Below are 54005 nucleotides of genomic sequence, written 5' to 3' on the forward strand. Positions count from 1 at the left end.
GGAGACTACACGGCGGCCCCGCGGCGGGCACAGTCCGCCGCCGGGCCGCTGACCAGGCGTCAGCGCGTGGTGAGTTGCTCGGCCAGGGCGCGCAGGGCCAGCTCGTACGAGCCGAGCCCGAATCCCGCGATGGTGCCGGAGGCCACCGCGGCGATCACCGAGGTGTGCCGGAAGGTCTCCCGGGCGTACGGGTTGGAGATGTGCACCTCGATCAGCGGCGCGGTGCGCTGCGAGGCGGCGTCCCGCATCGCGTACGAGTAGTGCGTGAACGCGCCCGGGTTGATCACCACGGGCACCTTGCCGTCGGCCGCCTCGTGCAGCCACTCCACCATCTGCTGCTCGGAGTTGGTCTCGTGCACCTCGACCTCGAAGCCGAACTCCTTGCCGAGCGCGGTGCAGCGCTCGACCAGCCCGGCGTAGGAGGTGGCGCCGTAGACGTCCGGCTCGCGGCTGCCGAGCCGTCCGAGGTTGGGGCCGTTGAGCACCATGACCCTGGTCACGCCGAGACCTCCGCGTAGGCGGCGACCAGCAGGGACGGGTCGGGGCCCTCCAGGACGGAGGTCTTGCCGAGGCCGTCCAGGACGATGAAGCGGATCAGGTCGCCGCGCGACTTCTTGTCGATCTTCATGGCGTCCAGCAGCTTCGGCCAGGCGTCCGCCTGGTAGCGCAGCGGCAGCCCGACGGAGGCCAGCACGGTGCGGTGCCGGTCGGCCGTCTCGTCGTCCAACCGGCCTGCCAGGCGGCCGAGTTCGGCGGCGAAGACCATGCCGATGGAGATCGCGGCGCCGTGCCGCCACTTGTAGCGCTCGTTGCGCTCGATGGCGTGGCCGAGGGTGTGGCCGTAGTTGAGGATCTCGCGCCGGCCGGACTCCTTGAGGTCCCCGGAGACCACGTCGGCCTTGACCTGGATGGCGCGGCGGATCAGCTCGACGGTGTGCCGGCCGTCCGGGGTCTTGGCGCCCTCCGGGTCGGCCTCGATCAGGTCGAGGATGGCCGGGTCGGCGATGAAGCCGCACTTGATGACCTCGGCGAGGCCGGAGACGTAGTCGTGCTTGGGCACGGTCGCCAGGGTGTCGAGGTCGGCCAGCACGCCCACCGGCGGGTGGAAGGCGCCGACCATGTTCTTGCCCTCGGCGATGTTGATGCCGGTCTTGCCGCCGACGGCCGCGTCGACCATGCCGAGCAGCGTGGTGGGCATGGAGATCCAGCGGACGCCGCGCAGCCAGGTGGCGGCGACGAAGCCTGCCAGGTCGGTGGTGGCGCCGCCGCCGAGGCCGACGACGACGTCGCTGCGGGTGAAGCCGGTCTGCCCGAGCACCGACCAGCAGTACGCGGCGACCTCGGCGCTCTTGGCGTCCTCGGCGTTGGGCACCTGCAGCGCGATCGCCTCGTAGCCCTCGCCGAGCAGGTCCTCGCGGATGGCGTCGGCGGTGGCGGCCAGCGCCTCGGGGTGGATGATCGCGACCCGCCTGGCGCGGGTGCCGATCAGCGGCGCCAGCTCGCCGAGCAGCTGGTGCCCGATCAGCACGTCGTACGGGTCGTGGCCGGCGCTGCCGCCGACGTGAATCCTGACGATGGGGTCAGTCATGGGGGGTCTTCAGCTCCAGTGCTTCCAGTACGGCGTCCGCGACCTGCTCGGGGGTGCGGCCGGCGGTGTCGACGACGGCGGTGGCCACCTCCAGGTAGAGGGGCCGGCGGGCCTCCATCAGCTCGCGCCAGCGGGCCCGCGGGTTGATGGCCAGCAGCGGGCGCGGGGCGTCCAGGCCGACCCGCTTGACCGCGTCCGCCAGCGGGACCTCCAGGAAGACGACCGGCAGCTCGCGCAGCAGGGCGCGGGTGGCCTCGGCCATCACCGCGCCGCCGCCGAGCGCCAGGACGCCGTCGTGCTCCGTGGCGCCCGCGCGCACGGCCCGGACCTCCAGCTCGCGGAAGTGCGGCTCGCCCTCGTCGATGAAGATCTCCGGGATGGGTTTGCCGGCCAACGCCTCGATGTCGGCGTCGGTGTCCCGGAAGCCGACGCCCAGGCGCTCGGCCAGGGCCCGCCCGACGGTGGACTTGCCACTGCCGGGCGGGCCGACCAGCACAACGACCGGAACGGTCATCGGATGATCAGGTTGTCGAGGTAACCCTGCACGTTGCGGCGGGTCTCGGAGACGTGGTCACCGCCGAACTTCTCGCTCACCGCGTCGGCCAGCACCAGCGCGACCATCGCCTCGGCGACGATCCCGGCGGCCGGCACGGCGCAGACGTCCGAGCGCTGGTGGTGCGCCTTGGCCGGCTCGCCGGTGCGCACGTCCAGGGTCTGCAGCGCCCGCGGCACGGTGGCGATCGGCTTCATGGCGGCACGCACCCGCAGCACCTCGCCGGTGGTCAGGCCGCCCTCGGTGCCGCCGGAGCGGCCGGAGGTGCGCTTGACGCCCTCGGGGGTCGGGACGATCTCGTCGTGCGCCTGCGAGCCGGGCACCCGGGCCAGCTCGAAGCCGTCGCCGACCTCGACGCCCTTGATCGCCTGGATGCCCATCAGCGCGGCGGCCAGCCGGGCGTCCAGCCGGCGGTCCCAGTGCACGTGCGAGCCCAGACCCACCGGCACGCCGTACGCGAGCACCTCGACCACGCCGCCGAGGGTGTCGCCGTCCTTGTGGGCCTGGTCGATCTCGGCGACCATCGCCTTCGAGGCATCGGCGTCCAGGCAGCGCACCGGGTCGGCGTCCAGCCGCGCCTCGTCCGAGGGCAGCGGCAGCACACCGGCCGGGGCCTTGGCGGCGGCCAGCTCGACCACGTGGCTGACGATCTCGATCCCGCAGGTCGCCTTCAGGTACGCGCGGGCGACGGCACCGAGCGCGACCCGGGCGGCCGTCTCACGGGCGCTGGCGCGCTCCAGGATCGGACGGGCCTCGTCGATCGAGTACTTCTGCATGCCGGCCAGGTCGGCGTGGCCGGGGCGGGGGCGGGTGAGCGCCTCGTTGCGGGCCAGACCGGCCAGCACCTCGGGGTCGACCGGGTCGGCCGACATGACCTGCTCCCACTTCGGCCACTCGGTGTTGCCGACCATGACCGCCACCGGGCTGCCCATGGTCTCGCCGTGCCGGACGCCGCCGAGGAACGTCACCTCGTCCTGCTCGAACTTCATCCGTGCGCCGCGACCGTAACCGAGCCGGCGGCGCGCCAGCGCGTCGGCCACCACCGCGGTGGTGACCGGTACACCGGCGGGCAGGCCCTCCAGCGTCGCGACGAGTGCGGGGCCGTGCGACTCCCCCGCCGTCAGCCAGCGCAACGTACCCAACGGAGCTCCTTCATCAGCGGACCGGCCACGGCACCTGCCGGGGCCCGCCCGGGCGTGCCTTTTCCCCTGAATCCTTTCACGTCCCGGCGGCACCCGGAGGCCCAGTCCGCGTGACGGACGGTGGTCGGTCAGTCGGCGGGACGGTGGTCGGCACGATTCCGGCCAGCCGGCCGGGCGGCGGTCGGCGCGATCCGGCCACCGGCGCGGGCTCAGCGCCCGGCGAGGGCCTTCTCGCCCGCCTCGCGCATCGCCGCCAGCGGCCCCGGCGCCCGCCCGGTGAAGGCCTCGCTCTGCAGCACCGCCTGGTGCACCAGCAGGTCCAGCCCGCCCAGGACGGTCGCCCCGCGCGCGGCGCAGGCGGCCGCCAGCGCCGTCGGCCACGGGTGGTACAGCACGTCGAACAGCGCCCCCGGCGCGGCGGGCAGCGCCCCGGCGAACGCGTCGGTCGCACCGACCGGCGTGGTCGAGACGGTCAGCGGCCGAGCCAGCGCCTGCGCGCCGAGCTCCCAGTCGGCGGTGCGCACGGCGACGCCCAGCCGCTCGCCCAGCTCGGCCATCTCCCGGGCCCGCTCCGCACTGCGCACGTAGACGGTCACCTCGCCGGTGCAGACCTGGGCCAGCGCCGCCAGCGCCGAGGAGGCGGTGGCCCCGGCACCCAGCACGGCCGCGGCCGGCACCTCGGTGATGCCGCGCTCGCGCAGCGCGTTCACCAGCCCGGGGACGTCGGTGTTGTCCCCGGTACGCCGCCCGTCGGCGGTGAACACCACGGTGTTCACCGCGTCCACCGCGCGGGCCGTCGCGCTGACCTCGTCCAGCAGCGGGATGATCGCCCGCTTCAGCGGCATGGTCAGCGACAGCCCGGCCCACTCGGCCTCGTCCAGCCCGGCCAGGAAGCCGGGCAGGCCGGCCTCGTCGACCTCGAAGCGGTCGTAGCGCCAGCCGTCCAGCCCGAGCGCCGCGAAGGCGGCCCGGTGCAGGTCCGGCGAGAGCGAGTGGGCGATCGGCGAGCCGAGTACGGCGGCCCGGTACTTGCTGGTCAACGCTGCTCCTCCGTGAACGGCGGTGCGGTGGCGGCTACTTGGTGGTGCAGTGGAGACCGACCTTGTCGAAGCCCTGGCCCGCCGCCCGGCAGTACGCCTCGACGTTGGCCGCGTGCTCCTTGTCCGTCTCGGCGAACAGGGTCTTGATCGGGGACATCGCGATGAAGTACAGCCACTTGCCGTCCGCCGGGTTGAGCACCGCCTTGAGCGCGTCGTCGCCGGGGTTGGAGATCGGCGTCGGCGGCAGGCCCGGGTTGATGTAGGTGTTGTACTTGTTGGACCCGTCGTTGATGTCCTTCTTGTCCAGGTCCTTGCGGCCCAGCGAGTACTGCAGCGTGGTGTCCATGCCGAGCGTGTGGCGCACGGCATCGCTCGCCAACCGGTTCTGGATGGTCCGGGCCATCTTGCCGAAGTCCTCGACGTTGTTGCCCTCGCGCTGCAGGATGCTCGCCTCGATGACCACCTCGTACGCGTTCTTGAGGCCGGCCTTGGACGCGTCGGCGTCCAGGGTCGCGTACTTGTCGGTGGCGTTCTTCACCATCTGCTTGAGCAGGTCCTCGGGCTTCATGCCGTCGGCGATGTTGTACCGGGTCGGCCAGAGGAAGCCCTCGACGTTGCCGTTCGCGTACGCCGGCAGGCCGAGACTACCGACCTGGGCCTTGGCGACACCCGCCGTGGTGCCCTGCGGCAGCTTCAGCTTCCCGTCGATCAGGGTGTAGATGTCGGCGGCGGTCTTGCCCTCGGGGATGACCAGCGCCGCACCGCCGGCCCCGTTGAGCAGTTCGCTCAGCGCGGTGGCAGCCGGCAGCTCCTTCTTCAGCGAGTAGAAGCCCGGCTGGACGTTCTTGCACTTCGGCTCGGCGTCGCAGGCCTTGCTGAAGGCGTCGACGCTCTTGACCACGCCGGCACTCTTCAGCGCCAGGCCGATCTGACCGCCGACCGCACCCGACTTGACCTCGACCTGGACGGGGCTGCCGCCCTCGCCCGTGAAGTCCGGCGGCGGGCCGAAGTGGTCCTGGTAGAAGCCGTAGCCCCACCAGCCGGCCCCGCCCAGGGCGCCGACCAGCACCAGCGCGACCAGCAGGCAGGCCCCGCCGTTGCGGCGGCCGGACTTCTTGCCCTTCTCCTTGCGCTTCTTCTGCGCGTCGCGGGAGGAGTCCTCCTCGCCGAGGAAGCCCTCCTGTTCGGCGTGGCCGTCCTCGTCGCGGTACTCGGCGTCCTCGTGGTGGCCGTCCTCGTGACGGCCGTCCTCCTGGAAGCCGTCCGGGTGGCCGTCCCACTCGTCGGTCTCGGGCGCGTGCCCGCCGACCGGATCGGCGCCGGCCTCCAGCGCGGCGGCCTCGGCCTCCCAGTCGATGCCGTCCGGGCCGGGGCCGCTGACGGGCGCGGCCGGCTCGGGTTCCGGCGCCGCGCGACGCCGCCGCCCGGGCTGCGCGCCCTGCTGCGGCACGCCCGGCTGCTGCTGCGCACCGGGTTGCTGAGGCTGCTGGGGTTGGTGGGGCTGCTGGGCCTGCTGCGGGGACATCCCCTGCTGCTGCGCCATGCCCGGTTGCTGCTGACCGTCCGGGAACCCCTGCTGCTGGTACCCCTGCTGGGGCAGCTGCTGCTGGTACCCCTGCTGCTGCATCTGCTGTTGCTGTTGCTGCTGCGGGTACCCCTGCTGCGGCATCTGCTGCTGGTAGCCCTGCTGCTGCATCTGCTGCTGGGGCACCTGCTGCTGCGGGTACTGCTGCTGCCCGCCCGGGAACCCCTGCTGCTGATACCCCTGCGGGTACCCCTGCTGCGGCATCTGCTGCATCTGCTGCTGCGGATACCCCTGCTGCTGCATGTCTCCGTACGGCTGCTGGGCCGGCTCGCCCTGCTGCTGGGGATACTGCTGGACCGGCTCGCCCTGCTGGGGATACTGCTGCCACTGGCCGTCCTGCTGGCCGGGGACCGGCTGCTGGCCGCCGTACCCGGGGTCACCGGGGTGCCACGGCTCAGAGCCCTGGGGGCCGTAGCCCCGACCCAGATCGGTCATTGATCCCCTTAACCGACGAAGACGGCCGGAGGATCGGACCGGCCGTCCGGGACGCGGTCCCGGCTGATTCTCGAACCGGCGTGCTAGCGCAGCGCCTGGGAGGAGACGTTACCGTACCGCACACGTGCCCCCGGCAGGGCGGACGTGCCGTCAGTGTCCGACCTCACCAGCCCGCGCCCGGCTCGGGCTCCGGCGCCGCCGGCCCGGAGTCGGGGGCCGACGCACCGGCCGAAGCCGACGACGAGGCCGAGGCGCCGGGCTTCGCCGACGCCCGGTTCGCGTTGAACTCGGCGACGTTGCGCTGCTGCACGTCGAAGCTGTCGGTGAAGCGGGTGTCCCCCGGTTTCACGGTGACGAAGTAGAGCCAGTCCCCCTGCGCCGGGTCCAGCGCCGCCGTGATCGCCTGCCGCCCCGGGTTGGAGATCGGCGTGGGCGGCAGCCCCGGGTGCAGGTAGGTGTTGTACGGGGAGTCCAGCCGGGTGTCGGTGACGGTGGTGTTCAGGGTCGACCGGCCGAGCGCGTAGTTGATCGTGGAGTCGAGCTGCAGCGGCATGCCCTTGGCCAGCCGGTTGTAGATGACCCGCGCCACCTTGCCCATGTCCTCGTTGTTGTCGGCCTCGCCCTGGACCATGCTGGCCACGGTGACCAGCCCGTACAGGCTCTGGCCGAGGTTCTGCGCGACGACGTTCGCGTCGTCCCGGCTGAACTCCTTGCCGGCCCGCTCCACCATCTGTTTCAGCAGGTCGATCGCGGTGGTTCCGTCGGTGACGCTGTACGTCGCGGGGAAGAGGTAGCCCTCGGGGCTGCCCTTGGCGAAGTCCGGCAGGCCCAGTTCGGCGCCCTGCTCCTGGGCGGTGCGCTGGGTGGTGCCCTCCGGCAGACGCAGCTTGTGGTCGATGGCCACGTAGATCTGGTAGCCGCGCCAGCCCTCGGGGATGGTCAGGCCGTTGGCGTTGGCCGGGTCGATCAGCACGGTCAGCGCGGCCGCGGCCGACATCCGCTGCTTCAGGGTGTAGGTGCCGGGCTGGATCCGCCCGGCGGCCGCGGCGCTGCCCTTGGCCGCCCGGGTGAAGGCGAGCGAGCTGGCCACCACCCCGTTGCGGACCAGAGTGGACGCGATCTGGGACAGGCCCGCGCCCTCCGGCACCGAGACCTGGACGCTGCCGGTGCCCTGCCCCGCGAAGTCGGCGGCGGCCGGGGGTGTGCGCTGCCCCTGGAGCCAGGCGTACCCGGCGAGACCCGCCCCGCCGAACACCGCGACCAGGGCGAGCGCGGTGAGCGCGCAGGCCAGTCCGTTACGCCGTCGGTGCGGATCGGGCGCATCGGAGCGCGTGCGGGGCGCGCCCGGGGGCCGGCCCTCCGGTTCCAGCACCGGCGCACCCAGGTGCCCGGGCGTGAGCCCCGGGTGGAAGTCCTGGTCGGTCATGGCTCGCGTCCCCTCGGCAGTGCCGAAACGTTCGAAAGGGGTCCGTGCGGACGCGTCCGCACGGACCCCTCGACGGGACGTTAGATCAGGCCGGTCAGCCGACCGCCTCGACGCTCTCACCGGGCGGGTTCCCGCTCACCCGTTCGGACTCAAGGGCGGTCTGCAGGATCACCACCGCGGCGGCCTGGTCGACCACCGAGCGGCCCTTCTTCGCCTTGACGCCCGAGGCGCGCAGCCCGTGGGTGGCGGTGACGGTCGACATCCGCTCGTCGACCAGCCGGACCGGCACCGGGTACAGCCGGTTGGCCAGCCGCGTCGCGTACGCGCGGACCTTCTCCGCCGCCGGGCCCTCCTTGCCGCTCAGCGAGCGGGGCAGCCCGACGATCACCTCCACCGCGTCGTACTCCTCGACGATGGCGGCGATCCTGGCCTGCGACTTCACCCCGGCCGGAACGGTCTCCACGGGCGTGGCGAGCACCCCGTCGGGGTCGCAGGACGCGACCCCGATCCGGGCGTCACCGACGTCGACGGCGATCCGCCGCCCCCGCCGGAAGGGCCGCTCCACCTGAGGCTCCTCGACCATCAGCTGGCGCGCTCCGCGACCAGGCCGCGCACCGCGGCGACGGCCTCGCCGACCGCGGCCGGGTTGGAGCCGCCGCCCTGGGCGACGTCGTCCTTGCCGCCACCGCCGCCGCCGAGGGTCTTGGCGGCGACCCGGACCAGCTCGCCGGCCTTGATGCCGCGGCCGCGGGCGTCCTCGTTGGTGGCGATCACGGTCAGCGGACGGCCGCCGGCCACGGTGAAGGCGGCGACCACGGCCGGGCGCGAGCCGAGGCGGCCGCGCACGTCCAGCACCAGCTTGCGCAGCTCGTCCGCGCCCACGCCGTCGGCGACCTGCGCGGCGACCACCGAGATGCCCTGCACGTCCTCGGCCGAGTCGGCCAGACCCGCCGCGGCGGCCAGCACCTTCTCGGCGCGGAAGCGCTCGATCTCCTTCTCGGCGTCCTTGAGCTTGGCGAGCATGCCCGAGATCTTCTCCGGCAGCTCCTCCGGGCGCCCCTTGACCAGCTCGGTCAGCTGGGACACCACGGTGTGCTCGCGGGCCAGGAACTTGTACGCGTCGACGCCGACCAGCGCCTCGACGCGGCGCACGCCGGAGCCGATCGAGGACTCGCCGAGCAGCTTCACCAGGCCCAGCTGGGCGGTGTTGCCGACGTGCGTGCCACCGCACAGCTCCTTGGAGAAGTCACCGATGGTGACGACCCGGACCTCGTCGCCGTACTTCTCGCCGAACATCGCGATGGCACCGGCCTTGCGGGCCTGATCCATCGTCATGACCTCGGCGGTGACGTCGAGTTCGCGACCCAGCACGTCGTTGATCTTCTGCTCGACGTCGACCAGCACGGTGCCCGGGACGGCGGCGGGCGAGCCGAAGTCGAAGCGGAAGCGGCCGGGGGCGTTCTCGGAGCCGGCCTGGGCGGCCGTCGGGCCGAGCGCGTCGCGCAGCGCCTGGTGGGTCAGGTGGGTGGCCGAGTGGGCGCGGGCGATCGCCCGGCGGCGCTCGGTGTCGATCGTGGCGTACGCCGAGGCGCCGAGCACGACCTCGCCGAACAGCACCCCACCGGAGTGCACGATGACACCCGGGACGGGCTGCTGCACGTCGCGGATCTCCACCACCGCGCCGGACTCCAGCCGGATCCGGCCGTGGTCGGCGAGCTGGCCGCCGCCCTCGGCGTAGAACGGGGTGCGGTCGAGGATGATCTCGACCTCGTCGCCCTCGGAGGCGGCCGGCGCCGGAACGCCGTCCACCAGCAGGCCGACGACGCTGGCCTCGCCCTCGGTGAGGTTGTAGCCGGTGAAGACGCTCGCGCCGGACTTGTCGGCGACCTCGCGGTACGCGGCGACGTCGGCGTGGCCCATCTTCTTGGCCTTGGCGTCCGCCTTGGCGCGGTTGCGCTGCTCCTGCATCAGGCGGCGGAAGCCGGCCTCGTCCACCTGGAGGCCCTGCTCCTCGGCCATCTCCAGGGTGAGGTCGATCGGGAAGCCGTAGGTGTCGTGCAGCTTGAAGGCCTGGTCCCCGGAGAGGACCGCGCCGCCGGCCTGCTTGGTCTCGGTGACCGCGGCGTCCAGCAGGCTGGTGCCGGCCTTGAGGGTCTGCAGGAAGGCCGCCTCCTCGCCGACGACGACCGTCTCGATGCGCTTGCGGTCGCTCTCCAGCTCCGGGTACTGCGGAGCCATCGCCTTGATCGCGATGTCGGTGAGGTCCTTGGCCACCACGCCGGTGGCGCCCAGCAGGCGCATGTTGCGGATGGCGCGGCGCAGGATGCGGCGCAGCACGTAGCCGCGGCCCTCGTTGCCGGGGGTGACGCCGTCGCCGATCAGCATCAGCGCGGTGCGGATGTGGTCGGTGACCACGCGCAGCGAGACGTCCGACTTGTGGTCGGCGCCGTAGGTGTGGCCGGTGAGCTCGGCGGCGCGGTCGAGGATCATCCGGCTGGTGTCGATCTCGAAGAGGTTGTCGACGCCCTGGAGGATGGCGGCGAGGCGCTCCAGGCCGAGGCCGGTGTCGATGTTCTTGCTCGGCAGGTCGCCGAGGATCTCGAAGCCGTCCTTGCCGTCGCCGTGGCCGCGCTCGTACTGCATGAAGACCAGGTTCCAGATCTCCAGGTAGCGCTCGCCGTTGACGGCCGGGCCGCCCTCCTCGCCGTACGCGGGGCCGCGGTCGTAGTTGATCTCCGAGCACGGGCCGCAGGGGCCGGGGACGCCCATCGACCAGAAGTTGTCCTTCATGCCGAGGCGCTGGATGCGCTCGGACGGGACGCCGATGACGTCACGCCAGATCAGCTCGGCCTCGTCGTCGTCCTGGTAGACGGTGATCCAGAGCTTCTCCTTCTCCAGGCCGTAGCCACCGTCCGCGACGGAGCTGGTGAGCAGCTCCCACGCGAACTTGATGGCGCCTTCCTTGAAGTAGTCGCCGAAGGAGAAGTTGCCGCACATCTGGAAGAAGGAGCCGTGCCGGGTGGTCTTCCCGACCTCCTCGATGTCCAGGGTGCGCACGCACTTCTGGACGCTGGTGGCGCGCGAGAACTGCGGCTTGACCTCGCCCAGGAAGTAGGGCTTGAACGGCACCATGCCGGCGTTGACCAGCAGCAGGGTGGGGTCGTCGGCGACCAGGGACGCCGACGGAACGACGGTGTGGCCGCGCTCCTCGAAGAAGCGCAGCCAGCGGCGGCGGATCTCAGCCGACTCCATTATTGGTCCTTCCGGTTCGGGGTGCCGCCCCGCTGCGGCAGGGCGCGGCGGGGCGTTTCTTCAATGGCTCGGGTGGTGGTGCGGGCCCCACGGGACACGGGGCGGGGGCCGGACGGGGGCAGGGCGGCGGCCGGGCTGCCGGGCGCCGCCGAGATAGCTCGGTACTGCGGCTCGCCGCGCAGGACCCGTCCGGTGCTCCGGGGTTCGACGACGGCGGTGCCGTGCAGTCCGAGGTCGTCCTTCAGCTGCTCCTCGCGCTCGGCCATGCCGGCCCGCACGTCCTGGGCGAACTGCTTGGCCAGGTCGCCCAGGTGCAGCGCACCGCGCGTGGCGGTGCCGGAGAGGCTGTCCGGGGTGAGCCGGTGCACGGCCTCGTTGGCCTTGTTCATGGCCCACACGGTCGCACCGGCGCCGACCGCCATCCAGAAGACGCGTCGCACCATGCCGTCAGCCCCTCACCGCGCGCCGGACCCGGGAGAGCAGGCCGTTCCTGGGCGCGGTCGCGGCGCGCACCTCGGCCCGGATCAGCCGGGCCAGCTCCTCGCGCTCGCCGCTCTGCGACGGCACGGACGGCTGGCCGCCCTGCTGCTTGGCGACGGCCTTGCGGACGCCGTAGCTGAAGGCCGCGACCTTCACCAGCGGCCCGCCCAGGGTGGCGGCGACGGTGGAGGAGAGCGCGTTGGCGTTGGCGGCGGCGTCCTGCACGTTGGCGGTGATCTCGTCCACCCGCTCCAGCTGCTGGTTGGCACTGCGCACGGCGGCGCCCGCGTCGCTCAGCAGCGGGACGGCCTGCTCGGTGACGGCGGAGACGAGGACGGTGGCCTCCTTCAGCACGCGCGAGAGGCGGACCAGCACCACGGCGAGCAGGGTGACCAGGACCGCCCAGAACACGGCGACGAGCAACCCGGCCAGCTCTCCCACGGACACCTTTGCGCGCTCCCTCGCCTTGCTGTTCTCCAAACGGAACCCTATCGCGCCCACGCCCGGTTTCCGGACCGGGTTATCGCCGGGCCCCGGGGTCCACCGCCGCGTCGGCCCTCGGCCGAACCGGTCGGATGTGCGAACCGCGCGCGTAACCTACCGACCGGTCACCTCGTTCTGCCAGGCGGGCCGTCGCCCGTACGGCCCGACGAACGTCCGGGCCCCGACGGTCCGGGCCAGGAACACGGGGAGCAACGCTTGGCCGGCGACTGGAGAGCACAGCCCGGGGAACCCGCGGCGTGGCCGCGCGAGCCGCAGCCCGGCCGGCTGCCGGCCGAGGTGACGGGCTTCGTCGGGCGGCAGCGGGAGCTGGCCGAGCTGGCGGGCCTGCTGGCCGGCGCCCGGCTGGTGACGGTGACCGGGCCGGGCGGGGTGGGCAAGAGCCGGCTGGCCCTGCGCGCCGCCGCCCGGGCGGCCGGCGCCTTCCCGGACGGCACCTGGCTGGTCGAGGTGGCCCCGGTGCAGGACCCGCTGCTGCTCGGCCGCGCGGCGCTGGAGGCGCTGCGGCTGACCGACGACACCGCCCGCCCGCCGCTGGACGTGCTCACCGAGCGGCTGTCCGGCCGGCGCACGCTGCTGGTGCTGGACGGCTGCGAGCACCTGGTGCAGGCCTGCGCCGACCTGGCGGACGCGCTGCTGCGGGCGCTGCCCGGCCTCCGGGTGCTGACCACCAGCCGCGCCGCGCTGCGGGCCTCGGGCGAGCACCTGCTCACCCTGGCCCCGTTGCCGGTCGACCCTCGGCCGAGCGGTCCGGGCGGTCCGAGCGGTCCGGGCGGGCTGCCGGACGCGGTGCGGCTGTTCGCCGAGCGGGCCCGGGCGGTGCTGCCCTCCTTCGCGCTGACCGAGGCCAACACCGAGGCGGTGAGCCTGCTCTGCCGCCGTCTGGACGGCCTCCCGCTGGCGGTGGAGCTGGCGGCCGGGCGGCTGCGCGCGCTGTCGGTGGAGCAGATCACCGCCCGGCTGGACGACCGGTTCCGGCTGCTCACCGGCGGCTCCCGGACGGCCCTGCCGCGGCACCGGGCGCTGCGCACCACGATCGGTTGGAGCCATGAGCTCTGCACCGTGCAGGAACGTTTGCTCTGGGCCCGCCTCTCGGTCTTCGCCGGCAGTTTCGACCTGGAGGCCGCCGAGTACGTCTGCGCCGGTGACGCCCTGGAGGCCGAGGACGTGCTCGACCAGCTCGACGAACTGGTCGGCAAGTCCGTGGTGCTGCGCGAGGACAGCGCCTTCGGCGTCCGCTTCCGGCTGCTGGACACCCTGCGCGACTACGGCGGCCAGTGGCTGCGGGCCGCCGGCGAGGAGCAGCGGCTGCTGCGCCGCCACCGCGACTGGTACCTGGGCGTGGCCACCTGGGGCGAGGTCGAGTGGTTCGGCCCCCGGCAGGCCGAGACCGCCGAACGCACCCGACTCGCCCACCCCAACCTCCGCGCGGCGCTGGAGTTCTGCCTCGCCGAGCCCGGCGAGGAGCAGATCGCCCTGCTGCTGGCGGGCACGCTGTGGTTCTACTGGGTCGGCTGCGGCCACCTCGGCGAGGGGCGGCACTGGCTGGACCGCGCGCTCGCCCTGGACCGCGAGCCGACCGAGGCCCGCGCCAAGGCCCTCTGGGCGACCGGCCACCTGGCCACCCTGCAAGGCGACCTGGAGGCGGCCCGCCCGGCCCTGGAGGAGTGCCGCCGCCAGGCCCTGGACACCGGCGACGACCGGGCGCTCGCCTACGCCGTCCACCGGCAGGCCGGCGCGGCCCTGGTCGGCGACGAGCCGGAGCGCGCCGCCGAGCTGTTCGAGGAGGCGCTCTGGCACTACCGGACCATCGGCGAGCTCAACAGCAACGTCGTGCTGGCCATGGTCGAGCTGGGCCTCGCGTACCTGTTCCAGGGGGATCCGGAGAGCGGCGAGCTCTGGTTCGGCCAGGCCCGCGAGCTGTGCGAGGAGCACGGCGAGCAGTGGGCGTACGCGTACGTGCTGTACGCGACGGCGTACGCGCACTGGCTGGACGGCGCCGTCCGGGCGGCCCGCGCCCTGGCCCGGGAGGGCCTGCGGCTGAACCACCTGTTCCACGACCTGCTCGGCATCGCGCTGGCGATCGACCTGCTGGCGCTGCTGGAGACCGAGCCGGGCGGCCCGGGCGCGCCGGGCGACCTGGGCGAGGCCCGGGTGCTGCAGGGCGCCGCGCACCGGATCTGGCACACGGTCGGCCTGCCCTTCCTGGGCTCGCGGTCCTTCTTCGGCCCGCACCAGGAGTGCGCGGAGCGGGCCCGGGCGGGGCTGACCGCGCAGGAGTACGAGCAGTGCTACCAGGCCGGGGCCCGGCTCGACCTGGACGCGGCGGTCTCCCGGGCGCTGGGCGCCAGCGGGTCGACGGGCGGGCCGGAGCCCGGGTCCGGGCCCTGCTCGGTGCCGTCCGCACCGGCGCCCGCACCGGCCAGGAATAGCTGAAACTTGCCGATTGCTTGAGGAGGCAAGGAACCACCCGGAAGGAGCCCCCCGTGGCCGTGACCACCGCCGCCGACGAGTACCGCCTCGCGACGTTCCACTTCGAGTCCAAGGCCTACGCCGACGCCGCCCGCATGCTGGAGGGCGTGCTCGCCGAGGAGCCGGCCAACCTCTCGGTCCGGCTGCTGCTGGCCCGCAGCTACTACCACTCCGCCCAACTCGGGCGCGCCGAGGCCGAGTTGCTCCGGATCCTGGACACCGACCCGGCCGAGGACTACGCCCGGCTGATGCTCGGCCGCACCCTGGAGCGCCAGGGCCGCGCCGAGGAGGCCCGCCCGCACCTGCGGCTGGCCGCGGCGATGACCGGCGAGAACCGCTAGGGGCTCTCTTTCGGATCACGCCGGGCGCGCGACGCCGGAAAAGGGGCGAGCCCCCGCCGCCTCGAAAGGCGACGGGGGCTCGCTGAGGTACCGCAGATGCGGAACCGCCGCGGGTCAGCGCGAGTAGTACTCGACCACCAGCTGCTCGTCACAGATCACCGGGACCTCCTTGCGCTGCGGCGCACGGTCCAGGCGGAAGGCCAGGGCCTTCAGGTTGACCTCGAGGTACTTCGGGGTCTGGCCCTCACCCGCGTAGCCACCCTCACGGGCGACCTGGAACGGGACCTTCTCCTTGCTGCGCTCGCGGACGGTCACCACGAAGCCCGGCTTCATCTGGTACGACGGCTTGTTGACCTTGCCACCGTTGACCTCGATGTGGCCGTGGACGACCATCTGGCGGGCCTGGTAGATGGTGCGGGCAATGCCCGAACGCAGCACCAGCGAGTCCAGACGGGTCTCCAGCTCGGCGACGAGCGCCTCACCGGTCTTGCCCTCGGCCTTCTTCGCGCGGTCGAACGCGCGCGCCATCTGCTTCTCGCTCAGGTCGTACTGGGCGCGCAGACGCTGCTTCTCGAGCAGACGGACCTTGTAGTCCGAGTTCTGCTTGCGACCACGGCCGTGCTGGCCGGGCGGGTACGGGCGGGCCTCGAAGTACTTGACGGACTTCGGGGTCAGCGGCACGCCGAGCGCACGCGCGATCTTGACCTTGGGACGCTTCTGGTTCGCCATGAACCAAACCTTCCTTGCTTACGAATACGGCTTCACCAGGTGTTGACGGAGGTCGCATCTCGCGACCCGGAGACAACCCATCGCCGAGGCGATGCGGTCAGCCGCTCTCCGGAGCCGGGCACAAAAGTGCTGGTCACACGGAACAGCCCGGAAATCCGGGCCGTCCGCGACACCGAAACGGTGCGCGACGCTCCTGGTGCGGGCCTCCCGGAGGAGGCCTACGGCCGATGCCCCGCTGGTGCGGCCGGTCGGTGGAGTCTCCTCCGCCGCCGTCCCGGGGCATGGCACTTCGACCGATTGTACCGGGTGGTCGAGCGCCCCTTCTCACTCACCCCTGAGCCGGCCCCGCGTCCACTCCACGACGTCCGCGTACCGGGCCTCGCCGCCGCGCCGGGTCGGCTGGTAGTAGTCCTTGCCGTGCACCGCGTCCGGCGCGTACTGCTGGGCCGCGATGCCCTCCGGCAGGTCGTGCGGGTACTGGTAGCCCTGGCCGTGGCCGAGCTTGCCCGCGCCGCCGTAGTGCGCGTCCCGCAGGTGCGGCGGCACCGCGCCCGCGAGCCCCTGCCGGACGTCCGCCAGCGCCGCGTCGATCGCCAGGTAGGCCGCGTTGGACTTGGGCGCCAGGGCCAGCGCGATCGCCGCCTGGGAGAGGATGATCCGCGCCTCCGGGAAGCCGATCAGGGCCACCGCCTGGGCCGCCGCGACCGCCGTCTGGAGCGCCGTCGGGTCGGCCAGGCCGACGTCCTCGCTGGCCGAGATCATCAGCCGGCGGGCGATGAACCGCGGGTCCTCCCCCGCCTCGATCATCCGGGCCAGGTAGTGCAGGGTGGCGTCCACGTCGCTGCCCCGGATCGACTTGATCAGCGCGCTCGCCACGTCGTAGTGCTGGTCGCCGTCCTTGTCGTAGCGCACCGCCGCCTGGTTGACGGCCGTCTCCGTGGTGGCCAGCGTGATGCTCGCCTCGCCCTTCTCCAGCGCCGCCCCGGCCGCCGCCTCCAGCGTGGTGAGCGCCCGCCGGGCGTCACCGCCGGCGAGGCGCACCAGGTGGTCCTCGGCCTCCGCCGTCAGCTCCAGCGCGCCCCCCAGGCCGCGCTCGTCGGCCACCGCGCGGCGCAGCAGGGCGCGGACGTCCTCGTCGGTCAGCGACTCCAGGGTGAGCAGCAGCGAGCGGGACAGCAGCGGGGAGATCACCGAGAAGTACGGGTTCTCGGTGGTCGCCGCGATCAGGGTGACCCAGCGGTTCTCCACGGCCGGCAGCAGCGAGTCCTGCTGGGCCTTGGAGAAGCGGTGGATCTCGTCCAGGAACAGCACCGTCTCCCGGCCGGACATGCCGACCGCCCGCCGGGCGCCGTCGATCACCGCCCGGACCTCCTTGACCCCGGCGGTGATCGCGGACAGCTCGACGAAGCGGCCCTCCACGGCCTGGCTGATCACGTGCGCCAGGGTGGTCTTGCCGGTACCGGGCGGGCCCCAGAGGATCACCGAGCTGGTCGCCGCGGGCCCGCGCGAGCCCGAGACCAGCCGCCGCAGCGGCGACCCGGGCTTCAGCAGCTGCCGCTGCCCGGCCACCTCGTCCAGGGTGCGCGGGCGCATCCGTACGGCCAGCGGCGCCCGGCCGGGCTCCCTGCTCTGGCGTTCCTCGGCGGCGGCGGTGAAGAGGTCCGGTTCGTCCACACCGGAAGCCTATGCGAGGCCGCCGACACACCCGCCGGAGCAGCCGGCCCCATCGCGCCTACGCCCTGTCCCGCCGATCGAGGCGGGCCGCGTGGTCCGGGACGTACTTCTGCAGGTCGCGCGGGGGCCGCTGGTAGCCGCGCGGGGCCGGGCGGGGCGGCAGGTCGATCTGCGGGGCGGTGATCTCGCGGTACGGCACGGTGGAGAGCAGGTGGGCGATCATGTTGATCCGGGCCCGCCGCTTGTCGTCGCTCTCCACCACGTGCCAGGGCGAGTCCGGGGTGTCGGTGTAGACGAACATCTCGTCCTTGGCCCGCGAGTACTCCTCCCACCGGGTGATCGACTCGACGTCCATCGGGGAGAGCTTCCAGCGCTTCATCGGATCCTCCAGCCGGTCCCGGAAGCGCCGTTCCTGCTCGGTGTCGCTCACCGAGAACCAGTACTTGCGCAGCAGGATGCCCGACTCGATCAGCATCCGCTCGAAGGTCGGGCACTGGTGCAGGAACTGCCAGTACTGCTCGTCCGTGCAGAAGCCCATGACCCGCTCGACACCGGCCCGGTTGTACCAGCTGCGGTCGAACAGCACGATCTCCCCGGCGGCCGGCAGCTGCTCGACGTACCGCTGGAAGTACCACTGGGTCTTCTGCCGCTCGGTCGGGGTCGGCAGCGCCGCGACCCGGGCGATGCGCGGGTTCAGGTACTCCGTCACCCGCTTGATCGCGCCGCCCTTGCCGGCGGCGTCGCGCCCCTCGAAGACCACCACCAGTCGGGCGCCCTCGACCCGCACCCACTCCTGGAGCTTCACCAGTTCCTGCTGGAGCCGCAGCAGTTCCCGCTCGTACGGCTTCCTCGCGAGTCGTTCCGGCTTCGCGGTCCGCTGCTCCTCGGCCACCTGGGGTCCTCCGTCCGACTGCTGCTGATGAGCACTCACCGTAGGCGCTGGAGGCCGCCTCCGCAGGTCGGAGGACGGATGGGCGGCAGCGGCGGCCCCCTGAACCGCCGCTGCCGCGCTCCCCCGTCCGGTCGGCGCGAACGCCGAACGATCAACCTTGGCCCACACCTGCCGGACGGGTCCAATATCCGGTTCCATAACCTTGGGGCATGGATGTCGACACCCGCCTGCTGCGCAGCTTCGCCGCGGTCTGCGAGGAGGGGCAGCTGACCGCTGCCGCGGCCCGGCTGTTCGTCTCCCAGCCGACGCTCACCAAACAGATCCGCCAGCTGGAATCGCTGCTCGGGGTCGAGCTGTTCGAGCGGTCGCGGCGCGGCATGGCGCCCACCCCGGCCGGGCGGGCGCTGGCGGACTACGCCGGGGCGATGCTGGCCGGCTGGGAGGACGCGCTGCGGGCCACCCGGGCGGCCGCCGCCGAGCAGGGCTCGGTGCTGCGGGTGGGGTTCGAGGGCGGCATCATCAACCTGATGACCCGCAGCACCGTCGCCGACTTCGCCCGGCGGATGCCCGGCTGGCAGGTGGAGCTGCGGCAGAACAACTGGTTCGACCCGACCTCGGGCCTGGCCACCGGCGAGATCGACCTGACTCTCTGGCACGGCCCGGCGTGGCTGGTCGAGCACTACAACGTCGCCGTGCTCGGCGAGGAGGCGCGGGTCGTGGCGCTGCCGGCCGGGCACCGGCTGGCGGACCGGGCCGAGCTGTCCGTCGAGGACCTGCTGGACGAGCCGTTCGTGGCGATACCGCACGAGGCCGGGCACTGGCGCGAGTACTGGCTGGCGGGCCGGGAGCGGGGCGGGCGTCCGGTGCGGATCGGCGCGGTGGCGCACAACACCGACGAGTGGCTGGCCGCGGTGGTGTGCGGTCAGGGCGTCGGCTTCGCACCGGAGACGATGAGCCGGCTGGCCGTACGGGATGACGTCGCGTACCGGCCGGTGCGGGGGCTCAGCCCGAGCCGGGTCGGGCTGTACTGGCCGAAGGACCGCGAACTCACGCCGGCGATGGCCGCGTTCGTGCGCAGCTGCCGGGTCACGGTCCCCTTCGGCCGGCTGGGAAGGTCGGGTGGGACGGAACCCCTGGTGGGAACATCGGGTGAAAACGGAGCCCCGGGTGGGAACACGATCGGTGGAACCGATCTGACGGTCTACACCGCCACGAAGGCCTCGGGGTAGCGGCAGAGCCCGCGCGGAGCGCCGTCGTATGCGGGCAGCGGCAGCGCCTGGAAGTAGGCGTCCGGCACCTCGAACGGCCCGCTGATCTCGTGCCGTCCGGCCGCGCTGAAGCCGAACCGCCCGTAGTACTCCGGGTCGCCGAGGACGACCACGAGCTTCTCCCCCGCCTTCTCGGCCGCCGACAGCGCGGCCCGGACGACGAGTTCGCCGACGCCCTTGCGCTGCCACTCCGGCGCGACGGCGACCGGCGCGAGCGCGAGGCCCGCGCCGTCCTCGCCGACCCGCAGCCGGGTCAGCAGCGCGTGCCCGATCACCAGCCCGGCCTCGTCGACCGCGACCAGCGACAGCCCAGGCAGCCAGGCCGGATCGCGGCGCAGCGCGTCGACCAGGTCCGCCTCGTCCGGGCCGGGGAACGCGGCCATGTGGACGCGTCTGGTCGCCGGGACGTCATCCGGACACTCGACTCTTGTGATCACCTGCATGAGTCAACCCTCCTTGTGTCACACGTCATTGTGGACCGGCCCCGGACGGTGGGTGGACCGTCCGGGGCCGTTGAAGGTTAGCGGATCCGGTGTCAGGCGTCGGACTTCGCGGCGTCCTCGCGCAACTTCGGCTTGGCGTCCACGCCGGCCTCCCGGCGCTGGGCCGGGGTGATCGGGGTCGGGGCGCCGGTCAGCGGGTCACCGCCGGTGGACGTCTTCGGGAAGGCGATGACGTCGCGGATGGTGTCGTACCCGCCGAGAAGGGTGACGATGCGGTCGAGGCCGAAGGCGACGCCACCGTGCGGCGGCGGGCCGTAGTTGAAGGCGTCCAGCAGGAAGCCGAACTGCGAGGCCGCCTCCTCCTCGGAGAGGCCGATCGCGTCGAACGCCCGCTTCTGCACGTCGCGCTGGTGGATACGGATCGAACCGCCGCCCAGCTCCGAGCCGTTGAGGACCAGGTCGTAGGCGTTGGACAGGGCCGAGCCCGGGTCGGTGTCGAAGGTGGCGAGCGACTCGGCGGTCGGGGCGGTGAACGGGTGGTGCACCGCGTGCCAGCCCTGGAACTCGCCCTTGTCGTCCTCGATCGGCTCGAACATCGGGAAGTCGACGACCCAGAGGAAGGCCCACTGCGACGCGTCGATCAGCTCGCAGCGGCGGCCGATCTCCAGACGGGCGGCGCCCAGCAGCTCCTGCGAGGGGCGCTGCTTGCCGGCCGCGAAGAAGATCGCGTCGCCGTTCTTGGCGCCCGCGGCGGCGGCCAGGCCGGCCAGGTGCTCCTCGGACAGGTTCTTGGCGACCGGGCCGCGCAGCTCGCCGGTCTCGGCGTCGATGACGACGTAGGCCAGGCCGCGGGCGCCGCGCGCCTTGGCCCAGTCCTGCCAGGCGTCGAGCGCCTTGCGGGGCTGCGAGGCGCCGCCGGGCATCACCACGGCGCCGACGTACGGGGCCTGGAAGACGCGGAACGCGGTGCCCTTGAAGTACTCGGTGAGGTCGGTGAGTTCCTGTCCGAAGCGGACGTCCGGCTTGTCGGAGCCGTAGCGGGCCATGGCGTCCGCGTAGGTCATCCGGGGCAGCGGGTTGGGGAGCTCGTAGCCGTGCACCTCGCGCCAGATCGAGCCGACGATCTTCTCGCCGAGGGCCAGGATGTCCTCCTGGTCGACGAACGAGGCCTCGATGTCGAGCTGGGTGAACTCCGGCTGCCGGTCGGCGCGGAAGTCCTCGTCGCGGAAGCAGCGGGCGATCTGGTAGTAGCGCTCCATGCCGGCCACCATCAGCAGCTGCTTGAACAGCTGGGGCGACTGCGGCAGCGCGTACCAGTGGCCGGGCTGCAGGCGGACCGGGACGAGGAAGTCGCGGGCGCCCTCGGGGGTGGAGCGGGTGAGGTACGGCGTCTCGATGTCGAGGTAGTCGTTCTCCTCCATCACCCGGCGGATGATGTTGCTCACCTTGGAGCGCAGCCGCAGGCCCTTGGCCGGGCCCTCGCGGCGCAGGTCCAGGTAGCGGTAGCGCAGCCGGACCTCCTCGTTGACCGTGCCCGGCTCGTACTCGGCGACCGGGAAGGGCAGCGGGGCGGCCTCGGAGAGGACCTCGATCTCGCTGACGACGACCTCGACCGCGCCGGTCGGGATGTCCGGGTTCTCGTTGCCGTCGGGGCGCACCCGGACGTCGCCGACGACCTTGACGCAGTACTCGGCGCGAAGGCCGTGCACCGAGTCGAGGTCGCGGACCACGATCTGCACGGTGCCGGAGGCGTCGCGCAGATCGATGAAGGCGACACCGCCGTGGTCGCGGCGGCGGGCGACCCAGCCGGCCAGGGTGACGGTGGTGCCTGCGTGCTCCGGGCGGAGCGTGCCCGCGTCGTGCGTGCGGATCACAGCTGCTTCTCCTTCAGGGTGGTGACGAGTGCGTCGAGGGCGACGGGGTTCTGCTCGCCGGTGGTCAGGTCCTTGAGCTGGACGACGCCGTCGGCGAGGTCCCGGTCCCCGGCCACGAGGGCGAAGCGGGCGCCGGACCGGTCGGCGGACTTCATGGCGTTCTTGATGCTCTTGACGCCGAAGGCGAGGTCGGTGGCGACGCCGGCCCGGCGCAGCTCGACCACCTTGGCGAACAGGACGTTCTTGGCCTCCTCGCCGAGCGCGACGGCGTACACGGAGGTCGCGGCGGGCAGGTCGAGGACGATGCCCTCGGCCTCCATCGCCAGGAAGGTGCGGTCCACGCCGAGGGCCCAGCCGACGGACGGCAACGCCGGGCCGCCGATCATCTCGGACAGGCCGTCGTAGCGGCCGCCGCCGCCGATCGCGGACTGGGCGCCGAGGCCGTTGTGCACGAACTCGAAGGTGGTGCGGGTGTAGTAGTCCAGGCCGCGGACCAGCTTCGGGTCGTCGACGAAGGCCACGCCGTTCGCGGTGAGCAGCTCGCGGACCTTCTCGTCGTACGCCTTGCACTCCTCGCACAGGTAGTCGCGCAGCTTGGGCGCGTCGACCAGCTGGGCCTGCACCGACTCGCGCTTGTCGTCCAGGACGCGCAGCGGGTTGATGTCGGCGCGGCGGCGGGTGTCCTCGTCCAGGTCCAGGCCGGCGAGGAACTCGACCAGGGCGGCGCGGTAGACCGGGCGGCACTGCTTGTCGCCGAGGCTGTTGAGCAGCAGCGAGTAGTCGCGCACGCCCAGCGAGCGGAAGGCGTCGTCGGCGAGGATGATCAGCTCGGCGTCCAGGGCCGGGTCCTCGGCCCCGATCGCCTCGGCGCCGACCTGGGAGAACTGGCGGTAGCGGCCCTTCTGGGCGCGCTCGTAGCGGTAGTACGAGCCGGAGTACCAGAGCTTGACCGGCAGGTTGCCCTGCTTGTGCAGGTTGGCCTGGAGGGCGGCGCGCAGCACCGATGCGGTGCCCTCCGGGCGCAGCGCGAGCTCGTCGCCGCCGCGGGTGGTGAGGTTGTACATCTCCTTGCTGACGATGTCGGTGGACTCGCCGACGCCGCGGGAGAAGAGCTTCACGTCCTCGAAGACCGGGGTCTCGACGTAGCCGTAGCCGGCCCGGCGGGCGGGCGCGGCGATGCGCTCGCGGATCGCCAGGAAGGTCGCGGAGCTGGGGGGCAGCAGGTCGTAGGTGCCCTTGGGGGCGGTGAAGGTGCTCAACTTCTCTTCCGTCACATTCCTCGTCGCGGGAAAGCCTGGGCGCCGGCCGCCCCTGCTGCCTGTCGGAGGTAGGGGTTGGTGGCGCGCTCGTGGCCGATGGTGGTCTGTCCGCCGTGGCCGGAGAGGACCACGGTGGTGTCGTCGAGGGGCAGGCACACCCGGGCCAGCGACCGCATGATCGCCTCGCTGTCCCCGCCCGGGAGGTCGGTACGCCCGATGGAGCCGGCGAACAGCAGGTCGCCCGAGAACAGCACCGGGGGGAGGTCCTCGGCACCGGGCGTCCGGAAGGTCACCGACCCCCCGGTATGGCCCGGGGCGTGGTCCACGGTGAGCTGCAGGCCGGCGAGCTCCAGCACGGCGCCGTCGGTGAGCTCGCGCACGTCGTCGGGCTCGCCGACGGTGAGCTCGCCCATCAGCTGGGTGCCCAGGGCGCGGCCGAGGGCCTTCTCCGGGTCGGACATCATGTACCGGTCCTCGGGGTGGATCCAGGCCGGGACGCCGCGGGCGCCGCAGACCGGGACCACCGAGGCCACGTGGTCGATGTGGCCGTGCGTGAGCACCACGGCGACGGGCTTGAGCCCGTGCTCGCGGACCATCTCCTCGACACCGCGCGCCGCCTGGTGGCCGGGATCGACGATGACGCACTCCTCGCCCGCCGCCGGGGCGACCAGGTAGCAGTTGGTGCCCCAGGCTCCAGCGGGGAATCCGGCGATGAACACGCGCGTCCTTCGTGATGCGGTCGGCAGTGGCGGCTACGGTCGCGGCTGCCGGGTCGGATGCAGCCACCAGTCATGCAGCAAACCAGTGAGGTAAAGGCAGCCTACCGGCGGTGCGGGTGCGGTTGCGAACCAGATAGGGGTGGCGCGCGCGGTTCGCACTGACAGGTTCACCGCGTTCTTACAGGCCCGGTCCCTACACTTGGCCGCCGATGGATGCGATGATCCGCTTCGGTACCCATCCACTTTCCCAGCACATCCGTAGGAGACACGGCCGGTGGTCAGCAGCGAACAGCGGCGGCGGCAGCTCGCCCGAGAGAAGTACGAGCGCCAGATGGAGCGGCGGGTCGCCGCGCGGTCCGCGCGCAGGCGCCGCAACACGATCCTGGGCTCCGCGCTCGCCGTCGTGGTGCTGGCCGGCGGCGGTGCGCTGGTCGGCACCGGGGCGTTCAGCTCGGACAAGGACAAGTCGGCTTCGGCCGCCTCCTCCGCCAAGGCCGCGCCGAGCCAGAGCGCCGAGCCGACCACCCCGACCCGCAAGCCGGTCGAGGGCTGCGCCGATCCGGCGCCGGGCGCGCCGAACGGCAAGCAGTGGCAGGCCGAGCCGGCCATGGCGCTCGACGCGGGCGGCTCGTACACCGCGACGCTGGACACCAACTGCGGCAAGGTGACGCTCGCGCTCGACGCGGCCAAGGCCCCGCACACGGTGAACTCCTTCGTCTTCCTGGCCGGGGAGAAGTACTTCGACCACACCAAGTGCCACCGCCTCACCACCGACGGCATCTTCGTGCTCCAGTGCGGCGACCCGACCGCCAGCGCGACCGTCCCGGGCGGCACCGGCGGCCCCGGGTACAAGTTCGCGGACGAGAACCTGACCGGCGCGACCTACCCGGCGGGCACCGTGGCGATGGCCAACTCCGGCCCGGGCACGAACGGGAGCCAGTTCTTCCTGGTCTACAAGGACACCCAGCTGCCCCCGAACTACACCCCCTTCGGCAAGATCACCGGGGGCCTGGACGCGGTGCAGAAGATCGCCGCCGCGGGCACCCTGGAGGGCGCCCCGGACGGCCACCCGATGGCCGACGTCACCTTCAACTCGGTGACCACGGCAAAGAGTTGACATTTCCCGGGGCCGCCCACAAGGGGCGCCCGAAGCGCCTCGGCGCGGCCCCGGCCCGAAATCGCCCGGCCCGGATGCGGACAGCACCGGGGCCGGTCGCCTATGTTGGCGTTGTATCAGGGTGCCCGTACCCGCCTGGCCGTCACCCTCGGCAGCAAGTCACGGCGGACGGGGACGGCGGACTCATCGGTCCGCCGCACATCAACTGTGGACGACGGACGCGCGCCGCCCCGGCGCGGGCGCGACGTCATGTGGAGGACGCGCTATGAGCAGCGACCCGTGGGGCCGTGTCGACGAGCAGGGCACGGTCTACGTCAGGACGGCCGACGGCGAACGCGTCGTGGGTTCCTGGCAGGCCGGCTCGCCCGAGGAGGCCCTCGCCTACTTCGAGCGCAAGTACCAGGGCATCGAGGTGGAGATCGGCCTGCTGGAGAAGCGGGTGCGCACCACCGACCTGGCCGCCAAGGACGCCCAGGCCGCGCTGGACCACCTGCGCGCCCAGGTGACCGAGGGGCACGCGGTCGGCGACCTGGCCGCCCTGGCCAAGCGGCTGGACACGCTCGCCGGCGAGATCGAGAGCCGGCGCGAGGAGCGCAAGGCCGCTCGCGCCAAGGCCCAGGACGAGACCCGCACCGCCAAGGAGGCGCTGGTCTCCGAGGCCGAGCAGCTCGCCGAGTCCACCCAGTGGCGGGAGGCCGGGGACCGGCTGCGCGCCCTGGTGGACACCTGGAAGGGCCTGCCCCGGCTGGACCGCAAGAGCGACGACGAGCTGTGGCACCGCTTCTCGCACGCCCGCTCGGTCTTCTCCAAGCACCGCAAGGCGCACTTCGCGACCCTGGACGCCGAGCGCGAGCAGGCCCGGCAGACCAAGGAGGCGCTGGTCGCCGAGGCCGAGGCGCTGTCCTCGTCCACCGAGTGGGGCGACACCGCGGCCGCCTACCGCGACCTGATGGCGCGCTGGAAGTCCGCCGGCCGGGCCCAGCGGGACATCGAGGACGAGCTGTGGGCGCGCTTCCGCGGCGCGCAGGACGTCTTCTTCCAGGCCCGTTCCGCGGTGTTCAGCGAGCGGGACGCCGAGCAGGTGGCCAACCAGAAGCTCAAGGAGGCGCTGGCCGTCGAGGCCGAGGCGATCCTGCCGATCACCGACCTGAAGGCCGCCAAGGCGGCGCTGCGCGAGGTCAACGAGCGCTGGGAGGCGATCGGGCACGTGCCGCGCGACGCCCGTCCGAAGCTGGACGGCCGGCTGAACACGGTCGAGCGGGCCATCCGCGAGGCCGAGGACACCGAGTGGAAGCGCTCCAACCCGGAGGCCAAGGCGCGCGCCGCCGGCATGGTCGGCCTGTTCGAGGCGAAGGCCGACAAGATCCGGACGGATCTGGACAAGGCCCGCGCCGCCGGGAACGCCGGCCGGATCGCCAAGCTGGAGAACGAGCTGGCCGGCGTGCAGACCCTGCTGGAGCAGGCGCACCGGAGCCAGGAGGAGTTCAGCGGCTGATCCGCCGAACGCACGAGAGAGGGCCCCGGGATCTCCCGGGGCCCTCTCTCGTGCTCTCGTGCTCGGGGCGCTACTTGCGGGCCGAGGTGACGCGGTAGACGTCGTAGACGCCCTCGACGCCGCGCACGGCCTTGAGCACGTGGCCGAGGTGCTTCGGGTCGCCCATCTCGAAGGTGAAGCGGCTCATCGCGACCCGGTCGCGGGAGGTCTGCACCGCCGCCGACAGGATGTTGACGTGCTGGTCGGAGAGCACCCGGGTGACGTCCGAGAGCAGCCGGGAGCGGTCCAGCGCCTCGACCTGGATGGCCACCAGGAACACCGAGGACTGGGTGGCGGCCCACTCGACGTCGATCATCCGCTCGGGCTGCTGGCTCAGCGACTCGACGTTGACGCAGTCGGCGCGGTGCACCGAGACGCCGTTGCCGCGGGTCACGAAGCCGACGATCGGGTCGCCCGGCACCGGGGTGCAGCAGCGGGACAGCTTGACCCAGACGTCCTCGACGCCCTTGACGATCACGCCCGGGTCGCCCTTGGCCCGGCGGCGCACCGCCCGGCGGTTGTCGTGCGTCGGGGTCGCGGTCTCGGCGAGGTCCTCGGTGGCGCCCTCCTCGCCGCCGAGCGCCTGGACCAGCTTCTGCACGATGTTCTGCGCGGTGACGTGGCCCTCGCCGATCGCGGCGTAGAGCGAGGAGATGTCGGGGTAGCGCATCTCGTGGGCCAGGGTGACCAGCGAGTCGCCGGTCAGGATCCGCTGGATCGGCAGGCCCTGCTTGCGCATCGCCCGGACGATCGCCTCCTTGCCGTGCTCGATCGCCTCCTCGCGGCGCTCCTTGGAGAACCAGGCGCGGATCTTGTTGCGGGCGCGCGGCGACTTGACGAAGCCCAGCCAGTCCCGGGACGGGCCGGCGTTCTCCGCCTTGGAGGTGAACACCTCGACGGCGTCGCCGTTCTCCAGCGTCGACTCCAGCGGCACCAGCCGCCCGTTGACCCGGGCCCCTATCGTCCGGTAGCCCACCTCGGTGTGCACCGCGAAGGCGAAGTCGACCGGGGTCGCACCGGCCGGCAGGGCTATCACGTCGCCCTTGGGCGTGAAGACGAAGACCTCGTTGCTGGCCAGGTCGAAGCGCAGCGACTCCAGGAACTCGCTCGGGTCGGCGGTCTCCTTCTGCCAGTCCAGCAGCTGCCGCAGCCAGGCCATCTCGTTGACGGCGCCGGCCTTGTCGTCCTTGCGGACCTGGGTCGGGGTGTCGGTGCGGACCTTGGACGCGCCGGCCACCGCGCGCTGCTTGTACTTCCAGTGCGCGGCGATGCCGTACTCGGCCCGGCGGTGCATGTCGAAGGTGCGGATCTGGAGTTCGACGGGCTTGCCGCCGGGGCCGATCACCGTCGTGTGCAGCGACTGGTACATGTTGAACTTGGGCATCGCGATGTAGTCCTTGAACCGCCCCGGCACCGGGTTCCACCGCGCGTGGATGGTGCCCAGCGCCGCGTAGCAGTCGCGGACGGTGTCGACCAGGACCCGGATGCCCACCAGGTCGTAGATCTCGGCGAAGTCCCGGCCCCGGACGATCATCTTCTGGTAGACCGAGTAGTAGTGCTTCGGCCGACCGGTGACGGAGGCGGTGATCCGGGCGCCGCGCAGGTCCCCCTGGACCTGGTCGATGACGGTCGCCAGGTACTCGTCCCGCTTGGGGGCGCGCTCGGCGACGAGCCGGACGATCTCGTCGTACATCTTGGGGTAGAGGATCGCGAAGGCGAGGTCCTCCAGCTCCCACTTGATGGTGTTCATGCCCAGCCGGTGCGCCAGCGGGGCGTAGATCTCCAGCGTCTCGCGGGCCTTCTTCTCCTGCTTCTCCCGCTTGAGGTAGCGCATCGTGCGCATGTTGTGCAGGCGGTCGGCCAGCTTGATCACCAGGACCCGCGGGTCCTTGGCCATCGCGACGACCATCTTGCGGACGGTCTCGGCCTGCGCGGCCTCGCCGAACTTGACCCGGTCAAGCTTGGTGACGCCGTCCACCAGCAGCGCCACCGAGTCGCCGAAGTCCTTGCGCAGGGTCTCCAGGCCGTAGTCGGTGTCCTCGACGGTGTCGTGCAGCAGCCCGGCCATCAGGGTCGCGGCGTCCATCCCCAGCTCGGCCAGGATGGTGGCCACCGCCAGCGGGTGGGTGATGTACGGGTCGCCGCTCTTGCGCTTCTGCCCGCGGTGCCACTTCTCGGCGACGGCGTAGGCCCGCTCGATGTCCCGCAGCAGCGCCGGGTCGGCCTTCGGGTCGTTCGCCCGGATCGACCGGAACAGCGGCTCCAGCACGGGGTTGAGCACGCTGGAGCGCTGGCCGCCGAGGCGGGCCAGGCGGGCGCGCATGCCACCCGAGGAGGAGCCGCGCCCGGTGGGGGCGGTCGGTCGCGAGGAGGTCGGCGCCGGGCGTGCCGGGGTGGCCCCCGAGGGCGTGGGACGGTTGTCGGGGGCGGCCGCTTCGGCCGTGGGCACAACCTCGTCGGGCAAGGACTCTCCTCGGGGCACCGGGGCCGACCCCTGCCGCGGCCCGTACGGTCGGACGCAACCGGGAGGGGGTGAATCTTCATGGTACCGAGCCGGGCGCCCCGGCGTTCATCCACCCGGGCCGGAAACGGAAGGGCGGCGGTCGGATGATCCGACCGCCGCCCTTCACTCAGGTCCCTCAGACCGTGACCAGCGTCTCCAGCGGGGCGCCGTTCAGGTGCCCGGCCAGCCGTTCCCGGCCGTCCAGGAAGCCCAGCTCCATCAGCACCACGATGCCCACCAGCTCGGCGCCGGCCTCCTTCACCAGGTCCAGCGAGGCGCCGATGGTGCCACCGGTGGCCAGCACGTCGTCCACCACCAGCACCCGCTCACCGGGTGCGAAGGCGTCGCACTGCACCTCCAGCGTCGCCGAGCCGTACTCCAGCTCGTACGAGCGCCGGAACACCTCGCCGGGCAGCTTGCCCTGCTTGCGGATCGGCACGAAGCCGAGCCCGGCCGCGAAGGCCGCCGGAGCCGCCAGCACGAAGCCGCGCGCCTCCAGGCCCACCACCTTGGTCGCCCCGAGCTCCCGCGCCCGGTCCGCCAGCGCCCTGGTGAGGGCGCCGAAGGCCTCGGCGTCGGCCAGCAGCGGCGCGATGTCCTTGAACAGCACACCCGGCTTCGGGTAGTCCGGGACGTCCCGGATCCGGCTGTTCAACAGCTCGGCCAGTGCGGTGTCGGCGGTGGTCACGGCGTGTCCTTACGGTCGGGTCGGTTCAGCGCTTGGTGGACGGACGGCCCTTGGCACGCGTGGTGCCGGCCGCCCGGCCGCGCTGACCGACCATACCCGCAGGCAGGTCCTCGTCCGCGATCTCCTCGTCCGCCGGCACCTCGCCCGCGGCCTTGGCAGCGGCCGCGGCCCGGTGCTGCAGGACCCGCTTGCGCAGCGCCTTCATCTCCGGCTGCTCCTCCTTGAGCTGCGCCAGCAGCGGGGTGGCGACGCAGATCGACGAGTAGGCACCGGCCGCGAGGCCGATGAACAGCGCCAGCGAGATGTCGTTCAGCGTGCCGGCGCCCAGGAGGCCGCCACCGATGAACAGCAGCGCGGCGACCGGGAGCAGGGCGACCACGGTGGTGTTGAGCGAACGCACCAGGGTCTGGTTGAGGCCCGCGTTGGCCGCCTCGCTGTAGGTGAGCTTGTTCTGCTTGGTGAGGTCCTTGGTGTTCTCCTTCACGGTGTCGAAGACGACGACCGTGTCGTAGAGCGAGTACCCGAGGATGGTCAGGAAGCCGATCACCGTACCGGGGGTGACCTCGAAGCCCACCAGGGCGTACACGCCGATGGTGATCAGGAGGTCGTGGATGAGGGCGACCAGGGCCGCCACCGCCATCCGCCACTCGAAGGCGATCGCCAGGTAGACCGTCACCAGGACCATGAAGATGATCAGGCCGGTGAGCGCCTTCGAGGAGATCTGCTTGCCCCAGCTGGGGCCGATCACCTGGGCCTCGACGGTGTCCAGCGGCACGGCCAGCTTCTCGGAGAGCTGAGCGCGGATCTCGTCCGAGCTCTTCGGCTCCTCGGTGCTGACCTGGATGCGGATCTTGCCGTTGTCGGTCGACTGCACCAGCGGGTGCGAGGAGACGATCTGGTCGGAAGTCTCCTGCGCCTGCGAGACGGTCAGCCCCGGCTTGGTCACGGTGTAGACCGAGCCGCCCTTGAACTCGATGCCCAGGTGCAGGCCCATCGCCAGGCCGATCGCCGCGATCAGCACGATCACGCCGGAGATGGAGTACCAGAGCTTACGGCGCCCGACGAAGTCGAAGCTGACCTCGCCCTGGTAGAGCCGGTGTCCCAGATTGGAGAAGCGTGACACGGTGTCAGGCCTCCTTCACGGCGGCAGAGGAGGGGCTACGGCGACGGCTGCTGCGCAGCGGCGGGCGGGCGCCCAGCCGCTTCGGGTCCAGGCCGGACCACGGGTGACCGTTGGCGAAGAACTTGCGCCGGGCCAGCAGCGTGATCACCGGCTTGGTGAAGAGGAAGATCACCACGACGTCCAGCGCGGTGGTCAGCCCCAGGGTGAACGCGAAGCCCTGGACCTTGCCGACCGAGACCACGTAGAGCACGGCGGCACAGAGGAAGGACACGAAGTCCGACACCAGGATGGTGCGCCGGGCACGCGGCCAGGCCCGCTGGACCGCCGGGCGCAGCGGGGCGCCCTCGCGGACCTCGTCGCGGATGCGCTCGAAGTAGACGATGAAGGAGTCGGCGGTGATGCCGATCGCGACGATCGCACCGCAGACCGCGGGCAGGTTCAGCGCGAAGCCGATCCCGGCGCCGAGCAGGCTCATGATCGAGTAGGTCAGGGCCGCCGAGACGAGCAGACCGGCGATCGAGACCAGGCCGAGGCCGCGGTAGTACACCAGCGAGTAGAGCACCACCAGCAGCATGCCGATCGCGCCGGCGACCAGACCGGCCATGAGCTGGTCGCCGCCGAGCGCCGGGGAGACGGTGGTGATCTCGCCCTTGCTGAATTCCAGCGGCAGGGCGCCGTAGCCCAGCACGTTGGACAGGTCCTGCGCCTCGGCCTGGCTGAAGCGGCCGGTGATCACGGCGCTGCCGCCGGGAATCACGTTCTTGACCTCGGGGTGCGAGACGACCTGGTTGTCCAGCACGATCGCGAACTGGTTGTTCGGCGGGGCCTGGGTGGCGAGCTGGCCGGTGACCTTGGTGAAGGCGTCGGTGCCGGCGCCGTTGAACTGGAGCTGGACCTGCCAGCCGGCACCCGTCTGGTTGTCGAGGCCCGGCTGGGCCTTGGAGACGTCCGAGCCCTTCACGGCGACGGGGCCGAGGGCGAGCTTCTCGTAGTAGCCGTTCTCGGCCTTCTGCGAGCAGGCGACGACGGCCTTGTCCTCTGCGCCGGTCTGGGTCCCGCGGACCTCCGGCTTGGTGCAGTCGAGGGCGGTGAAGGCCGCAGCCAGCTCCGGCGGCACGGTGCCCTGGGTCATCGCGGCGCTGACGTCCGCGGCGCTGGGCGGGGTGGCGGGCGCGGACGGCGTGGTGGCGGCGCTCGGGGCGGTGCTCGCGCCCGTGGCGGCGGCGCTCGGGCTGGCGTCGGCGGCCAGCGCCTCACCGGCCGGGCGGCCCTGCTTGGTGCCGCTCGCGCTGGGCGTGCCGGTGGCGCTCGCGCCGGCCGAGGCGGTGGAGCCGGCGGACGGGGCCGCGCTCGGGGTGCCGGTGGCCGAGGGGGAGCCGGTGGGCGCCGGCGGCGTGAAGCCGCTGGGCGCCACCGCGAGGACCGGGCGGAAGAACAGCTTGGCGGTGGTACCCACCTGGTCCGCCGCGTTCTGCTGGTTGCCGCCCTTGGGGATGTTCACGATGATCGTGTTGTCGCCCTGGGTCTGCACCTCCGCCTCGGAGACACCCATGCCGTTGACGCGGCGCTCGATGATCCCGGTGGCGATGTCCATGTTGGACTTGCTGATCGCCTTGGGGTCGGTCGACTTCGCGGTCAGCGTGATACTGGTGCCACCGGCGAGGTCGATTCCGAGCCGGGGCTTGGTGTGGCCCGTCCCGAACATGAGGGCGACCAGTCCGACGGTGACGACCAGGATGAGGGCCAGCGCCCGCCCTGGGTAGCCGTCGCGCGGGCGCGACTTGGGTGTTGCCACCTTGCTCGTTTCTCCCTGTCCATGCCACTCCCCCAACCGGACCCCCGTCCGGCTTGTGGCGGGACGGGGGCATGGCGGTTCTGCGGCCCTGAGGTCCTGTGGGCTCGCGGCACTGGGCCGCGCGGCCGGGCTGGTGCCCGACCGTACTACTTGCTCGCGGGAGCCCCGCCCTCGACGTCGCCCTTGGCGCCGCCGTCCTTGGTGAGCGTCAGCGGCTTGTCCTCGACCGGCTCGGCGTCGGCGTCCTCGGCCTCCGGCTCGGCCAGCTCGTCATCGGCGGGGCGACCGTTGATGATCGCGTCGTACTCCTGGGGCTCCAGGACAGCGGCGATCGCGCTCTTGGTGAAGTGGGTGACCACGCCGGGCGCGATCTCCAGCTCGATGGTCTCCTCGTTGATCGCCTTCACCGTGGCGTACAGGCCGCCGATGGTGCGCACCCCCGCCCCTGGCTCCAGCGAGGTCTGCATCTGCTGCATCTGCGACTGGCGCTTCTTCTGCGACCGGAACATGAGCACGATCGCGATGATCGGGAGGAGAAGGATGATGAAGTTCACTGCAGCCAGGGTCCTTTACGGGCCGCCGACCGGCGGCCTGTGTGGTATTGGTCGGCCCGTCAGGTGAGCGGGGCGGTCCGGCGGAGTCTAGGCGACCCCGAACTGATCGGACAACGCCAAGCATCGCATCCTGCCGCCGAAAGTGGCGACCCTCCGCCTGCACAGTTTCCCCGGCTTCGCCCCCGGCTCGCACCCGGGCCACTCACCGGGGCGGTGCATCGGACGCCTCCCGGGAACCGTCGGGCGGCGATCACCCGTTCAGCCCTCGTCGGCCCGGAAGAGTTCGGATTGCGCGGGCACGGCGCCCCGGGTGGCCTGGATCGGCGGGGTCAGCCCGAGGTGCTGCCAGGCCGCCGCGGTGGCGATCCGGCCGCGCGGGGTCCGGGCGAGCAGGCCCTCGCGGACCAGGAATGGCTCCGCCACCTCCTCGACCGTCTCCGACTCCTCCCCCACCGCGACCGCGAGAGTCGACAAACCGACCGGCCCGCCGCCGAACAGCCGCAGCAGCGCGGTCAGCACCGCGCGGTCCAGCCGGTCCAGACCGCGGGCGTCCACCTCGTAGACGTCCAGCGCCCGGGCGGCGATCTCGACGGTGACCTGGCCGTCGTGCCGCACCTGCGCGAAGTCGCGGACCCGGCGCAGCAGCCGGTTGGCGATGCGCGGCGTCCCCCGCGAGCGGCCGGCGATCTCGGCGGCGCCGGCCGGGTCGATCTCCACGTCCAGCAGGGTGGCCGAGCGGCGCACCACCCGTTCGAGCTCGGCCGGGGCGTAGAACTCCATGTGCCCGGTGAAGCCGAAGCGGTCGCGCAGCGGGGGCGGCAGCAGGCCGGCCCGGGTGGTGGCGCCGACCAGGGTGAAGGGCGGCAGTTCCAGCGGGATGGCGGTGGCGCCCGGGCCCTTGCCGACGATCACGTCGACCCGGAAGTCCTCCATCGCCATGTAGAGCATCTCCTCGGCCGGACGGGACATCCGGTGGATCTCGTCGAGGAAGAGCACCTCGCCCTCGGCGAGCGAGGAGAGGATCGCCGCGAGGTCCCCCGCGTGCTGGATCGCCGGGCCGGAGGTGATCCGGATCGGGGCGCCCAGCTCGGCGGCGATGATCATGGACAGGGTGGTCTTGCCCAGCCCGGGCGGCCCGCTGAGCAGCACGTGGTCGGGCGCGCTGCCGCGCTTGCGGGCCGCCTGGAGCACCAGGGACAGCTGCTCGCGCACCCGCTCCTGACCGATGAACTCGTCCAGCAGCTTGGGGCGCAGCGCCGCCTCGACCGCCTGGTCCTCCCCGTCGGCGGCGGCCGTCACCAGCCGGTCGCCCGGGTCCGAGTCGTACGGACTCATCAGCACATGCTCCAAAGTCGACAAGAGGACAGATCGCCAGATGGCTTTAGCGGGATCGGTTGAGGCCGCGCAGGGCGAGCCGGAGCAGTGCGCCGACGTCCGGCGTCTGCTGGGCCTCCGCCTCGGGGGTGACGGCCACGACCGCCTCGTCCGCCTCGCGCGGAGCGTAGCCGAGACCGGTCAGCGCCGAGTGCAGCTGCTCGCTCCAGGGGGCCGGACCGCTCGCGATCGGCTTCTGCGCCGGCACCGCGCCGTGCGGGGCGCCCAGCTTGTCCTTGTACTCCAGCAGCAGCTTGGCGGCCTTCGCCTTCCCGATGCCGGGCACGGCCACCAGCGCCTTCTCGTCGCCGCCGGCCACCGCGGCCCGCAGCGCGTCGGGGCTGTGCACCCCGAGGATCGCCTGCGCCAGCTTCGGGCCGACGCCCGGCGCGGCCTGGAGGATCTCGAAGACGGCGCGCTCGTCGTCGTCCGCGAAGCCGAACAGGGTCAGCGAGTCCTCCCGGACCACCAACGAGGTCGCGAGCCGGGCGGGCTCACCCAGCCGGAGCCCGGCCAGCGTGTTCGGCGTGCACTGCACGGCCATGCCGACCCCGCCGACCTCGACCACGGCGAGTCCGGAGGAGATGGCCGCCACGGGCCCTTGCACGAAGGCGATCACCGGCTGCTTCCTTTCAGGGGGGTGGCGCGGGCCGCCCGTACCGCGGCTTCCAGGCGGTTGACCGCCCCGCCGCGCCAGATGTGGCAGATGGCCAGCGCCAGCGCGTCGGCGGCGTCGGCGGGCTTGGGCGGGGCGTCCAGCCGCAGCAGGCGCTGCACCATGGCCGTGACCTGCGCCTTGTCGGCCCGGCCGGAGCCGGTGACGGCGGCCTTGACCTCGCTCGGGGTGTGCAGGGTGACCGGGATGCCGCGCCGGGTGGCGCAGAGCATCGCGACCGCGCTGGCCTGGGCGGTGCCCATCACCGTCCGGACGTTGTGCTGGGCGAACACCCGCTCGACGGCGACCAGCTCCGGCTCGTACTCGTCGAGCCAGGCCTCCATGCCCTGCTCCACCAGCAGCAGCCGCCGCCCGATCTCCTCCTCGGCGGGAGTGCGCACCACGCCGACCCCGACCATCCGCAGCGGCCGCCCCGGCGCACCCTCGACCACGCCGATCCCGCACCTGGTCAGCCCCGGGTCCACGCCCAGTACCCGTACCACAGCCCCGCCTCTCGTTGATCGCCGCCCGCCTCCGGGCGCTCCGGCCCGGGCAGGCCCTCCGGCCCACGGCGGGCGACCTGCGAAGGCTACCGTCCGGGTCCGACAGCGCCCGCAAAGACACCGGCCCGGCGGTCGGGAGACCGCCGGGCCGGGGAGTGAGAACGATCACTCGGCGTCGAGCTGCGCACCGACCTCGTCGGAGATGTCGAAGTTGGCGAAGACGTTCTGCACGTCGTCGCTGTCCTCCAGCACGTCGATCAGCTTGAGGATCTTGCGGGCGCCGTCGACGTCCAGCTCGACCTGCATGCTCGGGAGGAAGTTGGCCTCGGCCGAGTCGTAGTCGACACCGGCGTCCACCAGCGCGGTGCGCACGGCGACCATCTTGGTGGCCTCGGAGACGATCTCGAACGCGTCGCCGAGGTCGTTGATCTCCTCGGGCTCCTGGTCGAGGACGACCTCGAAGAGCTTGTCCTCGTCCACGCCGTCAGCCTTGGGGACGATCACGACGCCCTTGCGGGTGAACAGGTACGACACCGAGCCCGGGTCGGCCATCGAGCCGCCGTTGCGGGTCATCGCGACGCGCACGTCGGAGGCGGCGCGGTTGCGGTTGTCGGTGAGGCACTCGATCAGGACGGCGACGCCGTTCGGGCCGTAGCCCTCGTACATGATCGTCTGGTAGTCGGCGCCGCCGGCCTCCAGACCGCCACCGCGCTTGACGGCGCGGTTGATGTTGTCGATCGGGACCGAGCTCTTCTTCGCCTTCTGGATGGCGTCGTAGAGGGTCGGGTTGCCGGCCGGGTCGGAACCGCCGGTGCGCGCCGCCACCTCGATGTTCTTGATCATCTTGGCGAAGAGCTTGCCGCGCTTGGCGTCGATCACGGCCTTCTTGTGCTTGGTGGTAGCCCACTTAGAGTGGCCGGACATTCGCCAGCTCCTTTACGTCGCCAAAGGGAAATGAAACAGATGAGATCTTACCGGTGTCGTCACCGGAAAGGCGCACACGGTCAGCGCCGTCCCAGGTGCTCCTCGACCATCGCGACGAAGTAGGCGTGCACCCGGTGGTCGCCGGTGAGCTCCGGGTGGAAGGAGGTCGCCAGCAGGTTGCCCTGGCACACGGCCACGATCCGGCTCTCCGGACCGTCCGCGGCGGGCAGCTCGGCCAGCACCTCGACACCCGCGCCGACGCCCTCGACCCAGGGGGCCCGGATGAAGACGCCGTGCACCGGCGCGTCGCCCAGGCCCTCGAAGGCGACACCGGACTCGAAGGACTCGTTCTGGCGGCCGAAGGCGTTGCGGCGCACGGTCATGTCGATGCCGCCGACGGTCTCCTGGTCGTCCCGGCCGTCCAGGATCTTGTCGGCCAGCATGATCATGCCCGCGCAGGTGCCGTACACCGGCATCCCGGCGGCGACCCGCTCGCGCAGCGGGTCCATCACGCCGAACAGCAGCGCCAGCTTGGACATGGTGGTGGACTCCCCGCCGGGGATCACCAGCGCGTCGACCTCGGCCAGCTCCTCGGCACGACGCACCGGGCGGGCGAGCGCGTCGGCCTCGGCCAGCGCGACCAGGTGCTCGCGGACGTCACCCTGGAGGGCGAGGACGCCGATGACTGGAGTGCTCACGGTCTTCAACCTCGTTCGATCGTTCTACGGATGTACGTGACGCGGCCCGCCGCGCGCCAAGGCGCTGCGGCGGGCCGGCACAGGGGGCGACTACCAGCCGCGGTTGGCGTAGCGCTCGGTCTCCGGCAGGGTGTCGCAGTTGATGCCGACCATGGCCTCGCCGAGGTTGCGGGAGGCGTCCGCGATGATCTTCGGGTCGTCGAAGAAGGTGGTGGCCTTCACGATGGCGGCGGCGCGCTTGGCCGGGTCGCCCGACTTGAAGATGCCCGAGCCGACGAAGACGCCCTCGGCACCGAGCTGGCGCATCAGCGCGGCGTCGGCCGGGGTGGCCACGCCACCGGCGGAGAACAGCACGACCGGCAGCTTGCCGAGCTCGGCGACCTCCTTGACGAGCTCGTACGGGGCGCGCAGCTCCTTGGCGGCGGCGTACAGCTCGTTGTTGTCGAAGCCGCGCAGCTTGGCGATCTCGTTCTTGATCTGGCGCAGGTGGCGGACCGCCTCGACGACGTTGCCGGTGCCGGCCTCGCCCTTCGAGCGGATCATGGCCGCGCCCTCGGCGATGCGGCGCAGGGCCTCGCCCAGGTTGGTGGCGCCACAGACGAAGGGGGTGGTGAAGGCCCACTTGTCGGAGTGGTTGACCTCGTCGGCCGGGGTCAGCACCTCGGACTCGTCGATGTAGTCGACGCCGAGCGACTGGAGGACCTGGGCCTCGACGAAGTGACCGATCCGCGACTTGGCCATCACCGGGATGGAGACCGCCTCGATGATCTCCTCGATCATGTTCGGGTCGGACATCCGGGCCACGCCGCCGTCCTTACGGATGTCGGCCGGAACCCGCTCCAGCGCCATGACGGCCACCGCGCCGGCGTCTTCAGCGATCTTGGCCTGCTCGGCGTTGACCACGTCCATGATCACACCGCCCTTGAGCTGCTCGGCCATGCCGCGCTTCACCCGGGCGGTACCGATCTGCGGCTGGTCTGCGGTGGTGGGGGTGGTGGACACGTGAGACCTCACTCGAAGATGAACCAGTGCTATCGCCCTATGGTAGGCGGAACGGGTGACGCAACCATGCGCCACCAAGTCCAGCCCGGACGACGGGATGCGACAAACGGGCCGTATCCGAGCACAGCCTAGGCGGGTGCCCCTTCGGGCGTGAGCGCGGGCGGCGGAGCATCGTCCATCTCGAACGCCAGCGGGAACGGAGCCTTCCCCGCCAGCCGGAAGTACCGCACCAGACGGTGCTCGCGCACCGCCCGGGCCGCCCGCACCGCGTCGTTGTGGAACCGGCGCGCCATCGGCGCCCGGCGCACCGCCGCCGTCAGGTCGCGCACCGCGTCCTCGCCGCCCGGCTCCGCCACCAGCGCCGCCACCTGCTCCGGCTCGGCGAACACCGCCCGCAGCGCCAGGCTCAGCTGGCTCTCCGCCACCTCACGCTGGTCGTCCTCGGCCTGCCGGGCCGCGTGCGCCGCGTCCAGCAGCAGCAGCGAGGCCGCCGGGTCCAGCAGCGAGGACGTGGCCAGCTCCATCGCCACCGAGGCCCGACGGACCAGCTGCGCGTCCAGCGCCGCCCGCGCGGCGTCGATCCTGGCGTGCAGCCGGTCCAACCGACCGGCCGTCCAACTCAGGTACATGCCGAACAGCACCACGGCCACGCCGGCCCAGATCCAGGTAGTCACGGGGCGCAACGCTACCGGGTGTCACCGGCTCAGCCCTCCGCGCTCGCGCTCCGGTAGGACCCGCGGTCGATGTCGGAGACGTTCACCGCGGTGTGCAGCCGGGTGCCCGGCGCCGGCGCGACGTGCTCGGCCAGCAGCGCCAGCACGCCCTCGCTGAGCGCCGCCTTCGCCTCCGGCGTACGGCCCGGGAAGATCTGGAACTCGACGTACACCTGCGCGGCGGCCCCCTCGCCCTCCCCCACCACGAAGTCGTCGTTCTGCCGGAACAGCGTCTTGCACGCCTCCGGCTTCGCGTCGATCGTCCCCACCGCGAGCCGGTTGATCGCCACGCCCAGCGCCCGGCGGTCGAAGGAGCCGGCCAGGCTCGGCGAGTAGTCGACGGAGATCTGCGGCATCGGTGCCCCCATGCGTCGTGCCCGAATACGGTCGACCGACCCTAACGCCGCCGGCACCCCGGAAAAGTCCCGGGCCGGCCGGGCTCGGTCCCGCGCTCAGTCCCGCGCCAGCCCGAACCGGCCGCGCCGGCCGCTGCGCACGTCCTCCTCGACCACCGCCGCGGCCCCCGCCGCCACCGTCTCGTACACCGCCAGGATGTCCGCACCGACCGTCGACCAGTCGAACCGCCGCACGTACCGCGAAGCGGCCTTGCTCAGCTCCCCCAGCCGCCCCGGATCGCCCAGCAGCCGCAGCGCCGCAGCGGCCAGCGCGTCCGCGTCCTCCACCGGGAACAGCTCGCCCGCGTCCCCGCCGTCCAGCACCTGCTTGAACGCGTCCAGGTCGCTGGCCAGCACCGGGGCGCCCGCCGACATCGCCTCGACCAGGATGATCCCGAAACTCTCGCCACCGGTGTTCGGCGCCACGTACAGGTCCACGCTGCGCAGCAGCCGGGCCTTGTCGCGGTCGCTCACCATGCCGAGGAACTCCACCTGCCGGCGCACCTCCGGCGCCAGGCCGGCGACGGCCTCCTCCTCGTCCCCCTTGCCCGCCACCAGCAGCCGCACGCCCGGCCGCTCGGCCAGGATCTTCGGCAGCGCCGCCAGCAGCGTCGGCAGGCCCTTGCGCGGCTCGTTGATGCGGCCGACGAAGCCGATCGTGCCCGGCTCCCCCGCCGCCGCACCGCCGCGCCAGCGCTCGTCCGGCTCGGCGTCCGCGAAGAAGCCGACGTCCACGCCGTTCGGGATCACCACCGCGTCACCGCCCAGGTGCTCGACCAGCGTCCGCCGGGCGTACTCCGACACCGCGATCCGGGCCCGCATCTTCTCCAGGCCAGGCTGCAGGATCGGCGAGGCCGCGATCATCGCCCGCGAGCGCGGGTTGGAGGTGTGGAACGTCCCCACCATCGGCCCGGACGCCGACCAGGCGGCCAGCATCGACACGCTCGGCGCGGCCGGCTCGTGCACGTGCAGGATGTCGAACCGGCCCTCGTGCAGCCACCGCCGCGTCCGCGCCGCCGACAGGACGCCGAAGCTCAGCCGCGCCACCGACCCGTTGTACGGCACCGCCACCGCCCGCCCGGCACCGACCACGTACGGCGGCAGCGCCTCCTCGTCCTCGGCCGGCGACAGCACCGAGACCTCGTGGCCCAGACCGATCAGGTGCTCGGCCAAGTCCCGGATGTGGAACTGCACCCCACCGGGGACGTCCCAGTCGTACGGGCAGACGATGCCGATCTTCACGGGTTCCTCATGCTCCTTCGGGTACTCCTGCTGGCCGGGATCAGGCCCCGGAGGCCTCGGCCGCCGGCTCGCCGGCCGGCTCCGGCGCGGCCGCCCGGGCCGCCTCGGAGTGCGGCGCGGCCGCCTCCTCCACCGTCTCACGGACCGGGAGGTCGGCCAGCCAGAACCGCTGCAGCATGTGCCAGTCCTCGGGGTGCTCGCGGATCGCCTGCTCCCACACCTGCGCCAGCGCCTGCGTCATCGCCTGCGTCCGCTCCTTGCGGTCGCCCTCCTGCGGCACCGGCACCTCGGGGTGGATCCGCGCCCGCATCACCGGGCCGTCGTACCAGAGCGTCACCGGCAGCAGCGCCGCCCCGGTGCGCTGGCACAGCGCCGCCGGACCGGCCGGCATCCGGGTCGCCTCCCCGAAGAACGACACCTCCACGCCCGCCTCCGAGAGGTCCCGGTCCCCCACCAGGCAGACCAGCCGGCCCTCGCGCAGCCGTCGCGCGAGCGTGCCGATCACGTTCACCCCGCCCCCGGTCAACGCCAGGACCTCCATGCCCTGGCCCTCCCGGAACTCCACGAACCGGTCGAACAGCCGCTCCGGCTTCAACCGCTCCGCGACCGTGGTGAACGGGAAGCCCAGCTGCGCCACCCAGGTGCCCGCCAGGTCCCAGTTGCCCATGTGCGGCAGCGCGATCACCGCGCCCCGACCGGCCTCGATGTGCTCTCGCAGGTTCTCCAGGCCCTCCGACTGGACGTCCCGGGCCACCCGCTCCCGGCTCCAGACCGGCAGCCGGAACGACTCCATCCAGTACCGCAGGTACGAGCGCATCCCGTCCCGGGACAGCGCCCGCAGGCCCGCCTCGTCCAGCCCTGGACGGACCCGGCACAGGTTCGCCTCCAACTGGAGCACCCGCTTGCCGCGCCGGCGCCAGGCGTAGTCCGCCAGCCGGTCGAACAGGCCCCGCGCCACCCGCTCCGGCAGGTGCTTCAGCACCGCCCAGCCCAGCGCGTACGCCCAGTACACCAGTCGGTCCGTCACCGCAGGACGCCCCCCATCAGCTCCCGGCCGCCGCTCGGTCGGCCTCGAACGCCTCCCGGCGCACGGTCAGCATGCGCTGGAACACCGTCACCAGACTGCCCACCGCCACCAGCCACAGCGCCACCGGCAGCAGCCACTCCACGTACGGCACCCCGAACTTGTGCAGACCCGCGACCCCGGCCGCCACCAGGCTGGCCACCAGCCGCTCGGCCCGCTCCACCAGCCCCGACACGTCGCACGGCAGCCCCTGGCTCTGCGCCCGCGCCTTGGTGTACGACACCACCAGCCCGCTCGCCAGGCAGCAGATCGCCACCGCGCACAGCAGGTTGTCGTCACCCTTGCCCGCGTACCACATCGCCAGACCACCGAAGATCGCCGCATCCGCGACCCGGTCCAGCGTGGAGTCCAGGAACGCCCCCCACCTGGTGCTCCGGCCCAGCTGGCGGGCCATGTTCCCGTCCACCAGGTCCGAGAAGATGAACAGCGTGATCGTGATGGTGCCCCAGAAGAACTCCCCGCGCGGGAAGAACACCAGCGCACCGGCCACCGAACCGGCCGTACCGATCAGCGTCACGGCGTCCGGGCTCACGCCCAGCCGGATCAGGAACGCGGCGAACGGGGTCAGAACACGTGTGAAGAAGGCACGCGCGTATTTGTTGAGCATGGCCTTCCCGACCGCTCCGATCTCCCTGGTACCCGCCTGGCGCAACACGCGCGGCAGACGGCCGGACGGATCAGCCCGTCCGGCCCACCCATCGTAGCCAGGCCGGAGGCACGCTCCGTCGCACGCACCGCCCGACGACACCCCGGCCACGTCCCACACACGGACGGTCACCGCCCACCCGTACGACACGCGCCGCCGCAGCACCCGCACCTACACTTTCGAAGGACAGCCCCGGCGCGACGGGAGGAGACCCCGATGCCCGACCGCAGCACGGCACGAGCCGCCCAGGCGCCCGCCGTCACCGCCCCCCGGGACCTGCGCAACGTCGTCCTCATCGGCTCCAGCGGTGTGGGCAAGACCACCCTCGCCGAATCCCTCGCCCTCGCCTCCGGCGCCACCGGCCGGGCCGGTCGCGTCACCGACGGCACGACCGTCTCCGACCACGAGGACATCGAGCACCACCAGCAGCGCTCCGTCCAGCTCTCGCTGCTCCCGCTCGAATGGAAGGGCGTCAAGATCAACCTGATCGACCCGCCCGGCCACCCCGACTTCACCGCCGACCTGCGCGCCGCCCTGCACGCCGCCGACGCCGCCGTCTTCGTCGTCTCCGCCACCGACCCCGTCACCGCCCCCACCCGCGCACTCTGGCGCGAGTGCGCCGCCGAAGGCATCCCGCGCGCCATCGCCGTCGCCAAACTCGACCTCGCCCGCACCGGCTTCGACGACATCCTCACCGCCTGCCACGACGCCTTCGACCTGGGCCCCGACACCCTCCGCCCGCTCTTCCTGCCCGTCCTCCACGACGGCCGCCCCGACGGCAGCGTCGACGTGCTCACCGGCGACACCTACGGCCGGGCCACCCCGCTGCCCGACACCGGGCCCGCCCACGACAGCCTCGTCGAGGCCATCTCCGGCCAGGACGACACCCTCATGGAGCGCTACCTCTCCGGCGACACCCTCGACACCGACGCCCTCGAAGCCGGCCTGCGCCGCGAAGTCCTCGGCTGCGCCCTCCACCCCGCCGTCCCCACCAGCGAGAACGGCCTCGGCGCCACCGAACTCCTCGACCTGATCGTCCACACCTTCCCCGACCCCACCGAACGCACCCGCCCAGCCCCCGACTGCGACCCCGACGCCCCGCTCGCCGCCCAGGTCGTCCGCGTCACCGGCGACACCTACGTCGGCCGGATCAGCCTGCTGCGCCTGTACGCCGGCACCCTGCGCCCCGACACCCGCATCCACCTCGCCGGCCCCGCCCACAGCGCCGACCAGAACGGCGACGAACGCGTCACCGCCCTCAGCAGCCCCTTCGGCAAGCTCCAGCGGCCCGTCCCGCACGCCGTCGCCGGCGACCTCGTCTGCATCGCCAAGCTCACCACCGCCCGCGCCGGCGACACCGTCCACGACCCCGGCCACCCCGTCGACCTCGACGGCTGGAACCTCCCCGAGCCCCTGCTCCCGATCGCCGTCGAAGCCCACAGCAAGGCCGACGACGACAAGCTCTCCCAGGCCCTCACCCGCCTCACCGCCGAGGACCCGGCCCTACGCCTCGAACAGAACCCCGCCACCCACCAGCTCGTCCTCTGGTGCACCGGCGAGGCCCACGCCGAGGTCGTCCTCGACCGCCTGCGCACCCGGCACGGCGTCCACGTCGACACCGTCGAACCCCAGGTCGCCCTCCGCGAGACCTTCGGCACCGCCGCCGCCGGCCACGGCCGGCTCGTCAAGCAGTCCGGCGGCCACGGCCAGTACGCCATCTGCGACCTGGAGGTCGAACCCCTCCCGGCCGGCTCCGGCTTCGAGTTCCAGGAGCACGTCGTCGGCGGCGCCGTCCCCAAGCACTTCATCCCCTCCGTCGAGAAGGGCCTGCGCGCCCAGCTCGCCAAGGGCGTCGCCACCGGCCACCCGCTCGTCGACGTCCGGGTCACCCTCACCGACGGCAAGGCCCACTCCGTGGACTCCTCCGACGCGGCCTTCCAGGCCGCCGCCGCCCTCGCCCTGCGCGACGCCGCCGAACACGCCGTCATCCGGCTGCTCGAACCCGTCGCCGCCGTCACCGTCCTGCTGCCCGACGACTACCTCGGCGCCGTCCTCGGCGACCTCTCCGCCCGCCGCGGCCGCGTCCTCGGCACCGAGACCGGCGGCCCCGGCCTGACCCTGCTGCGCGCCGAGGTCCCCGAACTCGAACTCGTCCGCTACCCGGTCGACCTGCGCTCACTCACCCACGGCACCGCCGAGTTCTCCCGCGCCTACCTGCGCCACGAACCCATGCCGACCGCCCTGGCCACCCGCTACACCGACTGAGCGCCCTGGCGCCGAGGCAGCGCGCACGCCGCCGTACCCCCCGGCATCCGGTGCCGGTTGCGCGCCACCCAGCGGTACGCCAGGCCCGCCACCGGCCGCACCGGCGCCGACGCCAGCACCGCCCCCAGGTACGCCCACGCGCCGCCCGAACGCATCAGCAGCCGCGCCACCGCCTGCGCGCCCCCGTACACCCGGCCCGCCGGCGTCACCCACAGCACCTCGCGCTCCGCCCGCTCCGCGGTCACCTCGCCCCGCCCGCCCGCGCGCGCGTCCAGCGCCGCCAGGTCCTCGAACTGGAACGGCACCGCGTCCCAGCCCCCCGAGGCCAGCGTCTGCCGCAGATAGCGCTCCGCCCACCGCACGCAGGACGAGCAGAACGAACAGTCCCCGTCGAACACCAGCACCGGATCCATCGCCTGGGCTCCCTTCCTCGCCGTCACGGCCATCCTGCCCCACCCCGACGACCCGCCGCCGACCGGGTATCGACCAGCCCGAAGCTGGGCATCATGCCTCTCAAGCCCGGGCGCGGCCGGATCGTGACGGCACTTCAGACGATCATGCGCGCGGCGACACCACGGCACGATAACCTGCCGCTGACAAGGGGAGGAGGGGACGCCACCGTGACCACACTCGACATGACTCCGGGTGCGCAGATACCCCGCACCGACGCCGGGCCGCAAACCGGAGTCACCCCGGCGCTCTCCTCGGTCGCGTACCGCGACGGCAAGATCGAGGACTTCGTCGGCAAGGTCACCACCGCGACCCACAAGAAGCCCCGGTTCAAGCTCTTCGAGGCGAACCTCGGCGAGGCGTTCAGCGCCGCCGTCATCTCCCGCACCGTCGGTGCCGGGCGCAAGCCGATCGTGCCCTCGTTCGGCACCGACACCCGCCAGATCGTCGAACACTGCCTGGCCGCACAGGAGTTGCGGTCCGCACGGGACCGCAAGCTCACCGTGGTCACCCTGCTCTTCGGCCTGCTCGCCCTGCCCGGCACCCTGATCTGGATCGGTGCGTTCTACCTGCGCATCTACCTCATGAAGGGCAAGGCCCTCCAGGACGAGCTCTACGGCGCCCTCGCGCTCCTGGCCGCAGCCGTGGTCTCCGTCCTGTTCCTCGTCAAGCCCCCCGCCCACGGCCCGCTCGGCGTCTACCTGCGCGTCGCCATGATCCCGCCGATCATCGGCGGGATCCTCGCCCGGCGCATCGTGCTGCGCTCCACCAAGGAGCTCCGCGAACGCTGGCTCGCCCTCGCCGAGGGCAGCTCCGTCGCCGCCACCGTCTCCAAGGCCGTCCCCCGCGACGACCTCGACAAGAAGGCCGTCGACCTGCGCGACAAGCTCGCCCGCATGGAGGCCGAGCAGGAGACCAACGTCCAGCACTACGCCGGCCCCAAGGGCATCCTCGGCGTCGGCAAGCGCTGGGGCGAATGGCGCCTGGTCGACGTGATGCGCCCCGCCGCGGGCCACTCCGACTTCCGCGCCTTCCACCCCTGGGACCTCGTCCGGAAGATCTCCTCACACCTCAAGGGGCTCGCCGTCAGCGAGGTCGCCAACAGCGGGATGACCAACATCACGGTCAAGCAGTGGGCGGTCCTCGAAATCGGCGAGAACGCCGACGAGATCTCCCGCCCCGGCAACGCCGACATGGACGGCGACCGGATGCGCGACTTCGCCCTCCAGACCATCGCCGACAAGCAGACCTTCGCCGGCGGCGGCCCCCGGCACTACCTCGCCACCCAGTTCATCACCTTCGACGGCAAGCTGATCATCACCTTCACCGTCACCGTCACCCTGCTCGCCAACACCCTCACCGTCACCGTCGCCGGCTACGCGCTCGGCCCGGTCAACGGCGTCTTCTCCGACAAGCCCTCGGCCAAGGAGAAGACCGTCCAGAAGACCGGCAAGTTCTGGGAGGAGCGCACCGTCAAGCTCCCCCTGATCGACAACGACGAGGTGGTCCGCCAGGCCCTGCGCGCGCCGCTCACCCGCGCCCCCGGGCTGCTCTCCTGGCTCGGCGGCGGCCTGGGCCTGCCCGAGCCGTTCGGCTTCCGGCACGCCTGGGCGAGCCCGCCGTGGGGCAGCCGGTTCATGACCGACAACGCGCTCAACGCCTCCGTCCCGGTCCTCGGCGCCGTGCACGCCGCCACCCTGGAGTTCCTGGAGGAGCACGACCTGGACACCGACCGCTTCAAGAACCGCGCCTCGATCATCAAGTCCGAGGCCCAGGGCACCCGCCCGTACAAGGTCGACCAGTTCGAGTAACCCCGGCCCGCGCACGCCGGAGGGGCCCGCCACCGACTCAGCGGTGACGGGCCCCTCCGGCGTTCCCGATCAGTCCTGCGGCCAGGCCTCGGCCAGCATCTTCCGGGTGTCCGCCAGCAGTTGCGGCAGCACCTTGGTGTGGCCGACCACCGGCATGAAGTTGGTGTCCCCGCCCCAGCGCGGCACCACGTGCTGGTGCAGGTGCGCCGCGATCCCGGCACCGGCCGCCGTGCCCTGGTTCATCCCGATGTTGAACCCGTGCGCCCCCGAGGCCGCCCGCAGCGCGGTCATCGCCCGCTTGGTGAAGTCGGCCAGCTCGGCCGTCTCCGCCTCGTCCAGGTCGGTGTAGTCCGCGACGTGCCGGTACGGGACCACCATCAAGTGGCCGCCGTTGTACGGGTACAGGTTCAGCACCGCGAACACGGCGGCGCCCCGGGCGATGACCAGCCCGTCCTCGTCGCCCAGCGAGGGGATCGAGCAGAACGGACAACCGTCGTCCGGAGCCGGACCGGTGGGCTTGTTCTCACCCTGGATGTACGCCATCCGATGGGGGGTCCACAGGCGGCGGAAGCCGTCCGGCTCCCCGACGCCCCGCTGCAGTTCCGGCTCAGTCGTCATGCTGATCAGCATATTCGCCCAGCGCTGCTTGCAAAGCCGCGCGGGGCGGACTCATGAAGAGCCCGCCCCGCGCGTGGTGGTCCGAAGGCGTCACACCTGGATGCGGTTCTTCACCGCTTCCACGATCTCGGCGACGGCGTCCGCCACCGGCACGCCGTTCTTCTGCTCGCCGTTGCGGTAGCGGAAGGACACCGCGCCCGCCTCGACGTCGTCGTTGCCCGCGATCAGCATGAACGGCGTCTTGGACCTCTGCGCGTTGCGGATCTTCTTCTGCATGCGGTCGTCCGAGGTGTCCACCTCGACCCGGATCCCGTGCTTCTTCAGCTCGGCCGCGACCTCCAGCAGGTACGGCACGTGCTCGTCGGTGATCGGGATGCCGGTCACGGTGACCGGGGCCAGCCACGGCGGCATGGCGCCGGCGTAGTGCTCCAGCAGCACCGCGAAGAACCGCTCGATGCTGCCGAACAGCGCGCGGTGGATCATGACCGGCCGCTGACGCGAGCCGTCCGCCGCCGTGTACTCAAGATCGAAACGGATCGGGAGGTTGAAGTCGAGCTGGATCGTCGACATCTGCCAGGTCCGGCCGATCGCGTCGCGCGCCTGGACCGAGATCTTCGGGCCGTAGAAGGCCGCGCCGCCCGGGTCCGGCACCAGCGGCAGCCCCTGCTTCTCGGCCACGCTGGCGAGGACGGCGGTGGCCTCCTCCCAGGTCTCGTCCGAGCCGACGTACTTGACCGGGTCCTTGGTCGACAGCTCCAGGTAGAAGTCGGTCAGGCCGTAGTCGCGGAGCAGGTTGAGCACGAAGGTCAGCGTCGAGTCGAGCTCCTCCGCCATCTGCTCGCGGGTGCAGTAGATGTGCGCGTCGTCCTGCGTGAAGCCGCGGGCGCGGGTCAGGCCGTGCACGACGCCGGACTTCTCGTAGCGGTACACCGTCCCGAACTCGAAGAGGCGCAGCGGCAGTTCACGGTACGAGCGGCCGCGCGCGTCGAAGATCAGGTTGTGCATCGGGCAGTTCATCGGCTTGAGGTAGTAGTCCACGCCCTCGTCGAGCTGCATGGGCGGGTACATACCGTCCGCGTACCAGTCGAGGTGGCCGCTCTTCTCGAAGAGCTTCCCCTTGGTGGCGTGCGGGGTGTAGACGAACTCGTAGCCCTCTTCCTCGTGCCGCTTGCGCGAGTAGTCCTCCATCGCCCGGCGGATGATGCCGCCCTTGGGGTGGAAGACGGCGAGGCCGGAGCCGATCTCCTCGGGGATGGAGAAGAGGTCCAGCTCGTTGCCGAGCTTGCGGTGGTCGCGCTTCTCGGCCTCGATCAGGAAGTCGAGGTGGGCCTTGAGCTCGTCCTTGGTCGGCCAGGCGGTCCCGTAGATGCGCTGCAGCATCGGGTTCTTCTCGCTGCCGCGCCAGTAGGCGGCCGCGTTGCGCATCAGCTTGAACGCCGGGATGTACCGGGTGCTGGGCAGGTGCGGGCCGCGGCAGAGGTCGCCCCAGCACTGCTCGCCGGTCTTGGCGTCCAGGTTGTCGTAGATGGTGAGCTCGCCGGAGCCGACCTCGACGTCGGCGCCCTCGCCGGCGGTGGCGGCGGAGCCCTTGAGGCCGATCAGCTCCAGCTTGTACGGCTCGGCGGCCAGCTCCTCGCGGGCGGACTCGTCGGTGACCACGCGGCGGGAGAACTTCTGCCCGCGCTTGATGATCTCCTGCATCCGCTTCTCGATGGCCTTGAGGTCATCGGGGTGGAAGGGCTTCTCGACGTCGAAGTCGTAGTAGAAGCCGTCCTTGACCGGCGGGCCGATGCCGAGCTTGGCCTCGGGGTAGAGCTGCTGCACGGCCTGCGCCATGACGTGCGCGGTGGAGTGGCGCAGGATGTCCAGGCCGTCCTTGCTGCCGATCGCGACCGGCTCGACCTCGTCGCCGTCCTGGACGGCGTACGCGAGGTCCTTGAGCTGGCCGCCGACGCGGGCGGCGATGATCGAGCGGTCGTCGGCGAAGAGCTCGGCGGCCGTAGTGCCCGTGGTCACCACGCGCTCTTCCCGATCGGGTTCGCGGTTGATGATTACCCGGACGTCCGTCACCGGTCTCTCCTGACGTGCTGGATTCAGAGGACGCAACACTGCGCTGCGCGTGACGATGGTACCGAGCGCGTCGACCCGGCCGCGCACCTACGCCCCCTCCCCCCCTTCCCCGAGGCCTCCGTCGAGCTCTTCGCCGAGTTCTTCGCCGAGTCCCTCCCCGAGGGACTTCAGCAGCCGCTCGCGGTCGGCGTCCTCCCAGCCGCACAGTTCCAGGCCCTGCGGCCGGGTGAGCCGGCGGAAGCCGCCGCGGCTCTCCAGCCGGCCGGCGACCCGGACCGGCAGGCCCGCGAGGTGGGCCTCGGCGGCGAGCCGGTAGTCGGGGTCGGGCAGGCGGAGCTTGAGTTCGCGGACTTCGGCGCCGCCGAGGACGCGCAGCCGCACCGCGCCCGGTCCGGCCGGGTCGGCGCGCTTGAGCCGGACGACCACGCCGACGACGGTGACGGCGACGGCGGGCTCGATCCGTTCGAGCAGTTCGGCGGCCTCGGTGAGGGCGGGCAGGTCGCCGGGCGAGAAGTCGAGGACGACCCGGCGGTCCCCGAAGCCGCCCGGGGTCCCGGCGGCGGCGGACCAGGCGACGGTCAGCCTGGTCGCCGTCGCGCCGCGGACCAGGTCCTCGACGGACTGGACGAGTTCCCGGCTGACTCCGGCCTGGACGGCGTTCTCGAAGGCCTCGGGCCCCCCGCTGACCCGGCGGTAGTCGACGGCGTCGCGCAGTGCCTCCAGGGCGCGGACCAGGGTGGTGACGGCGGCCCGGCCCTCGGGCGCGGGGGTGTAGGCGGTGAGGGCCGCGCCCTGCTCGACGACCAGGACGCGGTCCAGGAAGTCCCCGGCGTGGGCGTCCAGCCGGGCGCCGAAGTAGGCGGCCGTGGCCCGGCCGGCCTTGGCCCCGGCGGCGAGCATCGCGCGGGCCGCCCGTTGGAGCCGCTCGGCGTCGTCCCAGGTGGCGGCCTCGGCGGGGCCGGCCGGCTCCCGGTGCCAGCGCAGTTCGTCGCCGGGGACGGCGAGTGCGAGCAGGATGGCGCGGGCGGACGGGGTGGAGGAGCGGGACAGCGCGGTGACGGCGTCGGCGAGGAGGTCGACGGCGTCGTCGAAGCCGTCCCCGGCGGGGACGAGGACGCTGGTGCCGGACTCGTCGTCGGGCGGCGTCCAGCGGCCGTAGCGGGCGGCGGGGCCGCCGCGCCGGACCCAGCCGTGCCGGGCGAGCAGGGTGGCGAGCACCGCCGGGTCGACGGCGGCGGGGTCGGGCAGGGCCTGGACCGGCTCGCCGGGTGCGTGCGGCGGTGTCATGGGTGCTGCTCCTCGCTGCCGGGGGCCGGGACCGGGGCGGGCGGTCACGGGCTGCCACCCGCGCCGACCCGGGCCATGATGTCGCAGAGCGCGCGGTCGTCGAAGACCTTGCCGGTGGGGACCCGCACGTTGGTGCGCCGCTGTCCGGTGACCGGGTGGCCGGCCAGGTTGACCCAGTAACAGCAGTGCCGCAGTTCCAGCGCGTCCGGGCGGGCGTGCAGCCAGCGGTCGACCCGCCGCGGCAGCAGCATCACGACCAGGATGCGCGGCACGGCGACCCTCGCCCGGGCGAGCTTGCGCAGGTGGTCGTTGTCGAGGGTGAAGCTGAAGAACGGCCCGGTCGGATCGGCCGCGATCTGCTGGGTGGCCTTCAGCTGGATCTTGATGGTGACCTCGTCGTCCACCTCGTGCGCCCGGGAGCCGTGGCTGACCTGCCAGTCGATCCCGTTGTCCGGGAACGGCTGGGAGAGCGAGCAGCCGGCCGCGGCGGCGACCGCGTGCAGGTAGCCGACCTGCAGCGTCTCCATGCAGGCGGTGACCGCCAGGTTCCCCCGTAGAACGGCCGCCGCTCCCTCGGGCTGCGGCTGCGTCAGTGCCATCGCCCCGTGGCCTCCCCCTGCTCCGGGCCCGTCCGGATCGGAACGACGGGCCCACGGGCAGGATCCCCGGTCGGGCTTGCGCCAAACGGTTGAACGGGTGTCAGAACCGGGTATCAACCGGGCGCGCGGAACGCTCGCCTGAGGGGCAGTCATGCAGCAGCACTGGTACACCGGCCCACTCGCCTCCTTCGACACCGAGACCACCGGAGTGGACGTCGAGACCGATCGGATCGTCTCGGCCGCCCTGGTCGTCCAACTCGCCCCGGGTCGGCCGGTGCAGACCACCACCTGGCTCGCCGATCCGGGCGTCCCGATCCCGGACGGTGCCCGGGCGGTGCACGGCATCACCGACGAACACGCCCGGACGCACGGGCGCCCGGTCGGCGCGGTGGTGGCGGAGGTCACCCGCGCGCTGGCGGACCAGGCGAGGGCCGGGCGCCCGGTGGTGGTGATGAACGCGCCGTACGACCTGACGCTGCTGGACCGGGAGCTGCGCCGCCATCACGGGCTGACGCTGACCGACGGGGTGGGCACGGCCGGGCTGGTGGTGCTGGATCCGCGGGTGCTGGACAAGCACGTGGACCGCTACCGCAAGGGCCGTCGGACGCTGACCGACCTGTGCGCGCACTACGGCGTGGAGCTGGCCGGGGCGCACGACGCGGCGGCGGACGCGACGGCGGCGCTGGCGCTGACCCGGCGGATAGGCGCCCGCTACCCGGCGGCGCTGGGCGGGCTGACGGCGGCGGAGCTGCACCTGCGGCAGGCGGTCTGGCACGCGGCGCAGGCGCGGGGGCTGCAGAACTGGTTCGACCGGTCGGGGACGCCGGAGCGGGTGGACCTGTCCTGGCCGCTGCGGCCGGCCCGGTGCGGCTGCGGCCGCCGGCTGGAGCCCGAGCACGGCTGCGAGGCGGCGGCGTAGCGGCGGCCGGCGCATGCCCGCGAGCGCCGGCCCCGAACGCGCCGCAGGCCCTGACCGGTTTCCTGGTCAGGGCCTGCGTGCTGTCCGGTGGGCGATACTGGGATCGAACCAGTGACCCCTTCGGTGTGAACGAAGTGCTCTCCCGCTGAGCTAATCGCCCGGGCAACGAGAAGAACAGTAGCACCATTTGGCGGTCGTCGTACAACTCGCCCCTTCCGGGTACTGCTGGCGCATCCGCAGAACTCGCGCTCCACGCGGAAGATGACTGAGCCTCAGCCGCATTCCGGATGGTTCTTCGGATGGATTCCGGAAATACACGTGAGGCCCAGCCGATAATCGGCTGGGCCTCACGTATCACAATGCATTCCGGTGGGCGATACTGGGATCGAACCAGTGACCCCTTCGGTGTGAACGAAGTGCTCTCCCGCTGAGCTAATCGCCCGGGTGCAGGGAAAACATTACCGCATCCCGGAGGGTGGTCCGAACACCCTGGTCACGGCGGCCCCCGGCCCCGGGCGGCTCAGCTCTCGCCCGCCGTCCAGGGGACGGCCAGGCCGTAGCGGGCGAAGTACCAGCCGCCGATCCCGACGACCGCGGCGAGGCACGATGGCGGTGACGGTGAGGTTGCGGCGGCGCACCCGCGGGTCCATGGCCCGCCGGGCGGCCTCGGCGACCTTGCGGCGGCTCCACCGCAGCACCAGCCGGGCCCAGTCGAACTCGGTGGCCCAGACCCCCATGCCCAGGAAGATCACCACCCAGCCGGGGCCGGGCAGCGGCAGCATGATCACGCCGAGGACGACCACGGCGAGGCCGGCCAGGAAGATCGCCACCTGCCAGGCGAGGTGCAGCGGCCGCGAGCGGCGGACGAACGCCGGGGCGCGGGAGCCGGCCGCGTCATCCGACGTGACCGGTTCACCCGATCCCGTGTTCTTGGCCGTCTTGTCGTTTCGCACAGTCATGCCAGGAAACTAACCAAGAAGCGGCCCGGTAATGCCCGACCGGGCCACTCCGGGATGATTCCGCAATGCGCCGTAAGGGGTACGACTCGCGCCCGAATCGAGACAGAGGGGTTTACATCGGGCTTGGGGGTGGGATGGTCCGTTCGCCGACGTGCGATTCCCCGAGCGCACACTGAGCGAAAGGCCATGGCGCTTATGAACACCACGGTCAGCTGCGAGCTGCACCTGCGCCTCATCGTGTCCAGCGAGTCCTCACTGCCCGTCCCCGCGGGCCTGCGCTACGACACCGCCGACCCCTACGCCGTGCACGCCACGTTCCACACGGGCGCCGACGAGACCGTGGAGTGGGTGTTCGCCCGAGATCTCCTCGCGGAGGGGCTGCACCGACCGACCGGTACCGGCGACGTCCGGGTCTGGCCGTCCCGCAGCCACGGGCAAGGGGTGGTCTGCATCGCGCTGAGCTCTCCGGAAGGAGAAGCCCTGCTGGAAGCCCCGGCCCGGGCGCTTGAGTCATTTCTCAAGCGGACGGACGCCGCGGTGCCACCCGGCACCGAACACCGCCACTTCGACCTCGACCGGGAGCTGTCCCACATCCTCGCCGAAAGCTGATCCCGCCCGGAGGCGGTCACGCCCCGCCATCGGCGGGGTGGTACCTCCTGCCGTCACCGCTGCCGTCCTACTCGGGGGCACGGCAGCACTCAGCCGCGCGCGACGCGGCCTCGGGGCCGGTGGGCGGCCCGATCCCATCGGAGCGGGTCCGCGACACCGCAGGCGCCCGGCAACGAGGCCGGCCATCCATACGGG

Annotated in this window: 49 protein-coding genes, 2 tRNA genes and 1 pseudogene; 10 read left to right on the forward strand and 42 right to left on the reverse strand. The window is 72.3% G+C overall.

Annotated features, from left to right (window positions below; genetic code table 11):
* Window positions 1-59: 59 nt before the first annotated feature.
* The 6 genes from aroQ to mltG (ACFWPI_RS31495) form a co-directional block, all read right to left on the reverse strand.
* The gene (aroQ, locus tag ACFWPI_RS31470) at window positions 60-488 is read right to left on the reverse strand and encodes a type II 3-dehydroquinate dehydratase (protein WP_063350970.1); all 429 of its coding nucleotides are present in this window, start codon (window positions 486-488) and stop codon (window positions 60-62) included.
* A gap of 8 nt (window positions 489-496) precedes the next feature.
* On the reverse strand, window positions 497-1588 hold the full coding sequence (gene aroB, locus ACFWPI_RS31475; RefSeq protein ID WP_380380708.1) for a 3-dehydroquinate synthase: 1092 nt from the start codon (window positions 1586-1588) through the stop codon (window positions 497-499).
* On the reverse strand, window positions 1581-2102 hold the full coding sequence (locus ACFWPI_RS31480) for a shikimate kinase (RefSeq protein ID WP_380380710.1): 522 nt from the start codon (window positions 2100-2102) through the stop codon (window positions 1581-1583). Before ACFWPI_RS31480 ends, aroB begins: the two co-directional genes overlap by 8 nt.
* On the reverse strand, window positions 2099-3283 hold the full coding sequence (aroC, locus tag ACFWPI_RS31485) for a chorismate synthase (protein ID WP_107452826.1): 1185 nt from the start codon (window positions 3281-3283) through the stop codon (window positions 2099-2101). Before aroC ends, ACFWPI_RS31480 begins: the two co-directional genes overlap by 4 nt.
* A gap of 209 nt (window positions 3284-3492) precedes the next feature.
* Window positions 3493-4323 (reverse strand): shikimate dehydrogenase, encoded by an 831-nt coding sequence (locus ACFWPI_RS31490; protein WP_380380713.1) that lies wholly within the window; start codon window positions 4321-4323, stop codon window positions 3493-3495.
* Window positions 4324-4357: 34 nt separating this feature from the next.
* Window positions 4358-5866 carry an endolytic transglycosylase MltG gene (gene mltG / locus ACFWPI_RS31495; RefSeq protein WP_380380715.1) on the reverse strand — a complete coding sequence of 503 codons (1509 nt, stop codon included), beginning with the start codon at window positions 5864-5866 and terminating at the stop codon, window positions 4358-4360.
* Here mltG (ACFWPI_RS31495) and ACFWPI_RS31500 point away from each other — a divergent pair.
* A complete protein-coding gene (locus ACFWPI_RS31500; RefSeq protein ID WP_380425188.1) occupies window positions 5816-6346 on the forward strand; it encodes a hypothetical protein in 531 nt (176 codons plus the stop codon). The genes mltG (ACFWPI_RS31495) and ACFWPI_RS31500 overlap by 51 nt on opposite strands.
* Before the next feature lie 160 nt (window positions 6347-6506).
* Here ACFWPI_RS31500 and mltG (ACFWPI_RS31505) read toward each other — a convergent pair whose 3' ends face one another.
* From mltG (ACFWPI_RS31505) to ACFWPI_RS31525, 5 genes are all read right to left on the reverse strand, one after another.
* Window positions 6507-7769: an endolytic transglycosylase MltG gene (mltG, locus tag ACFWPI_RS31505; RefSeq protein WP_380380719.1), complete on the reverse strand. Its 1263-nt coding sequence runs from the start codon at window positions 7767-7769 to the stop codon at window positions 6507-6509.
* 94 nt (window positions 7770-7863) lie between these two features.
* Window positions 7864-8334, reverse strand: a complete 471-nt coding sequence (gene ruvX / locus ACFWPI_RS31510; RefSeq protein ID WP_244293307.1) for a Holliday junction resolvase RuvX — start codon at window positions 8332-8334, stop codon at window positions 7864-7866.
* 17 nt (window positions 8335-8351) lie between these two features.
* A complete protein-coding gene (gene alaS / locus ACFWPI_RS31515; protein ID WP_380425191.1) occupies window positions 8352-11021 on the reverse strand; it encodes an alanine--tRNA ligase in 2670 nt (889 codons plus the stop codon).
* Entirely contained in the window at window positions 11021-11464 is a 444-nt protein-coding gene (locus ACFWPI_RS31520) for a DUF6167 family protein (protein WP_063346788.1), read from the reverse strand. The genes alaS and ACFWPI_RS31520 overlap by 1 nt, the downstream gene beginning before the upstream one ends.
* A gap of 4 nt (window positions 11465-11468) precedes the next feature.
* Entirely contained in the window at window positions 11469-11948 is a 480-nt protein-coding gene (locus ACFWPI_RS31525) for a DUF948 domain-containing protein (protein WP_063346789.1), read from the reverse strand.
* Between the two features lie 252 nt (window positions 11949-12200).
* Between ACFWPI_RS31525 and ACFWPI_RS31530 the strand changes: the two genes are divergently transcribed.
* On the forward strand, window positions 12201-14438 hold the full coding sequence (locus tag ACFWPI_RS31530) for an ATP-binding protein (protein ID WP_380377187.1): 2238 nt from the start codon (window positions 12201-12203) through the stop codon (window positions 14436-14438).
* 56 nt (window positions 14439-14494) lie between these two features.
* A complete protein-coding gene (locus tag ACFWPI_RS31535; RefSeq protein WP_380377234.1) occupies window positions 14495-14815 on the forward strand; it encodes a tetratricopeptide repeat protein in 321 nt (106 codons plus the stop codon).
* A 114-nt stretch (window positions 14816-14929) separates the two neighbouring features.
* Here the strand turns inward: ACFWPI_RS31535 and rpsD are convergent, their stop codons facing one another.
* The 3 genes from rpsD to ppk2 form a co-directional block, all read right to left on the reverse strand.
* Complete coding sequence (rpsD, locus tag ACFWPI_RS31540; protein ID WP_063346792.1) at window positions 14930-15544, reverse strand: 30S ribosomal protein S4; 615 nt, start codon at window positions 15542-15544, stop codon at window positions 14930-14932.
* A 324-nt stretch (window positions 15545-15868) separates the two neighbouring features.
* Window positions 15869-17218 carry a replication-associated recombination protein A gene (locus tag ACFWPI_RS31545; RefSeq protein ID WP_363372766.1) on the reverse strand — a complete coding sequence of 450 codons (1350 nt, stop codon included), beginning with the start codon at window positions 17216-17218 and terminating at the stop codon, window positions 15869-15871.
* Between the two features lie 58 nt (window positions 17219-17276).
* Window positions 17277-18110: a polyphosphate kinase 2 gene (gene ppk2 / locus ACFWPI_RS31550; protein ID WP_380377190.1), complete on the reverse strand. Its 834-nt coding sequence runs from the start codon at window positions 18108-18110 to the stop codon at window positions 17277-17279.
* A gap of 209 nt (window positions 18111-18319) precedes the next feature.
* On the opposite strand from ppk2, the gene ACFWPI_RS31555 reads away from it, so the two are divergent.
* Window positions 18320-19339 carry a LysR family transcriptional regulator gene (locus ACFWPI_RS31555; protein ID WP_380377193.1) on the forward strand — a complete coding sequence of 340 codons (1020 nt, stop codon included), beginning with the start codon at window positions 18320-18322 and terminating at the stop codon, window positions 19337-19339.
* Here ACFWPI_RS31555 and ACFWPI_RS31560 read toward each other — a convergent pair.
* The 4 genes from ACFWPI_RS31560 to ACFWPI_RS31575 form a co-directional block, all read right to left on the reverse strand.
* Window positions 19312-19821, reverse strand: a complete 510-nt coding sequence (locus ACFWPI_RS31560; protein WP_380377196.1) for a GNAT family N-acetyltransferase — start codon at window positions 19819-19821, stop codon at window positions 19312-19314. The genes ACFWPI_RS31555 and ACFWPI_RS31560 overlap by 28 nt on opposite strands.
* Before the next feature lie 92 nt (window positions 19822-19913).
* Entirely contained in the window at window positions 19914-21695 is a 1782-nt protein-coding gene (aspS, locus tag ACFWPI_RS31565; RefSeq protein WP_063346797.1) for an aspartate--tRNA ligase, read from the reverse strand.
* Window positions 21692-22954, reverse strand: a complete 1263-nt coding sequence (hisS, locus tag ACFWPI_RS31570; protein WP_063346798.1) for a histidine--tRNA ligase — start codon at window positions 22952-22954, stop codon at window positions 21692-21694. Before hisS ends, aspS begins: the two co-directional genes overlap by 4 nt.
* An 11-nt stretch (window positions 22955-22965) precedes the next feature.
* A complete protein-coding gene (locus ACFWPI_RS31575) occupies window positions 22966-23673 on the reverse strand; it encodes an MBL fold metallo-hydrolase (protein ID WP_063346799.1) in 708 nt (235 codons plus the stop codon).
* A 274-nt stretch (window positions 23674-23947) separates the two neighbouring features.
* Here ACFWPI_RS31575 and ACFWPI_RS31580 point away from each other — a divergent pair, with 274 nt between their 5' ends.
* On the forward strand, window positions 23948-24790 hold the full coding sequence (locus tag ACFWPI_RS31580; RefSeq protein WP_380377200.1) for a peptidylprolyl isomerase: 843 nt from the start codon (window positions 23948-23950) through the stop codon (window positions 24788-24790).
* A 265-nt stretch (window positions 24791-25055) separates the two neighbouring features.
* Window positions 25056-26285: a DUF349 domain-containing protein gene (locus tag ACFWPI_RS31585; protein ID WP_380377201.1), complete on the forward strand. Its 1230-nt coding sequence runs from the start codon at window positions 25056-25058 to the stop codon at window positions 26283-26285.
* 70 nt (window positions 26286-26355) lie between these two features.
* On the opposite strand, the gene ACFWPI_RS31590 is transcribed toward ACFWPI_RS31585, so the two are convergent.
* From ACFWPI_RS31590 to pgsA, 16 genes are all read right to left on the reverse strand, one after another.
* On the reverse strand, window positions 26356-28788 hold the full coding sequence (locus ACFWPI_RS31590; RefSeq protein WP_380377203.1) for a RelA/SpoT family protein: 2433 nt from the start codon (window positions 28786-28788) through the stop codon (window positions 26356-26358).
* Window positions 28789-28963: 175 nt separating this feature from the next.
* The gene (locus ACFWPI_RS31595) at window positions 28964-29515 is read right to left on the reverse strand and encodes an adenine phosphoribosyltransferase (RefSeq protein WP_380377205.1); all 552 of its coding nucleotides are present in this window, start codon (window positions 29513-29515) and stop codon (window positions 28964-28966) included.
* Between the two features lie 25 nt (window positions 29516-29540).
* Window positions 29541-30638, reverse strand: a complete 1098-nt coding sequence (gene secF / locus ACFWPI_RS31600; RefSeq protein ID WP_380377207.1) for a protein translocase subunit SecF — start codon at window positions 30636-30638, stop codon at window positions 29541-29543.
* Window positions 30639-30642: 4 nt separating this feature from the next.
* Window positions 30643-32433, reverse strand: coding sequence for a protein translocase subunit SecD (gene secD, locus ACFWPI_RS31605; protein ID WP_380377209.1), 1791 nt, complete (start codon window positions 32431-32433; stop codon window positions 30643-30645).
* Between the two features lie 146 nt (window positions 32434-32579).
* On the reverse strand, window positions 32580-32987 hold the full coding sequence (gene yajC, locus ACFWPI_RS31610; protein ID WP_380377211.1) for a preprotein translocase subunit YajC: 408 nt from the start codon (window positions 32985-32987) through the stop codon (window positions 32580-32582).
* Window positions 32988-33245: 258 nt separating this feature from the next.
* Entirely contained in the window at window positions 33246-34322 is a 1077-nt protein-coding gene (gene ruvB, locus ACFWPI_RS31615) for a Holliday junction branch migration DNA helicase RuvB (protein WP_380377212.1), read from the reverse strand.
* Window positions 34323-34368: 46 nt separating this feature from the next.
* Window positions 34369-34980 carry a Holliday junction branch migration protein RuvA gene (ruvA, locus tag ACFWPI_RS31620; RefSeq protein ID WP_063346808.1) on the reverse strand — a complete coding sequence of 204 codons (612 nt, stop codon included), beginning with the start codon at window positions 34978-34980 and terminating at the stop codon, window positions 34369-34371.
* Window positions 34977-35519 (reverse strand): crossover junction endodeoxyribonuclease RuvC, encoded by a 543-nt coding sequence (gene ruvC, locus ACFWPI_RS31625; RefSeq protein WP_380377213.1) that lies wholly within the window; start codon window positions 35517-35519, stop codon window positions 34977-34979. The genes ruvA and ruvC overlap by 4 nt, the downstream gene beginning before the upstream one ends.
* A 165-nt stretch (window positions 35520-35684) precedes the next feature.
* A complete protein-coding gene (locus tag ACFWPI_RS31630) occupies window positions 35685-36443 on the reverse strand; it encodes a YebC/PmpR family DNA-binding transcriptional regulator (protein WP_063346810.1) in 759 nt (252 codons plus the stop codon).
* Window positions 36444-36523: 80 nt separating this feature from the next.
* Window positions 36524-37141 (reverse strand): pyridoxal 5'-phosphate synthase glutaminase subunit PdxT, encoded by a 618-nt coding sequence (gene pdxT / locus ACFWPI_RS31635; protein ID WP_380377216.1) that lies wholly within the window; start codon window positions 37139-37141, stop codon window positions 36524-36526.
* A 90-nt stretch (window positions 37142-37231) separates the two neighbouring features.
* The gene (pdxS, locus tag ACFWPI_RS31640; RefSeq protein WP_063346811.1) at window positions 37232-38143 is read right to left on the reverse strand and encodes a pyridoxal 5'-phosphate synthase lyase subunit PdxS; all 912 of its coding nucleotides are present in this window, start codon (window positions 38141-38143) and stop codon (window positions 37232-37234) included.
* A gap of 128 nt (window positions 38144-38271) precedes the next feature.
* A complete protein-coding gene (locus ACFWPI_RS31645) occupies window positions 38272-38772 on the reverse strand; it encodes a hypothetical protein (RefSeq protein WP_063350972.1) in 501 nt (166 codons plus the stop codon).
* Between the two features lie 74 nt (window positions 38773-38846).
* Entirely contained in the window at window positions 38847-39212 is a 366-nt protein-coding gene (locus ACFWPI_RS31650; protein WP_363583066.1) for an isomerase, read from the reverse strand.
* Window positions 39213-39308: 96 nt separating this feature from the next.
* On the reverse strand, window positions 39309-40493 hold the full coding sequence (locus tag ACFWPI_RS31655) for a glycosyltransferase family 4 protein (protein WP_063346813.1): 1185 nt from the start codon (window positions 40491-40493) through the stop codon (window positions 39309-39311).
* A 40-nt stretch (window positions 40494-40533) separates the two neighbouring features.
* Window positions 40534-41520, reverse strand: coding sequence for a phosphatidylinositol mannoside acyltransferase (locus ACFWPI_RS31660; RefSeq protein ID WP_380377218.1), 987 nt, complete (start codon window positions 41518-41520; stop codon window positions 40534-40536).
* Between the two features lie 16 nt (window positions 41521-41536).
* Window positions 41537-42184: a phosphatidylinositol phosphate synthase gene (pgsA, locus tag ACFWPI_RS31665; RefSeq protein WP_363583060.1), complete on the reverse strand. Its 648-nt coding sequence runs from the start codon at window positions 42182-42184 to the stop codon at window positions 41537-41539.
* A gap of 255 nt (window positions 42185-42439) precedes the next feature.
* Between pgsA and ACFWPI_RS31670 the strand changes: the two genes are divergently transcribed.
* On the forward strand, window positions 42440-44488 hold the full coding sequence (locus ACFWPI_RS31670) for an elongation factor G-like protein EF-G2 (RefSeq protein WP_380377220.1): 2049 nt from the start codon (window positions 42440-42442) through the stop codon (window positions 44486-44488).
* On the opposite strand, the gene ACFWPI_RS31675 is transcribed toward ACFWPI_RS31670, so the two are convergent.
* Window positions 44476-44901: a thiol-disulfide oxidoreductase DCC family protein gene (locus tag ACFWPI_RS31675; RefSeq protein ID WP_063350974.1), complete on the reverse strand. Its 426-nt coding sequence runs from the start codon at window positions 44899-44901 to the stop codon at window positions 44476-44478. The genes ACFWPI_RS31670 and ACFWPI_RS31675 overlap by 13 nt on opposite strands.
* A gap of 207 nt (window positions 44902-45108) precedes the next feature.
* On the opposite strand from ACFWPI_RS31675, the gene ACFWPI_RS31680 reads away from it, so the two are divergent.
* Window positions 45109-46749 carry a hypothetical protein gene (locus ACFWPI_RS31680; RefSeq protein WP_380377223.1) on the forward strand — a complete coding sequence of 547 codons (1641 nt, stop codon included), beginning with the start codon at window positions 45109-45111 and terminating at the stop codon, window positions 46747-46749.
* A gap of 69 nt (window positions 46750-46818) precedes the next feature.
* Here the strand turns inward: ACFWPI_RS31680 and ACFWPI_RS31685 are convergent, their stop codons facing one another.
* The 4 genes from ACFWPI_RS31685 to ACFWPI_RS31700 form a co-directional block, all read right to left on the reverse strand.
* Complete coding sequence (locus ACFWPI_RS31685; protein WP_380377225.1) at window positions 46819-47379, reverse strand: HIT family protein; 561 nt, start codon at window positions 47377-47379, stop codon at window positions 46819-46821.
* Window positions 47380-47457: 78 nt separating this feature from the next.
* On the reverse strand, window positions 47458-49437 hold the full coding sequence (gene thrS / locus ACFWPI_RS31690; protein ID WP_380377227.1) for a threonine--tRNA ligase: 1980 nt from the start codon (window positions 49435-49437) through the stop codon (window positions 47458-47460).
* 87 nt (window positions 49438-49524) lie between these two features.
* The gene (locus ACFWPI_RS31695; RefSeq protein ID WP_380377229.1) at window positions 49525-50724 is read right to left on the reverse strand and encodes a hypothetical protein; all 1200 of its coding nucleotides are present in this window, start codon (window positions 50722-50724) and stop codon (window positions 49525-49527) included.
* Between the two features lie 44 nt (window positions 50725-50768).
* A complete protein-coding gene (locus ACFWPI_RS31700) occupies window positions 50769-51323 on the reverse strand; it encodes a DUF4365 domain-containing protein (RefSeq protein WP_063346819.1) in 555 nt (184 codons plus the stop codon).
* Window positions 51324-51474: 151 nt separating this feature from the next.
* Here ACFWPI_RS31700 and ACFWPI_RS31705 point away from each other — a divergent pair, with 151 nt between their 5' ends.
* Window positions 51475-52242 carry an exonuclease domain-containing protein gene (locus ACFWPI_RS31705; RefSeq protein ID WP_380377232.1) on the forward strand — a complete coding sequence of 256 codons (768 nt, stop codon included), beginning with the start codon at window positions 51475-51477 and terminating at the stop codon, window positions 52240-52242.
* Window positions 52243-52330: 88 nt separating this feature from the next.
* On the opposite strand, the gene ACFWPI_RS31710 is transcribed toward ACFWPI_RS31705, so the two are convergent.
* The 3 genes and pseudogenes from ACFWPI_RS31710 to ACFWPI_RS31720 all read right to left on the reverse strand — a co-directional run bounded on the left by ACFWPI_RS31710 (window position 52331) and on the right by ACFWPI_RS31720 (window position 53201).
* Window positions 52331-52402 (reverse strand) — tRNA-Val (locus tag ACFWPI_RS31710).
* A gap of 210 nt (window positions 52403-52612) precedes the next feature.
* Window positions 52613-52684, reverse strand: a tRNA-Val gene (locus ACFWPI_RS31715).
* 78 nt (window positions 52685-52762) lie between these two features.
* Window positions 52763-53201: pseudogene (locus ACFWPI_RS31720) on the reverse strand (TIGR02611 family protein).
* A 195-nt stretch (window positions 53202-53396) separates the two neighbouring features.
* Here ACFWPI_RS31720 and ACFWPI_RS31725 point away from each other — a divergent pair.
* A complete protein-coding gene (locus tag ACFWPI_RS31725; protein ID WP_030056266.1) occupies window positions 53397-53810 on the forward strand; it encodes an SsgA family sporulation/cell division regulator in 414 nt (137 codons plus the stop codon).
* Window positions 53811-54005 lie beyond the last annotated feature (195 nt).

Origin of the sequence: Kitasatospora sp. NPDC058492 (assembly GCF_042720685.1) — a bacterium.
Classification (GTDB): domain Bacteria; phylum Actinomycetota; class Actinomycetes; order Streptomycetales; family Streptomycetaceae; genus Kitasatospora.

What these genes read in the sequence shown, in the direction of transcription:
- ACFWPI_RS31630 (WP_063346810.1), bottom strand. Translation starts at nt 36,443, where the DNA reads ATGTCCGGCCACTCTAAGTGGGCTACCACCAAGCACAAGAAGGCCGTG.
- rpsD (WP_063346792.1), bottom strand. Translation starts at nt 15,544, where the DNA reads ATGGCGAACCAGAAGCGTCCCAAGGTCAAGATCGCGCGTGCGCTCGGC.
- ACFWPI_RS31480 (WP_380380710.1), bottom strand. Translation starts at nt 2,102, where the DNA reads ATGACCGTTCCGGTCGTTGTGCTGGTCGGCCCGCCCGGCAGTGGCAAG.
- ACFWPI_RS31670 (WP_380377220.1), top strand. Translation starts at nt 42,440, where the DNA reads ATGCCCGACCGCAGCACGGCACGAGCCGCCCAGGCGCCCGCCGTCACC.
- ACFWPI_RS31585 (WP_380377201.1), top strand. Translation starts at nt 25,056, where the DNA reads ATGAGCAGCGACCCGTGGGGCCGTGTCGACGAGCAGGGCACGGTCTAC.
- alaS (WP_380425191.1), bottom strand. Translation starts at nt 11,021, where the DNA reads ATGGAGTCGGCTGAGATCCGCCGCCGCTGGCTGCGCTTCTTCGAGGAG.
- pgsA (WP_363583060.1), bottom strand. Translation starts at nt 42,184, where the DNA reads ATGCTCAACAAATACGCGCGTGCCTTCTTCACACGTGTTCTGACCCCG.
- aroQ (WP_063350970.1), bottom strand. Translation starts at nt 488, where the DNA reads ATGGTGCTCAACGGCCCCAACCTCGGACGGCTCGGCAGCCGCGAGCCG.
- ACFWPI_RS31555 (WP_380377193.1), top strand. Translation starts at nt 18,320, where the DNA reads ATGGATGTCGACACCCGCCTGCTGCGCAGCTTCGCCGCGGTCTGCGAG.
- ACFWPI_RS31645 (WP_063350972.1), bottom strand. Translation starts at nt 38,772, where the DNA reads ATGTACCTGAGTTGGACGGCCGGTCGGTTGGACCGGCTGCACGCCAGG.
- ACFWPI_RS31560 (WP_380377196.1), bottom strand. Translation starts at nt 19,821, where the DNA reads ATGCAGGTGATCACAAGAGTCGAGTGTCCGGATGACGTCCCGGCGACC.
- ACFWPI_RS31520 (WP_063346788.1), bottom strand. Translation starts at nt 11,464, where the DNA reads ATGGTGCGACGCGTCTTCTGGATGGCGGTCGGCGCCGGTGCGACCGTG.
- mltG (WP_380380719.1), bottom strand. Translation starts at nt 7,769, where the DNA reads ATGACCGACCAGGACTTCCACCCGGGGCTCACGCCCGGGCACCTGGGT.
- ACFWPI_RS31675 (WP_063350974.1), bottom strand. Translation starts at nt 44,901, where the DNA reads ATGGATCCGGTGCTGGTGTTCGACGGGGACTGTTCGTTCTGCTCGTCC.
- ACFWPI_RS31650 (WP_363583066.1), bottom strand. Translation starts at nt 39,212, where the DNA reads ATGCCGCAGATCTCCGTCGACTACTCGCCGAGCCTGGCCGGCTCCTTC.
- ACFWPI_RS31725 (WP_030056266.1), top strand. Translation starts at nt 53,397, where the DNA reads ATGAACACCACGGTCAGCTGCGAGCTGCACCTGCGCCTCATCGTGTCC.
- ruvB (WP_380377212.1), bottom strand. Translation starts at nt 34,322, where the DNA reads ATGAGTCCGTACGACTCGGACCCGGGCGACCGGCTGGTGACGGCCGCC.
- ACFWPI_RS31700 (WP_063346819.1), bottom strand. Translation starts at nt 51,323, where the DNA reads ATGGCACTGACGCAGCCGCAGCCCGAGGGAGCGGCGGCCGTTCTACGG.
- aroB (WP_380380708.1), bottom strand. Translation starts at nt 1,588, where the DNA reads ATGACTGACCCCATCGTCAGGATTCACGTCGGCGGCAGCGCCGGCCAC.
- mltG (WP_380380715.1), bottom strand. Translation starts at nt 5,866, where the DNA reads ATGGCGCAGCAGCAGGGGATGTCCCCGCAGCAGGCCCAGCAGCCCCAC.
- ACFWPI_RS31685 (WP_380377225.1), bottom strand. Translation starts at nt 47,379, where the DNA reads ATGCTGATCAGCATGACGACTGAGCCGGAACTGCAGCGGGGCGTCGGG.
- ACFWPI_RS31695 (WP_380377229.1), bottom strand. Translation starts at nt 50,724, where the DNA reads ATGACACCGCCGCACGCACCCGGCGAGCCGGTCCAGGCCCTGCCCGAC.
- ACFWPI_RS31705 (WP_380377232.1), top strand. Translation starts at nt 51,475, where the DNA reads ATGCAGCAGCACTGGTACACCGGCCCACTCGCCTCCTTCGACACCGAG.